The sequence below is a fragment of the Nocardia ninae NBRC 108245 genome (assembly GCF_007990755.1).
Taxonomy (GTDB): Bacteria; Actinomycetota; Actinomycetes; order Mycobacteriales; family Mycobacteriaceae; genus Nocardia; species Nocardia ninae.
Map to the genome: position 1 here is coordinate 1 of NZ_BJXA01000064.1, position 53663 is coordinate 53663.

Annotated in this window: 62 protein-coding genes; 28 read left to right on the top strand and 34 right to left on the bottom strand. The window is 66.5% G+C overall.

Annotation, left to right across the window (positions count from 1 at the left end; translation table 11 throughout):
* Window positions 1–799: tetratricopeptide repeat protein (locus NN4_RS32895; RefSeq protein WP_147139545.1), on the top strand; the 799-nt coding region annotated here is incomplete at its 5' end.
* Between the two features lie 66 nt (window positions 800–865).
* Here NN4_RS32895 and NN4_RS32900 read toward each other — a convergent pair.
* Both NN4_RS32900 and NN4_RS32905 read right to left on the bottom strand, forming a co-directional pair.
* A complete protein-coding gene (locus NN4_RS32900; RefSeq protein WP_147139547.1) occupies window positions 866–1069 on the bottom strand; it encodes a hypothetical protein in 204 nt (67 codons plus the stop codon).
* Window positions 1070–1254: 185 nt separating this feature from the next.
* Complete coding sequence (locus NN4_RS32905; RefSeq protein WP_147139549.1) at window positions 1255–1533, bottom strand: hypothetical protein; 279 nt, start codon at window positions 1531–1533, stop codon at window positions 1255–1257.
* Between the two features lie 1124 nt (window positions 1534–2657).
* Here NN4_RS32905 and NN4_RS32910 point away from each other — a divergent pair.
* Window positions 2658–3026, top strand: coding sequence for a helix-turn-helix domain-containing protein (locus NN4_RS32910; RefSeq protein WP_246181207.1), 369 nt, complete (start codon window positions 2658–2660; stop codon window positions 3024–3026).
* Between the two features lie 120 nt (window positions 3027–3146).
* Window positions 3147–3497: a DUF6907 domain-containing protein gene (locus tag NN4_RS32915; RefSeq protein WP_147139551.1), complete on the top strand. Its 351-nt coding sequence runs from the start codon at window positions 3147–3149 to the stop codon at window positions 3495–3497.
* Between the two features lie 10 nt (window positions 3498–3507).
* Here NN4_RS32915 and NN4_RS32920 read toward each other — a convergent pair whose 3' ends face one another.
* Window positions 3508–3987, bottom strand: a complete 480-nt coding sequence (locus NN4_RS32920; RefSeq protein ID WP_147139552.1) for a hypothetical protein — start codon at window positions 3985–3987, stop codon at window positions 3508–3510.
* Between the two features lie 306 nt (window positions 3988–4293).
* Between NN4_RS32920 and NN4_RS32925 the strand changes: the two genes are divergently transcribed.
* Both NN4_RS32925 and NN4_RS32930 read left to right on the top strand, forming a co-directional pair.
* Window positions 4294–4959 carry a hypothetical protein gene (locus NN4_RS32925; RefSeq protein WP_147139554.1) on the top strand — a complete coding sequence of 222 codons (666 nt, stop codon included), beginning with the start codon at window positions 4294–4296 and terminating at the stop codon, window positions 4957–4959.
* Between the two features lie 365 nt (window positions 4960–5324).
* Entirely contained in the window at window positions 5325–5606 is a 282-nt protein-coding gene (locus NN4_RS32930; protein WP_147139557.1) for a hypothetical protein, read from the top strand.
* A 66-nt stretch (window positions 5607–5672) separates the two neighbouring features.
* Here NN4_RS32930 and NN4_RS32935 read toward each other — a convergent pair whose 3' ends face one another.
* The 4 genes from NN4_RS32935 to NN4_RS32950 all read right to left on the bottom strand — a co-directional run bounded on the left by NN4_RS32935 (window position 5673) and on the right by NN4_RS32950 (window position 7418).
* Window positions 5673–6125, bottom strand: coding sequence for a DUF2637 domain-containing protein (locus NN4_RS32935; protein ID WP_147139559.1), 453 nt, complete (start codon window positions 6123–6125; stop codon window positions 5673–5675).
* Window positions 6126–6274: 149 nt separating this feature from the next.
* Complete coding sequence (locus NN4_RS32940; RefSeq protein ID WP_147139561.1) at window positions 6275–6796, bottom strand: hypothetical protein; 522 nt, start codon at window positions 6794–6796, stop codon at window positions 6275–6277.
* Between the two features lie 83 nt (window positions 6797–6879).
* Window positions 6880–7173, bottom strand: a complete 294-nt coding sequence (locus tag NN4_RS32945) for a type II toxin-antitoxin system RelE/ParE family toxin (RefSeq protein ID WP_147139563.1) — start codon at window positions 7171–7173, stop codon at window positions 6880–6882.
* Window positions 7170–7418, bottom strand: coding sequence for a type II toxin-antitoxin system ParD family antitoxin (locus NN4_RS32950; protein ID WP_147139565.1), 249 nt, complete (start codon window positions 7416–7418; stop codon window positions 7170–7172). Before NN4_RS32950 ends, NN4_RS32945 begins: the two co-directional genes overlap by 4 nt.
* A 1124-nt stretch (window positions 7419–8542) precedes the next feature.
* Here NN4_RS32950 and NN4_RS32955 point away from each other — a divergent pair.
* From NN4_RS32955 to NN4_RS32965, 3 genes are all read left to right on the top strand, one after another.
* On the top strand, window positions 8543–8785 hold the full coding sequence (locus tag NN4_RS32955) for a hypothetical protein (RefSeq protein WP_147139568.1): 243 nt from the start codon (window positions 8543–8545) through the stop codon (window positions 8783–8785).
* A gap of 214 nt (window positions 8786–8999) precedes the next feature.
* Window positions 9000–9302, top strand: a complete 303-nt coding sequence (locus NN4_RS32960) for a hypothetical protein (protein WP_147139569.1) — start codon at window positions 9000–9002, stop codon at window positions 9300–9302.
* A 64-nt stretch (window positions 9303–9366) separates the two neighbouring features.
* A complete protein-coding gene (locus NN4_RS32965; protein WP_147139571.1) occupies window positions 9367–9552 on the top strand; it encodes a hypothetical protein in 186 nt (61 codons plus the stop codon).
* Window positions 9553–9617: 65 nt separating this feature from the next.
* Here NN4_RS32965 and NN4_RS32970 read toward each other — a convergent pair whose 3' ends face one another.
* From NN4_RS32970 to NN4_RS33020, 10 genes are all read right to left on the bottom strand, one after another.
* Complete coding sequence (locus NN4_RS32970; RefSeq protein ID WP_147139573.1) at window positions 9618–10100, bottom strand: hypothetical protein; 483 nt, start codon at window positions 10098–10100, stop codon at window positions 9618–9620.
* On the bottom strand, window positions 10097–13006 hold the full coding sequence (locus NN4_RS32975; RefSeq protein WP_186818749.1) for a hypothetical protein: 2910 nt from the start codon (window positions 13004–13006) through the stop codon (window positions 10097–10099). The genes NN4_RS32970 and NN4_RS32975 overlap by 4 nt, the downstream gene beginning before the upstream one ends.
* Window positions 13003–15303 (bottom strand): hypothetical protein, encoded by a 2301-nt coding sequence (locus tag NN4_RS32980; protein ID WP_147139575.1) that lies wholly within the window; start codon window positions 15301–15303, stop codon window positions 13003–13005. The genes NN4_RS32975 and NN4_RS32980 overlap by 4 nt, the downstream gene beginning before the upstream one ends.
* Window positions 15263–15841: a DUF4913 domain-containing protein gene (locus tag NN4_RS32985; protein ID WP_147139577.1), complete on the bottom strand. Its 579-nt coding sequence runs from the start codon at window positions 15839–15841 to the stop codon at window positions 15263–15265. Before NN4_RS32985 ends, NN4_RS32980 begins: the two co-directional genes overlap by 41 nt.
* Window positions 15838–17835 (bottom strand): type IV secretory system conjugative DNA transfer family protein, encoded by a 1998-nt coding sequence (locus tag NN4_RS32990; protein ID WP_147139578.1) that lies wholly within the window; start codon window positions 17833–17835, stop codon window positions 15838–15840. Before NN4_RS32990 ends, NN4_RS32985 begins: the two co-directional genes overlap by 4 nt.
* Window positions 17820–18224: a hypothetical protein gene (locus NN4_RS32995; RefSeq protein WP_147139580.1), complete on the bottom strand. Its 405-nt coding sequence runs from the start codon at window positions 18222–18224 to the stop codon at window positions 17820–17822. Before NN4_RS32995 ends, NN4_RS32990 begins: the two co-directional genes overlap by 16 nt.
* Window positions 18224–18487 (bottom strand): hypothetical protein, encoded by a 264-nt coding sequence (locus tag NN4_RS33000; RefSeq protein ID WP_147139582.1) that lies wholly within the window; start codon window positions 18485–18487, stop codon window positions 18224–18226. The genes NN4_RS32995 and NN4_RS33000 overlap by 1 nt, the downstream gene beginning before the upstream one ends.
* On the bottom strand, window positions 18487–18816 hold the full coding sequence (locus tag NN4_RS33005; protein WP_246181208.1) for a WhiB family transcriptional regulator: 330 nt from the start codon (window positions 18814–18816) through the stop codon (window positions 18487–18489). Before NN4_RS33005 ends, NN4_RS33000 begins: the two co-directional genes overlap by 1 nt.
* A gap of 229 nt (window positions 18817–19045) precedes the next feature.
* On the bottom strand, window positions 19046–19369 hold the full coding sequence (locus tag NN4_RS33015; protein ID WP_246181209.1) for a hypothetical protein: 324 nt from the start codon (window positions 19367–19369) through the stop codon (window positions 19046–19048).
* Window positions 19366–19689 carry a hypothetical protein gene (locus tag NN4_RS33020; protein ID WP_246181210.1) on the bottom strand — a complete coding sequence of 108 codons (324 nt, stop codon included), beginning with the start codon at window positions 19687–19689 and terminating at the stop codon, window positions 19366–19368. The genes NN4_RS33015 and NN4_RS33020 overlap by 4 nt, the downstream gene beginning before the upstream one ends.
* A gap of 120 nt (window positions 19690–19809) precedes the next feature.
* Here NN4_RS33020 and NN4_RS33025 point away from each other — a divergent pair, with 120 nt between their 5' ends.
* The 5 genes from NN4_RS33025 to NN4_RS33045 all read left to right on the top strand — a co-directional run bounded on the left by NN4_RS33025 (window position 19810) and on the right by NN4_RS33045 (window position 24685).
* Window positions 19810–20580, top strand: a complete 771-nt coding sequence (locus NN4_RS33025; protein ID WP_186818750.1) for a GntR family transcriptional regulator — start codon at window positions 19810–19812, stop codon at window positions 20578–20580.
* Window positions 20581–20582: 2 nt separating this feature from the next.
* Window positions 20583–21410 carry a glycosyltransferase family 2 protein gene (locus NN4_RS33030; RefSeq protein WP_147139587.1) on the top strand — a complete coding sequence of 276 codons (828 nt, stop codon included), beginning with the start codon at window positions 20583–20585 and terminating at the stop codon, window positions 21408–21410.
* Between the two features lie 33 nt (window positions 21411–21443).
* Window positions 21444–22064, top strand: a complete 621-nt coding sequence (locus NN4_RS33035) for a class I SAM-dependent methyltransferase (protein ID WP_147139589.1) — start codon at window positions 21444–21446, stop codon at window positions 22062–22064.
* Between the two features lie 157 nt (window positions 22065–22221).
* Complete coding sequence (locus NN4_RS33040; protein ID WP_147139591.1) at window positions 22222–22431, top strand: hypothetical protein; 210 nt, start codon at window positions 22222–22224, stop codon at window positions 22429–22431.
* A gap of 229 nt (window positions 22432–22660) precedes the next feature.
* Window positions 22661–24685 carry a helix-turn-helix domain-containing protein gene (locus tag NN4_RS33045; protein WP_186818751.1) on the top strand — a complete coding sequence of 675 codons (2025 nt, stop codon included), beginning with the start codon at window positions 22661–22663 and terminating at the stop codon, window positions 24683–24685.
* 130 nt (window positions 24686–24815) lie between these two features.
* On the opposite strand, the gene NN4_RS33050 is transcribed toward NN4_RS33045, so the two are convergent.
* From NN4_RS33050 to NN4_RS45315, 3 genes are all read right to left on the bottom strand, one after another.
* Complete coding sequence (locus NN4_RS33050; protein WP_147139592.1) at window positions 24816–25688, bottom strand: ParB/RepB/Spo0J family partition protein; 873 nt, start codon at window positions 25686–25688, stop codon at window positions 24816–24818.
* A gap of 2 nt (window positions 25689–25690) precedes the next feature.
* Window positions 25691–26380, bottom strand: coding sequence for a nucleotide-binding protein (locus NN4_RS33055; protein ID WP_147139658.1), 690 nt, complete (start codon window positions 26378–26380; stop codon window positions 25691–25693).
* Window positions 26381–26592: 212 nt separating this feature from the next.
* Window positions 26593–26763 (bottom strand): hypothetical protein, encoded by a 171-nt coding sequence (locus tag NN4_RS45315; protein WP_186818752.1) that lies wholly within the window; start codon window positions 26761–26763, stop codon window positions 26593–26595.
* A 232-nt stretch (window positions 26764–26995) separates the two neighbouring features.
* On the opposite strand from NN4_RS45315, the gene NN4_RS33060 reads away from it, so the two are divergent.
* From NN4_RS33060 to NN4_RS33085, 6 genes are all read left to right on the top strand, one after another.
* Window positions 26996–27457: a hypothetical protein gene (locus NN4_RS33060; protein ID WP_147139594.1), complete on the top strand. Its 462-nt coding sequence runs from the start codon at window positions 26996–26998 to the stop codon at window positions 27455–27457.
* 35 nt (window positions 27458–27492) lie between these two features.
* The gene (locus NN4_RS33065; protein WP_147139596.1) at window positions 27493–29220 is read left to right on the top strand and encodes a hypothetical protein; all 1728 of its coding nucleotides are present in this window, start codon (window positions 27493–27495) and stop codon (window positions 29218–29220) included.
* 533 nt (window positions 29221–29753) lie between these two features.
* Window positions 29754–30293, top strand: a complete 540-nt coding sequence (locus NN4_RS33070) for a hypothetical protein (RefSeq protein ID WP_147139598.1) — start codon at window positions 29754–29756, stop codon at window positions 30291–30293.
* Window positions 30294–30318: 25 nt separating this feature from the next.
* A complete protein-coding gene (locus tag NN4_RS33075; RefSeq protein WP_147139600.1) occupies window positions 30319–32112 on the top strand; it encodes a relaxase/mobilization nuclease domain-containing protein in 1794 nt (597 codons plus the stop codon).
* 352 nt (window positions 32113–32464) lie between these two features.
* Window positions 32465–32749 carry a hypothetical protein gene (locus NN4_RS33080; RefSeq protein ID WP_147139602.1) on the top strand — a complete coding sequence of 95 codons (285 nt, stop codon included), beginning with the start codon at window positions 32465–32467 and terminating at the stop codon, window positions 32747–32749.
* The gene (locus NN4_RS33085; RefSeq protein ID WP_147139604.1) at window positions 32742–33272 is read left to right on the top strand and encodes a hypothetical protein; all 531 of its coding nucleotides are present in this window, start codon (window positions 32742–32744) and stop codon (window positions 33270–33272) included. Before NN4_RS33080 ends, NN4_RS33085 begins: the two co-directional genes overlap by 8 nt.
* A 70-nt stretch (window positions 33273–33342) precedes the next feature.
* Here NN4_RS33085 and mobF read toward each other — a convergent pair whose 3' ends face one another.
* Window positions 33343–38055 carry a MobF family relaxase gene (gene mobF, locus NN4_RS33090; RefSeq protein WP_186818753.1) on the bottom strand — a complete coding sequence of 1571 codons (4713 nt, stop codon included), beginning with the start codon at window positions 38053–38055 and terminating at the stop codon, window positions 33343–33345.
* Window positions 38056–38278: 223 nt separating this feature from the next.
* Window positions 38279–38488 (bottom strand): hypothetical protein, encoded by a 210-nt coding sequence (locus NN4_RS33095; protein WP_147139607.1) that lies wholly within the window; start codon window positions 38486–38488, stop codon window positions 38279–38281.
* 232 nt (window positions 38489–38720) lie between these two features.
* Here NN4_RS33095 and NN4_RS33100 point away from each other — a divergent pair, with 232 nt between their 5' ends.
* On the top strand, window positions 38721–39620 hold the full coding sequence (locus tag NN4_RS33100; RefSeq protein WP_147139610.1) for a phenylalanine 4-monooxygenase: 900 nt from the start codon (window positions 38721–38723) through the stop codon (window positions 39618–39620).
* Between the two features lie 51 nt (window positions 39621–39671).
* Here NN4_RS33100 and NN4_RS33105 read toward each other — a convergent pair whose 3' ends face one another.
* Window positions 39672–39917 (bottom strand): hypothetical protein, encoded by a 246-nt coding sequence (locus tag NN4_RS33105; protein ID WP_147139612.1) that lies wholly within the window; start codon window positions 39915–39917, stop codon window positions 39672–39674.
* A gap of 79 nt (window positions 39918–39996) precedes the next feature.
* Here NN4_RS33105 and NN4_RS33110 point away from each other — a divergent pair, with 79 nt between their 5' ends.
* Window positions 39997–40236, top strand: coding sequence for a hypothetical protein (locus NN4_RS33110; RefSeq protein ID WP_147139613.1), 240 nt, complete (start codon window positions 39997–39999; stop codon window positions 40234–40236).
* 66 nt (window positions 40237–40302) lie between these two features.
* Window positions 40303–40467: a hypothetical protein gene (locus NN4_RS45320; protein ID WP_186818755.1), complete on the top strand. Its 165-nt coding sequence runs from the start codon at window positions 40303–40305 to the stop codon at window positions 40465–40467.
* A gap of 365 nt (window positions 40468–40832) precedes the next feature.
* Here the strand turns inward: NN4_RS45320 and NN4_RS33115 are convergent, their stop codons facing one another.
* The 3 genes from NN4_RS33115 to NN4_RS33125 all read right to left on the bottom strand — a co-directional run bounded on the left by NN4_RS33115 (window position 40833) and on the right by NN4_RS33125 (window position 42976).
* Window positions 40833–41036: a hypothetical protein gene (locus NN4_RS33115; RefSeq protein ID WP_147139615.1), complete on the bottom strand. Its 204-nt coding sequence runs from the start codon at window positions 41034–41036 to the stop codon at window positions 40833–40835.
* A 480-nt stretch (window positions 41037–41516) separates the two neighbouring features.
* Window positions 41517–42692 (bottom strand): hypothetical protein, encoded by a 1176-nt coding sequence (locus tag NN4_RS33120; RefSeq protein ID WP_147139617.1) that lies wholly within the window; start codon window positions 42690–42692, stop codon window positions 41517–41519.
* Entirely contained in the window at window positions 42689–42976 is a 288-nt protein-coding gene (locus NN4_RS33125) for a hypothetical protein (RefSeq protein WP_147139619.1), read from the bottom strand. Before NN4_RS33125 ends, NN4_RS33120 begins: the two co-directional genes overlap by 4 nt.
* Before the next feature lie 951 nt (window positions 42977–43927).
* Here NN4_RS33125 and NN4_RS45325 point away from each other — a divergent pair.
* Window positions 43928–44095 (top strand): hypothetical protein, encoded by a 168-nt coding sequence (locus NN4_RS45325; protein WP_186818754.1) that lies wholly within the window; start codon window positions 43928–43930, stop codon window positions 44093–44095.
* A gap of 30 nt (window positions 44096–44125) precedes the next feature.
* On the opposite strand, the gene NN4_RS33130 is transcribed toward NN4_RS45325, so the two are convergent.
* On the bottom strand, window positions 44126–44803 hold the full coding sequence (locus NN4_RS33130; protein ID WP_147139621.1) for a DUF1889 family protein: 678 nt from the start codon (window positions 44801–44803) through the stop codon (window positions 44126–44128).
* Window positions 44804–45040: 237 nt separating this feature from the next.
* Between NN4_RS33130 and NN4_RS33135 the strand changes: the two genes are divergently transcribed.
* Together NN4_RS33135 and NN4_RS33140 are read left to right on the top strand one after the other, a co-directional pair.
* Window positions 45041–45274 carry a hypothetical protein gene (locus tag NN4_RS33135; protein WP_147139623.1) on the top strand — a complete coding sequence of 78 codons (234 nt, stop codon included), beginning with the start codon at window positions 45041–45043 and terminating at the stop codon, window positions 45272–45274.
* Window positions 45275–45324: 50 nt separating this feature from the next.
* Window positions 45325–45630, top strand: a complete 306-nt coding sequence (locus NN4_RS33140) for a hypothetical protein (RefSeq protein WP_147139625.1) — start codon at window positions 45325–45327, stop codon at window positions 45628–45630.
* Window positions 45631–46454: 824 nt separating this feature from the next.
* On the opposite strand, the gene NN4_RS33145 is transcribed toward NN4_RS33140, so the two are convergent.
* The 3 genes from NN4_RS33145 to NN4_RS33155 all read right to left on the bottom strand — a co-directional run bounded on the left by NN4_RS33145 (window position 46455) and on the right by NN4_RS33155 (window position 48052).
* Entirely contained in the window at window positions 46455–47123 is a 669-nt protein-coding gene (locus NN4_RS33145) for a recombinase family protein (protein ID WP_147139628.1), read from the bottom strand.
* Window positions 47124–47303: 180 nt separating this feature from the next.
* Window positions 47304–47621, bottom strand: a complete 318-nt coding sequence (locus tag NN4_RS33150; RefSeq protein ID WP_147139630.1) for a winged helix-turn-helix domain-containing protein — start codon at window positions 47619–47621, stop codon at window positions 47304–47306.
* A complete protein-coding gene (locus NN4_RS33155) occupies window positions 47618–48052 on the bottom strand; it encodes a hypothetical protein (RefSeq protein WP_147139632.1) in 435 nt (144 codons plus the stop codon). The genes NN4_RS33150 and NN4_RS33155 overlap by 4 nt, the downstream gene beginning before the upstream one ends.
* Window positions 48053–48319: 267 nt before the next feature.
* On the opposite strand from NN4_RS33155, the gene NN4_RS33160 reads away from it, so the two are divergent.
* Together NN4_RS33160 and NN4_RS33165 are read left to right on the top strand one after the other, a co-directional pair.
* Window positions 48320–49063 (top strand): RNA polymerase sigma factor, encoded by a 744-nt coding sequence (locus tag NN4_RS33160; RefSeq protein WP_147139634.1) that lies wholly within the window; start codon window positions 48320–48322, stop codon window positions 49061–49063.
* Window positions 49064–49368: 305 nt separating this feature from the next.
* Window positions 49369–49578 carry a hypothetical protein gene (locus NN4_RS33165; RefSeq protein ID WP_147139636.1) on the top strand — a complete coding sequence of 70 codons (210 nt, stop codon included), beginning with the start codon at window positions 49369–49371 and terminating at the stop codon, window positions 49576–49578.
* 147 nt (window positions 49579–49725) lie between these two features.
* Here the strand turns inward: NN4_RS33165 and NN4_RS33170 are convergent, their stop codons facing one another.
* The 4 genes from NN4_RS33170 to NN4_RS33185 all read right to left on the bottom strand — a co-directional run bounded on the left by NN4_RS33170 (window position 49726) and on the right by NN4_RS33185 (window position 52254).
* Window positions 49726–50199 (bottom strand): WKL family lipoprotein, encoded by a 474-nt coding sequence (locus NN4_RS33170; protein WP_246181211.1) that lies wholly within the window; start codon window positions 50197–50199, stop codon window positions 49726–49728.
* A gap of 54 nt (window positions 50200–50253) precedes the next feature.
* Window positions 50254–50784 (bottom strand): MTB12 C-terminal domain-containing protein, encoded by a 531-nt coding sequence (locus NN4_RS47200; protein WP_503826346.1) that lies wholly within the window; start codon window positions 50782–50784, stop codon window positions 50254–50256.
* A 90-nt stretch (window positions 50785–50874) separates the two neighbouring features.
* On the bottom strand, window positions 50875–51411 hold the full coding sequence (locus tag NN4_RS33180; protein ID WP_246181212.1) for a hypothetical protein: 537 nt from the start codon (window positions 51409–51411) through the stop codon (window positions 50875–50877).
* Window positions 51412–51993: 582 nt separating this feature from the next.
* Window positions 51994–52254: a hypothetical protein gene (locus NN4_RS33185; RefSeq protein WP_147139643.1), complete on the bottom strand. Its 261-nt coding sequence runs from the start codon at window positions 52252–52254 to the stop codon at window positions 51994–51996.
* Between the two features lie 174 nt (window positions 52255–52428).
* Here NN4_RS33185 and NN4_RS33190 point away from each other — a divergent pair.
* The coding region (locus tag NN4_RS33190; protein WP_222595213.1) for an AAA family ATPase at window positions 52429–53663 on the top strand (1235 nt) is incomplete at its 3' end.

Sequence of the window (53663 nt, forward strand, 5' to 3'; positions counted from 1 at the left end):
GGTCACGGCGGTGGTCACGCTGCTGGGCACCGACAACTTCAGCGCCGACCTCGCCGCGGTGACGATCGCAACGAACCTGGCCCTGATGATTCTGCTCGCCCGGATCCTCGAACCAGACCTTGCCGAGATCCCGATCGATAAGAACACCTACCTCGACGAGGACGAGTTCGAGTACCTCGACGGCCGGGGTGATCATCTCCAGAACTTGGCGCATAACAGGCTCAGCGAGAAACGCACGTTCGCGGCGATCACCCTGTTCGAGAAGATCGCCGTCGGCACCGAACGCGCGAAAGGACGCTACGCCCTCGGCACGTTGTCTGCCTACAGCAGCTTGGCCTTCGCCTACGAAATGATCGGCGGCCAGCGCACCGCCATCAAGCTGTACAAGCAGATCCTCGCCAGCCATGAACGGGCAAACGGCATCGAGGACTCCGACACCGCGTTCGCCCGGACCAGCCTTGCTTACGCCTATCTGGGCGCGCACCGGATGCGCAGGGCGGTGAAGCTGTTCGAGCGGGCGTTACACGAAACCGAGCGCGATCGGGACCCGGGAGATCCCTCGATTCTGGCTTCGCGCAACAGCCTCGCCGGCACCTACGCAGATGCCGGCCGAACAGCCGAAGCCCGCGCCTTGCTCGAGAAGAACCTGACCGACTGCCAGCAGTTCCTCGGCGCGGACGCCTCACTCACCAAATCCACAATGTCCTTACTGAGATCCTTGCGCACGGGCCCGGAACATCGGACACCCACGAAGCCCTCACGCTCCGCTGCGAAGAAGCCCGTCCGGCGCCCGCGCTGACGGAGCAGGATGTCACACAAGGATCAATTCTCGACACCGCGACAGATGTCGCGGTGTCGAGTTCAGCTAGTGGCCTTCGTTGCCCTCGCGAGCTTCTTGGGCCTCGCGGGCCCTGTCGATGAGGCATTTCCGAAACTCAGGGAACTTGCTGTACTTCTTCGCGCAGTCAGCCACGTCGGGATCGACGTCGGCGACGGCGGGACCGGCGAGCATCAGGCTGGCCGCTGTGGCTGCGGCGCACATGGCGGCAGTAATCGAGATCCTTCGCATCGAACATCTCCTATCGTCGGATGACTTGGTAGGGCAGTGTTCGGACACAGAGCCAGCCGAACCCCTGAAGGGTTCGTTGCCGACCCAACCGTAGATGTGCCGGATGGAAGAACTCGTGGACTGCCCATGACCCGCGTGGCGGCTCGCCCCCGGCTTGACCACCGACAAGACCTGCTTATCGGTGGTCAGGATCGAGGGTCCGGACCGGCCCAATTGGGTTGGTAATCCGGATGATCGCGCCAGATTTCGGCGATGGCGCGCAACGTCGGGATGTACTCCAGTCGCGACCGCTCGGTAGCCGGCGTCTCGCCGAACAGATGAGTCAGCTCGCCCTCGTACTCCAGCACAGAGAGAACCGCGGTCCGCAGCGCCACGACGTAGCGCCCGCGAGCGGCATCTTGTTCGTCCTCGGCGAGACGGGCGACGATGAACTGCTCGATCCTCGGTGGCTCGGACTCGGTCATGCCGCTGATCCTTCGGGACTCCGTCGGCCCTGGCTACGTCGCCGCGCAGCGCGTGCGGATTAGACAGCAAAACGCCGCCGGCGCGGTGCACTGGCGGCGTAATCGCTGAAGGCCGACGTCCCACAAGCGCCTCTCGGCGGGTGGTCGCTCGTAGCGACGAATGGGGTGAGGCCCGGGGCTGTCCGGACGCCGACACGGGATTCAACAGAGCCCTCGACTCGACTATTCCCGCAAGTCGGTCGTTATACGAACACCGCATCGCCCCCGCCTGACTACGTAAGCGAGGGCGGTGGACCCGGACACGATGTGCCGGGGTGTCAACGATGGAAGGGCCCCTTCAGGGCCGGTATCGCAGGGTTGCGCATCTAGTCGGCGTCGAGAATCGGAGCGATTTACGACACTAGGGCCTGCTGGCGGGAGGATGGGTGAACGACCCCTGTAGCGGGTACCAGACAGCTCGACATCCGCATTCCCCGTGCGACTACCGGTGCCGCCCTCGATGCTGTCATCCGCCTGCACGTCGAGTCGGCTCTGCGCAAAAGCGGCGAGTGGCCGATCCGTATCGAGCGGGGCAGGGGCTACGAGCATTCACCGGGTGTCATGTGCTGGTCGGTGACCGTTGTGCCCGGGCCCGGCACGCCTCGGTGATCTTCGTGAGGCTGCGTCCCAGGCTGTGAGGCCCTCTGTCCTGAGTGGAAAAAATCTGTTGTGGCGGATGTAGACATTCTCCGAGGGGCGGTATACAGTCGCTGTCGCTCGAAAAGAAAGTCCAGAGGTCGGGCAGGTGAACTGCCCGGAACACGAAGTTCAACAACACGAAGTTCCACCCGTCCCCTCCGGCGGAGAAGAGAAACCCGGTGCACTCGGCCGGACCGCCGGAGGGGGACGAACAAGCGAGGTCGGACCCGATCCCGACCGCGTGGGGTAAGTCCGGCAATCCAGGAGGTGGTCACTGAGTAGTCACTTATCAGTCCCGCGTCCCGGCAAGTGCCGGAGGCGATACGCGAGATCGGCCCGTAGGGCCGGTGAACAGAACTGAAAGTTCCAACCCCCTCTTCCCTGTTAGATCCCAGGCCCCGGCGCACACGCGCCGGGGCCTGCCGACGTTGAACCCGAGAGGTGCTGTGCAGCAACCGAACACCGATCCCGCCGACGGACCCAGCGCCGACGACAAACTCGACGACGACACCTACCCTGCCTACAGCATGGGACGCGCCGCGGAAATACTCGGCGTCACCCAAGCCTTCTTACGCGGCCTCGACGCCGCTCACCTGCTGACCCCGCAGCGATCCGCCGGCGGGCACCGCCGCTACTCGCGCTACCAACTGCGCATCGCCGGGCGTGTGCGCGAACTCGTCGACGCCGGTAATCCCCTCGAGGCCGCGTGTCGCATCGTGATCCTCGAAGACCAACTCTCCGAAGCCCAGCGCATCAACGCAGACCTCCAGCACGCACTCGATCACCGCACGCCAGGAACCCCTTCCCCGAGTTGAGCGGTTCAGCGGGGCCCGTCGTTTTCCGAACAGTTAGTCGCTCTCCCGCCGTGGGCGGACGCTATGGGCAACTAGTCAAGCTTCGGACGGGGTTTCGCGCTCGTGCCTATGCTCGCCGCTATGAACGACGCACGGGCCAATGCGGAACGGCAGTGCCCTTCCTGGTGCGAGGAGCACACTGACCACGTCGATGCCGTGCCCGTCCCGCCTGATCGGTTCCAGGTCCACGCAGGGTTGAAATCGACTCGGCCACTGAGCATCTACGGACTTCGGGCGCTCACCACTTTGCTGCAGCGGACCGACACACACGCCGGGGAGCCGGACTCCTACGCCATCGAGCTGCACGTCGGGGAGGACTACTGGTTGTTGCTCACCCCTGCCGAGGCGGATTACCTGGCAGAACAGCTAAACCTGCTGACTGCCGAGGTTCGCCGCGTGCCCGCCCGGAAACAAGAGGGATCCACGGATTGACCGGCACCCGCTACGCCTGCTTGTTGATCTCGCTGTCCGCGGCGCGCTCGTCAAGGAAATGGGGGTAGTCCGGCTCCTCGTCCTTCTCGGCACGCATGGGCAACCTCGGCTCGGAAATCACCGGGTCGATCGCGAAGAAGAAGACGCTGGTCATCCACGCCGACAGCAGCAGGCACAGCACGGGCACGGCCAGTACGGAAGACGAGGCCACGGGGCCGAGTTCGGACGACGAGCCATCGAGTCGCAGACCGTTGCCGAGGGCGGCGAGCACCATGCCAGCCGCGGCGACGGCCGCGAACAGCCAACGCGCCCAGCTGGCATGCATGTTGGGGACGAACCGGACGTAGCAGAACAAGGCCTGCGTGGTGACGGCAGTGACGGCGATCGGCCACACCGCCGCTTCCCAGTTCGACGCCCCCGCCGCCTGTGCCCACCCGATGCCGAAATTCGCGAACGCCGCGTAAGCGCTGAGGCCGGTGAGCGCGAGCACCGTCCTCACCGGAAGGCCCGCGACGAACTGGCGGATGAACGCGGTCTGAGCCTCGTTGCTGCGGCGGCGATAGCCCGAGAATGAAAACCTGCTGTTCCAGCCATGTTGGATGCTCCCCTGCTGCACGTCAATGTCAGGCCAGTGTGGGCATAGGCACCGACACGGATCGCTGATTTCACGAACAGGCCCCGCGCGTCCGGGCGGCTCGCCGCATCGGAGCCCAGCACGGCGCGCCTCGACGCCGCGGTTGAGCGGGCGGCGCAGAATCGGTTGGGCCCTCACCCCGGCCGATCAAGGAATCCGCCCATGTTCACGACCCTGTTCGATAAGGCCCTGGCCGCAATCCCGCTCAAGGAGCTCTACTTCCTCGGCGCCAGCGCGGTAGCGATCCCTCTGCTGCTGTCGATGTTCGGTGACCAGATCGCTTGGGACACCGCACTATCGGCCGGATCAGTACTAACCCACGGTGCCGACTGGACGACCGGACAGGCCTGGGTGGAGCAGGCCCGCGCGTGGATCACCGATCCGACCCGGGCCGCAGCGATCACGCTGGTTTGCCCAGTGCTGATCTGGATCACCGTGGGCCTCAACCATGCTCGACTGCGTGGCCAGCGCCCGGTGTATGCGATCCCCACGGCGGTCTACTGCATGGCAGCCCTGGTCGAAGTCGGGGCCGTCGAGCTTGCCTGGACCTCGCTGGCGATCGGTGTGGCCTTGTCTGCCCTTCCCGTGCTGGACCGGCATTTCCCGATCCGCTCGGTCCTGGGCGCGGTCTCGTTCACCTTCGCCGACCTCCTCAGCACCGCGCTGAGGATCGTCTCGGACCTGCTCGAGCTGGTCTACAACCTCCACGATCGGCAAGCGTCGCCGGACGACGCACCAAAACGGGCCCTGCCCGAACCGGTCGCGATCCCGCCGCGGTACGGGCTCCACCTGCCCGAGAAGTGCGCCAAGATACCGGCGCTGCGGTGACTTCATCGCTTTCCCGCACGGCTCTACGACACGGCGGGCGCGCTCGCCTTCCGTGCGACTCGGCAGCGGCCGGCGCGGTTACGGTCCGTGCATGACCAACAGTGAGCGAATGCCCCAGGAGAGCGCCGCCCGGATCCAGTCCGCCGCCGACCGTGAGCCGCGTAGTGACTCCGCCCGGTCGGGGTTCGCGGCACGCGCACAGTCGAGCGCCGACAAGGCAGCTCATCACGAGCGGTCGGGGCGGTCCGGTCGAGGATGACGGTCACCTCACCGGCTGGTCGCCCGCGCGGCTCCCAGTGCCCGCGGCATTAACTTCGCAGGACAGTTGCGCTCCGTTGTCGGTCGGAGATTCTAGGGTCGGTCATATGACCGACATCGGACCACTAGCCGCGTCCTCACGTGCCACGTTCGGCGATGCAGGCGTGCACGCGGTCGTGCGGGCCGGGCGCACCGTGCACGCGGTCACCTTCGGCCAGTGGGTCGGCGAGGAAGAAGTGCCGGAACTGTTGTGCCGCACCGGTGTCGCCGGATGGTCACCCGCCGCGCTGGAACCAACCCGTGCCGCGGTCACGTGCGCGCGATGCTTGCGCCGGATCGGCGGGCAAACCCTTGCTTCGCAACAGCTTCCGCTGTTCGGCGAGCACTGATTTCGAGCAGTCCGACGGGGGTGCGACATAAGCGCGCCGTGCGCCCGGCTGCCGCTTGGGGGTTGGTCAGACGTCGGGCTCGTCGATCTCGCCGTGCAGCCCTGGCTTGGTCGAGCCGAGGAAGATCGAGGTGTTGAGCACGCCCAACAGCAGGCACAGCGGCGGAACCGCACCCATGATCATTTTGGCGGTGAGGGACAGCTCGCTCGGGTTCGTGGCGTTGAACGCGTTCCCGGCGATGCTTCCGGCGACACCGCACAGGAGCAGAACGCCGAAGTAGGGGCGGATGATCCCGGTCCGGTATGGCAGCGTCCCCAGCATCACGTAGCAGTAGGCGATCTGGAAGACGGTGGTGCCGACGACGATCGGCCACAGCCAGGCGACGAACGCTGACGTTCCGGCCAGTTGCGCCAGGTTGTGCCCGAAGGCGAAGGACGCGACCGCGGCCAGTCCCATCAGGACAGTGGCGGCCGCGACGGCGACCTTCTTGACCGAGAGCTGCTCAGTCCATGGATTCATGGCTTCCCCCCGAGATATCCCGCGCTACAGCAGGATCACCAGCATGACGAGACGGCCGACCGTGGATATCGCCAGAGGCCGTTCCGACAGCTAAGCCGTTCGGGCCCGACGGCGTGTAGGTATCAGGTGAAAATTTTTCACGCCTTCACCTACACCCGATGAGCGGCGCACAGGCCGCGGCCGCCGGTGGCGATCGCGCAGCGCTGCCCGGTGGGTTTCAGTGCGCCGCATTGCAGTTCGGATGCGTGGATGTGGCACACGTCGCGGCCGGGCAGTGCACCGATTCCACACGGCCGCCCCGACTTCGTCGCCCCGGTACAGCGCACGCTGGTGCGGTCACGGGCGTCGATGGCTGTTTCGAGCTGCCGGTTGTGCCGGATGGCGGAGCGGCGGCTGTGTAGCGCCTGCTCCTGCCGACCGTGCTCAGCGTCCTGCAAGTCGAAAGCGGTCATTCCAGCGTAGGGCTCTTCACCTTTGATCCAGCATGTGGCGGCGTAGGCGGCGATCCCGTCCCGGCTCTGCGCGTGCAACCAGCCGATCTTGCCGAGCCCGCGGAACGCCAGGTCGTAGGGTTCTTGATCGGGTTCGCGTCCGGTGTAGTGCGCGATGTAGTCCACCGCGGCGCGGGCCAGCTGCGCACGTTCGGGGATGGTCGGTTTGCGACGGGCCATGGCACGCACCGTAATGCTGCCTACCGGTCGAACTCCGCTGCGAATCGCCGATATACCCACGCGGCGGGCCGGACCCCCGCGACTCACAGGTGCCGGTCGACGTCCATGCGTTGATGCAGAACGCGTACGACATCGATCGTGTCGTCATCGAGAACCCGGTAGTAGAGGGTGTGGGATCCGGCGGCGAGGCTGCGGTAGCCCGCACGGATCTCCTCGCATGGATGCCCGATGCGAGGGTCCGCGGCAGCGCGCTCAATCGCGTGCTGGAGTTCGCGCAGGTAGGTCTCGGCCTGGCCGGGATTCCACTGCTCGCACGTGTAGTCCCAGATCTTCTCGAGGTCGGCCTGAGCCGCCGGAGAGAGAAGATACCGGCTCACCGATCACCCGCGCCGGCGCGCTTGCGAGCGAGGAACGAGTCGAAATCAAACGGCGCCGAGGGCCCACTGCGCTCACCCTCGACCAGCGCCGACCGCAACGCCTGAAGCTGCGTCTCGCGGTCCTCGAGCAGACGCAGCGCCGAACGCAGCACGTCACTGGCCGACCGGTAGCGGCCCGAGGCGACCTCTTCCTCGATGAACGCGGCGTAATGCTCATCGAGACTGAACGACGTGTTCCTACCCATGAACCAAGGTTACCAATTATTGGTAACCGCAACGTAGTGAGGCACTCATCTGACTTGGCTGATGACACACTTTTAATTTCGCGGTCGTGCCTCAGCAGCCCGCCGCCCACCACGACGAAGTCCGGCCAGTGCAGGGCCTGGCCGTTGTCCAGCGGGATCGCCCACCAGCGCGGCCGGTCGGCGTCATCGATCGACGGGCGAACGACGTGGCCGCCGGGTGTGTGCGCTGTGGTCTGCACACCGACCCGCTCGGCGTAGCGGTGCGCGCTCGCGCCGTCGTCTCGGGCGCGTTCCAGCGCGCGGAACTGCCGCTCGGAGACCACCTCCAATCCGCGAGCGGCACCACGCCCGAGCATCGCCAAGGCGGTCTCGGCGACCAGCAGCCGGTGCAGCATCCGCTCCTCACCGGGAACGAGGAACCGCAACTCCGGTTGTCCGGGTGTTCGTATCGCGGTCAATCCCGCCATCGTCGGATACACCACCGTGCCCGCCCAGGCCAGGTTGTCGGAGCGCTCGAGCAGGCCGGCACCGTCCATGAACGCGACTCGGCGCCTCGCGGTCTCGAACACCCCGCGATAGCAGTACTTCGCCGCGTGACGAACGGTGAGCGCGCCGAAGCGTCCTGCGAAGTCCAGCAGTTGCTCATCGGCGGGACTTCGTCGCCATCCGTGCCGCTTCGCGGTACCAGCTGCCGGTCCCTGATTGGCCATCCGCTCCGCGCGGGCCCGCCGCCACGGCGTCGACCGAATGCGCACATATGGCAGCTCGCTGCCTGAAAGTTCCGGCATCGCAACCTCTCCTGTCTCTCGTCGAACTCGACCGCCCACTCGACCCGGCCGCGGTCAATGCCCACACGAGAGTCGCATCCGCCTTTTCCAGGGCATCCAGCCCGAAAGCTCGACCGCACGACAGCGGCCCCACGCACTGACTTACCTGCACACCACAAACGACAGCGGTGGTGCGCGGTTACCGGCCGAGGTCTTCGACGCGGACGACGGCATCGACGAAATAGCGAAGAGGTGGCGGCGAACCCACCTGGTGTGCTCTCGTTGGGGGAATTTCAGGACGTAGGGAGGTGAGTGGCCGTGACCCTGTACCGGTGTCCGAATCCGAACTGTTTTCACGTGCGGCACTACACCCCGACGTGTCCGAACGAGCCCGTCGCGATCGACCCGGAGGCTGTGCGCCGGATCGTGCAGCTCCAGCGGTCCGGGGCGTTCGATTCCGGTCCCTGGTATCCCCGCTTCAAGATTCGACCCCCACTACCGCGTGGGGAACGCGCAGAGCCGCCGGGGCAGCTGCGCCCGCTGCTGATCTTCGCCTTGCTCGTGGCTGGAATCGTCCTCGGCCTGTACCTGCTCGTGTAACCGGCCGTCCGCGACGTCTCGCGCCTGGTCGAGGACAGCCGACGGCAAAATTCGCGGCCTTCGATCCGTCACAGCCCCCGCACTGCCCTGATCTATGTACCTATAGACGCGACCCTCATTTGCACCCCCTCGCTGTATGACATCTGTCGCGACTCGCTGGAGATCCACGTCGCCCACGTGACCAGCGTCAACTCGGCAGACACAGGGAGCACACGTGACGGAGCTATTCGCCGGTGGCGGAGGCCTGAGCATCGGGCACGTCTTGGTCGCGGCGACGCTTACAGCGTTGGGCCTGCTGATCGGGCTGGCGCGGTTCAGCCTCCAAGACGATCGACTCGGGCGGCTGATCGCGATCGTCAAACTGACCAACACCACCGACCCTGCCGTTCGCGAGGCCGCAGCGACTGCGCTGGACAAGACCGGACAACGACCGCCGCAACCCACGGAGGTACCCGCCGGCCAACCCGACCCGATCCCTGCACAACCCTCCGAGCATGTCGACGATGTCCCGGTTTGACCCCCACATCGTGCGTAAGTTCTGCTCCTGGTGCGCACCGGCCCTGGTCGCTGATACTCAATCCATGATCGGGGACTCGAAGTGGCTGGTGTGCGATCAACCCGACTGCCGCGCGATGATCGAGGAGGTCGGCGACCTGGCGACCGAGCACGCGGTCCGCACAATCGCCGCCGCCCGCGGCTGGTACCTGGGAAACCGGCACTACTGCCCGGCCCACTGGCCGCGCCCACGTACACACCATCTGGCCTGATCGCTCGAACGACAAGCGGGGGGCCCCACCGCTATCACGGCAGGGCCCTCCAGCTGTGTTCTGTGTCAGGGCAGGTCGGCGTAGAGCGACCATTGCACCGTCTTGGATGCGTCGGCGGCGAAGTAGCGCAGGAACGGGTGCCCGCAGTCGCAGCAGCAGGTGACTTCCCAGATGCCGAGATCTTCTTCGTGGGCGGCCAGCGGGTACTTGATCCAGTGCTGGCTGCCGTGAGATCGGCACCCGCTGACGCCGAGAAACCTCGCGGCCTCAGCGCGGGTGTCCGGGAACCGGCCGAATCCGCCCGCGGTGCGCAGCGAGTAGCAGGCCGCCGCCTCGTCGGTGTCGAGCCACTTGCTCATGAACGCCGGACTGAACACCAGGGGCCGCTGATGTTCGGCGCCGGTGCCAGCGTTAAGCATCGCCGGTTCGAGCGCGCTGGCAGTGTGCTCACCTAGCTGGCGAGCCGCCTGAATCCCGCTGTGCAGCAGCTCCTCCCAATCGGGAAGCAGCACCTGGCCGTCCTCGGCGGCCGGTCGTTGGCCGATCACAGGTTGCGCCCCCGTTTCTTTCCGAGGTTCATGCCCGCTCCCGACGCCGTGGAGCGTGCTTTTGGGGCGTCGCTGGGTTCGGTGGCCGCCCCGGCCGGGCGGGCCTGGGAGATGTCGGTCAACAGCAGTGCGGTGATCTGCTCGCGGTCCACACCGAGCGCGGTCAGCTCCTCCACGAGCTGGGTGCGGCGGATCTGGTTGTCCCAGGCCGGTGGGTTGCCGCGCGCGGCTTCGCGCTTGACCTTGGTGCGCTGGGAGGTCGTCGCCGCCTTCAGCGAGGAGGTTTCCAGTTGCCCGGCCACGGCCATGACGTCTTCGGCGATCATGTTGTTGACCCCGGCCGTGGTCAGCCCGTCGCGCAACGCCTTCCGGTGTGCGGCCATCGCGTTGAGCCGGTCTTCGGCCTTGTCACCATCCAGCGCCGCGGATTCGCACTCCTTGCGCAACGCGACCAGGGCGTGGCGGACCGGTTCGAGTTTCGCGTCGGCCGGATCCAGCCCGGCGTCGGTGAGCACCTCGGTGATCTCCTGCGCGGCTTGCTTCGAGCGTTCGGCGGCGGCCTTGTGGTCGTGGCTGCGTTGCAGGCGATACCGCGACTCCTGATCAGCCCACATCGTCTGCGGTGCGACACCGAATCCGGGCTGCTCACCATCGGACATGGTCAGTCTGACCTGATGGCGTTCGATCGCTGTGAGCCCGGAGTCCTTGTGCGCCACAGTCTTTTCGACCTCGGCCTTGATCTCCGCGGCTTTGGTCTGGTCCTCCTCGCTCGCTGAACGGGCCAGCTTCGCGTACTCGGCGATCTGCTCGCCGAGCAGATCCTTGTGGACCGCGCCGGGCCACAACGGCGTCTGCGTGGTGGCCGGGGCCATCTTGATGTCCTTGCCGCGCTGGCGGGCCTTGTCGGCGTCCTCCTTCGACAGATCCGTCATTAGCTCGGTGAGCTGGCGGGTCACCTCGGTGGTGTCCTGCCCCAACGCCAGACGTCGCTGATACTCGATCAGCGCGGTGTCGCCCTTGGCGCGCGCGTCCGAGCTCGCACCCCAGTTGGCCTCGCCGATGTTGGCGCGCGGGTCACCGGTCAGGTAGTCCATCGCGAACAAAACCTTGTCACGATCGGCCGGGCGTGCCGAGGCCAGCAGCAGCTCGACGCGGGCCCGCGCGGACTCCTTCGTTGCTTCGTCCTCACGTGAGGCAGGCCCGGAGGTGCGCCGGTCGGACATGATCCGCGCCGAGGCCTTCGCGTACTCCTCGATCGCCTGGTAGGTGTGCTGGCGCTGGTCGTCGTCGAGCACAGCGACTTCGGCGACGGCGTTGACCGCGAAGCGCTGGGCCATCGCGGCCCGCTCCAGCGCGGCACCGTTGGACCAGGCGTTGCTCACCACCCGATCCAGCGCGCCCTGTTCGAGGCCGGCCTCGATCTCCTCGACGTCGATTCCGTGCAGGTCGCGCAGTCCGGCCGCGAGCTGCTGGCGGGCCCGCTCGGCCTCTGGTGCGTCGTGGCGCCACGCGGTCGCGTCGTACCAGGCATCCAGGACATCGTCGGAAGACGCTGTCTTCCACCACTTCTCCGACCCGACATCGGTGAGGCGGACGGTGGCCATCTTCTTCTCCGCCTCGAACCGCTTCTCGGCGGCCTCGGCTTCGGCGGCCGAGATCTGGGCGGCGATCTTCGCCGACTCCGCGCGGCGCTGTGCGGCCGAGCGCGCCCACTCGGTCAGCAGGCCGAACATCATCCGGGTGAACATGGCCATTTCGCGGGCGGCGTGGTCGATATCGGCTGCGTGCTCGGTCACTGGTGGAACCTCCGTAATCGTGTGGTCCTCAACCGATTCCGGTTCAGGGTGCTGTTCGAGGTCAGCAGGCTGACCGTGGTCGTTGTCGTGGGAGGGCTGCTGCGGGGACGGGGAATGGTCGGCGGGCCCGGCGAGTGCGGCCGTCAGCGCCGAGTCCTCGACGCGGATGAACTCGTCGAGCTCGAGGCCGTGCCCGCAATCGAGGTGATCGGACAGGTCCTTGCCCGTCGCGGCCTCGACCACCAGCAGCTCCCCGACCCGGCCCTGGAGGAGCTGGGCGACGCGGGCGGCGTGGCGGTATCCCGGCTTGTCCTTGTCCGCGACGATCACCACCCGGGCGGCACCGCGCAGCTGGTGGGCGTGCTCGGGTCGGAAACTGCCCGCTCCCATGGCATTGCAGGTCGCGACCAGTCCGGCCGTCCTCGCGCGGTCGGCGTCCTTTTCGCCCTCGACGACCCAGATGGTTTCGCCCTCGGCGACGGCTTCGCGCACGGCGGGCAGGTGGTAGAGCACCGGGGCGAATCCGCCGCCGCTCCAGCGCCCGCCCGCGTCGCACTTGCGCTGCCGGAACACCTTTTCGGTGCCGTGCTCGTGCGGGATGTGCGAGCGCACGACCTCGCCGAGCGGGTGGCCGCGCTCGTCGGTGTAGAGGTAGATCCCGGCCTTGTAGCGGGCCCCGGTCACCTTCCCGAGCCGGTCGCGTTTGGACTCGACCGGGACAGCCTGCCCCTGCACCGGTGTGGGCGACCGGCCACCGTCACGGGCCTGGCCGCCGGTGCGGGATTGCCCGGCGCGTGGCCCGGTTCCGCGGCGCGGCACGTCGAACAGATCCCGCACGTCCAAACCGATCGCGTGCAGCACCTCTTCATCGGTGCAGGTGGTGAAACACCGCACGACGGTCTTGTGCTTGTCGGGGTCATAGATCAGGCCCAGCGACGGATCGTGATCGTCGTGGCCAGGGCAGCGGTACTTGGTCCACTCCCCCGCCTGCGAGGCCGGCCCCGGCTTACGGTGGTGCGCCACGGCGTGAGCGTCCAGCGCGGCGGTGATGCGGTCGAACGACGGCCGCGCGATGGCGGCCGCCATCCTCGATGGGTTCTGCCCACTCACCTGCTGGCTCCACGCTCAGCTCTGCCACCCAGACCGAGACCGTGCGAGAGCGGCCGCCACCACGGCGCCGACGGCTCCACCGACTGCGTGTTCACCGGAACCGGGAACTCCGGCGACGGCGCGACCGAATAAGACACCGGTGCCATCGCCTGCGGCACTGTCGGCCGCGCGGGTGTCATGCCGAGATCGGCGGCGAAATCCATTGCGGTGCTCTGCAACCGATCCCGATCCGCCCGCAACTCGCGCAGCTCCCGCTGATCGGAGATGGCCTGTGCCGCGGCTTTGTCGATCGTCGCTTGCAGGGTCTTCATCTCCCCGCGAGCGTGGCGGTAGTCCGTCTGCAGGCTCTGCCACTCCTGGAGGTGCTCGTGCGCGACCTCGGCAAGAGCAGCGACGACCTCGTCCCGGTTCTCCCCCGCGAGCAGCTGCCCCGCCAGCGACGGGTCGTGAATGATCCGGCTCGCGGTAATGGTCGCCGCGCGACGTTGCTGGTACTCCGAATCTCGATCTGGATCCGGCGCCTCGAACTGGATCTCCCCGGCGATCGCACGGCGCTGTTGGGCCGCCTCCTGCGCCTGCGCCACCTGCTCGGCCATCACGTCACGCTCAGTGGTGTCGCGCTCGATGCGCTGATCCAGCCACGCCTGATACAGCTGAGGCGACCCGATCAGGTCCACGGTGCTCGGCCTGTCCGCACCGCCCAGCACGTTCGGGATATCGATCCGTTCACCGTGGACGAGTGCGGCGACCACGCGCTCGGCGCGATCCTGTTCGTCCTGGCTCAGGTTGTAGCCCTCCCGAACGGTGTAGAGGATCTCGGCTGCTGTGCTGTCGCGCTGTTCCTCCAGCAGGGCGAGCTGGTCGGCCTCGCCGTACGCGGAGTCGAAGTGGGCGCTCAAATCGTCGATCTCCTCGGCCGTCACCTCCAGTGCGGCGATTCGGTCGAGCAGCTCCTCGCGGCTGAGGAATGTGTTCTTCGCCTGCAGCTCGGTGAGCTCGTGCGGGTCGATCTCGATGCGCTTGAGTCCGGGGGCGTTGCGGAACTGCCCATCGCGGTCGATGCCGGGCGCTCGGTGTGCGCCGTAGAGGTTGTGCAGGCGCATGTTTCGTTCGGTCATCCACGTCGTGTAGGCGTCGGTGTTGGTGACCAGCTCCCACACCCGGCCCTCGGTGGCGATCTCGGGGCTGTACTCCCCCGCGGCGAGTGAAGCGATAACGCGTTCGGCGCGGCCGGCCTCCGAGGCGGTGAGGGTGCCGCTGTGGCGGGCGGTGGCCAGGATGTTCTCGGCCAGAACAGCGAAGCGCTGCTCGGCACCGTCGAGGTTCTGGCTGCCCGAGCTCAAGCGCGTCGTGTCCATGAACGGGTCGGCGACGGCGGCGATTTCAGCGAAGGCCCGCTCGACACCGGCACGGTCGAGGATCTGGTGATCCTCGCGGGCCAAGCTGTCGGCGCGGAACGGGCGCAACCGGATGGCGTCGACGAACTCGCCGGCGCTGTTGGTCCAGTCCAGAGGGTCCGCGCTGATCGCGTGCTGGATCGACACCGCCCGCACCTGCAGCCAGGTTTGATAGGCATCGGGGTCGCAGGCCAGCTCCCACAGGCCCTGGCCCGCCGTGCCGCGTACCTGCTCGAAACTCACCGCCGACGCCACCAGGCGTTCGAGGCGGGCCGCTTCACCGGCGGAGACCACCTCACCCTCGCGGATCGTCGACACGATCGCTTCGGCCCGCTCCCGCAAAAATATCTCCCAGGACCGGGCGTCGACCTCGTACTCCTGCGGGTCAGTGGTGACGTGCTCGACCAGCTCGTCGATGGTCAGGCGCAGCTCGTCACGGCTCATCTGCACGGCACGGCGGGGATCGGCGTTGATCGGCGCGAGGAACAGCGCGTCGGGGAACTCCTGGCCGATATCAGCGATGCCCGCGGCACTCAGCCACAGGTCGTTGCCCGCCTCGGGGTGCTCGGCCTGGGTGTTCACCCACGCCTCATACATTTCCGGGTCGGCGATGCGTTCCCACGCGTAGCGCGACTCCCCGCCGTCGAGCAGCTCGGTGACCACGACCTCGGCGCGGGCGGCTTCCCCGCCGCCGAGCGCCTGGCGGGCGCGGATGTTGCCCAGGATCTGGGCTCCCAGCTCACGTGCGGAGCTGTCGACCATGGTGATCGGGCGGGGATCCTGCGGGTGCGCCACGGTGGTGTGGCGGCTGAGTTCGTAGATGGCCTCGATCAATTCGCGCCGGGTGAACGGCAGCGCGTCAGTGGTTTCCGGTGATGCGGGCGAAGAGACGTCCGACATGGTTTTTCCTCCCATTGGTGGTTGTGGAGACAGCCCCGGCACCTGCGACGGCCGGGGAAGACAGAACCGCGCCGGGCGAAGCCAGCGGCAGCGGAGACAGCACGCCGTTGGCGAAATGGCCTTTGACGGTGCAGTAGCGGAACGTGCCGGTGGGGTCGAGCAGCCTGTTCATGTGCGGGGTGCAGTGATCGCGCCACCACACGCTCATGCCGGTCTTGCCATCCAGGCGAAGGTGCTCCCACGCCCGCCACATCGACTCGAACGTCGAGCAGGCCTCGGGGTGGTTCAACCACCACGGGCACCAGGCGATGTCGGTGGTTCCCTCGCCGACCTCGCGGGCGTACATCTTGGAAAACCACTCCACGACCCACGCGATGTGGTTCGGGTAATGCGGTGGCGGCGGCTCCTCCCCGCCCTGCCCGGCCGCGGCCGCACCGCCGGCCGTGCCGCCCTCGGCGGCTTCGAGTGCGTCGATACCGGCGAGCACCTGCTCGGTGAACAGGTCCTCGTCCAGGTCGTCGTCAGGGAACTGGGTCATGCCGCCCCCTCCGCTCGCTCATCACCGCTGTGCTGCGACGGGTCGATGCCGGGGAACTGCGCGGCCGCCAGCGCGGCCGCCTTCTTGGCGGCCGCCTTGATGTCTTCCTTTACGCGTGCGCCGTAGGGGCGATCCCAGTACGGGACCGAGGCGCACAGCACGGCGGGAAAACCGCTGCCGTAGACGATCATTCGACCGCGCGGCAGTGCTTGGATCTCCGAGACCATCAAGGTCTGGCGCTCGACGAGCGAGCGTGACACCGACCGCCCCGAGGCGCTGTGGGACACCGATCCGGTCAGCTCGTTGTGCGGGCCTATCGCTTCAGCGCGCTCACGCAGGAACCCGACATCGTCCAGGCCCGAGCCGAGCACACGGACGCTCGCCGCACCCCAGAGTGCTTTCATGCCTGCCTCACCCCAGCAGCGCGCACCCTGGGCCCAGGACTGCAGCACGGTCATCACGACGATGCCGCGCGAGCCGAAGTGGCTGTATTTCGCGGGCAGATCGCGCCAGCGCACCACGTTGGCGGCTTCGTCGAGCACCGCCGTCAACGGCGTCGGCAACCGCCCGCCGTACGCGGCGGCCCGCTGGATCGAGGACTCCAGCACCGCGGCGGTGAGCGCGTTGAGGATCGGACCGGCCGACCCGGCGCCCTCCATGGACAGCAGATACAGCGTCGAGGAGTCACTCGCGGCGAACGCCCGATGGTCGAAACGACGACGGTTGCCGCCGTGCTCGATCCACGGGCGTAGCTCCGGGGACTTGAGGATTCGGCCCATCTTGCGGGCGGTGCCGAACACCCCCGAGCGCTGCTTGGGATCGGAGTTGTACTCGCCGAACAGGCCTTTGGCGGCCAGGTGGTGCCCGGCCAGATCCAGAATCCGCGCCGGTTCGGTATTCGACTCGTTAGTCAGCCACTCCCACACCTGCGAGATCGGGCGATCCGCCAACGCGGCCGCCAGCATCAGCTGCGCCAGCAGCTCCTCGCCCGCCGGGTCGAAGAACGCGTCCTTCTTCGCGTCCTGGCCGTCATCGCTATCGGCGAAGTGCGCGGCCAGCTTCGAGGCGCGCTCCTCGGCACCCCACACCAGCGTCACCTCGACATCGCGATCACCGATGCCGGCGGGCTCGTCGACGAACACCCCGTCGGCGACTGCGTGCAGCTGTGTTTGCGGTTGGGGCAGTTTCGGGCGCTGCTCCGGGGCGATCACATACGACAGCGGATCCCAGCTCCACGGCTCGCTCTGTCCGGCTATGCGCTGGGGGTCGAACACGAAACACGGCCCGACTTCGGCACGCATCATCGACGTCGCCGCGACCACGTCACTCTTGTTCGAGGTGGTCAGCACCGACCCGGGTGCTTCGAGCACCGCCGGAATCACGCGCGAGGTCGACTTGCCCTGGCGCGGGCCCCAGATATCGACGTGCAGGTCCTCGTAGGAGCCGTAGAGCATGTCCCCGCCGAGCACCGGCATGCCGATCGAGACGCCGTTGCGTTGGGGGACAAGCTGTTTCGCGGCGACCTTCGCATTGGGGAACTTCACATCCAAGCGGTGCGCGGACTCGGCGACCGTGGACGCCAGCAGCGGCTTGAGCGCCCTGCCGCGACCCATGTACTGGGCCCGCTCGTCGATCGGGTGCCGCTCGAACTTCGGGCGCCGGCCTTTGCTCTTGCCCGTGTGCTGCCAGGGCTTGGCGCACGCATACTGCCAGCCCCAGGCGGAAAGACGCAGCGCCACCAGCGAGCCAACCGCCAGCGTTCCTGCCGCCGCCCAGGCCTGCCCCGACCACACGAGATCCTGCGTGACGCCCAGGTGGGTGGCCAGCGCGACCGGGTTCCACGGCACGTCCTGGGCCGGGCCACCGAACAATTCCGCCAACCGCAGCGACGCCGACGCGGCGAAGGACGCACCGCCGATCGCGCCGACCGCGATCACCGGCTTCCACGCGTCGATATCGGCGTGCTGGGCCGGGTCCTTCACTCGGCGATCCATGCCGCCACCTCCTTGATGTCGAACAGCGGGTCCATCAGCGCGGCAAGCTCGATTTGCCTTGTCGCGGCACGGGTTTGGGCGTGGTGGGCGGCGTCGTAAAACAGGTGGCAGCCCTGGCACATGGCCTTGAGGTTCTCCGGGCGGCAGTCCTCGGGAATGTGGTTGAGATGCGCGGTGGTCAGCACCACCCGCGACCCCGTCCCGATCGCCCGCCCGCCGTGGCGGTTGCGGCAACGGCCGTCCTCACCCAGGTGAAAGATCGGGAACACCGGCCGGCCGCACTCCCCCGCGCACTCACACCGGCCACCAGCACGGTCGAACTTGATCGCTCTGCTGATCTCGGCCCAATCGGCCGGGTAGCGGTCGCGGTTCTCCGGACGAATCGGCATCACGCACCGTCCTCGGTGTCGATCCGCACGAAATCCGGGCCGGTCAGCCGGTCGGCGTCGACGAGCGAGCGCCCCGCCAGCGAGCCCTGCGGACCCTGCTCCTCATCGGCCACCACGCAAATCACCAGGCAGTGCGTGTGACCCTTCCAATCGGTCCGCGGCGTCGTGAACGACTCGACGCGCAGCGTGCGCGCACCCTCGCGCACCTCGCGGTAGAGCTGGCCGACACGGACCGTGCCCGCGTCGGTGGCGTAGTGCTCCATTACGCGGCCCCCTCGACATCGGAGGCGAGCAGGCCGCCACGGGCGGCGATCTCGGCCAGCTCCGCGGCAGCGGCGTCACGGTCTGCCTGGCGCTTGTGCGTGCCCGGTAGATGGACCGCCGCGATCACGCAGTTCGTCAGCTCACCCGAGCGGGCCAGGGGCTGCGCCCATTTCGCGCAGTGGGTCAACCGCGGGCACGCTCGGCAGTGCGCCTTCGCCTTCTCGATCGCCCGCCTCTGCCGCCCCGTCGGGAAGAAGATGGCCTGCGGGATGTCCCGGCAGATCCGATCGGCGAACACAACGGGATCGACCAACTCGGCGGCGGTCACCGCGCACCTCCCGACGCCACCGGAGCGGTGGTGCGCAGGCTGCAGAACGGTTCACACGGTCCCAGCTGGCGCGTGGTGGGAACTCCCGACCTTTCTTGGGACGGGAACGCCACGAGAACCAGCAGCATGACCCCTATCGCGAATAGCACGACCAGGCCAAACAACGCCGCGACCGGACCAAGCCACCCAGTCGGCAACATCACCACGACCTGCGGGCGTTCCCGCCCGCTCACCGCTCCACCCCTGTCGCGCGCTCGGCAGCAGCGGCGGTCTTCATCGCCGCCATACCGACCGCTTCAGCGGCCGTCAGCCCGAGTTCGGCGGCCCAAAAAAGGACCTCCGGACGCTGGGGGGCCGCCGCGATCTTCATCGCCTGAAGTGCTCGCCACCCGTCCAACTGCCGGCCTGGCAGGTAGTCGACCGTCCACTTGTCCTGCCCGACGTAGCGGGCGAGATGCGACGTCGACTCGCTCGTCATGAACGCCCGACCCACATGGACTGTGGCGACCGGCCTCGACAGCATCGAGTCCCTGACATGAACCTCGGCAGTCATGACCGCACCGCCCGGTCGATGCCGCGAGCCGGGGCCTCGTACTGCTCGCACCGGGCGACCGCCTCGAAAGCGTCCATGCCCAGCGTCTTGGCCTGGCCACCCAGCAACTTCCAGACCATCTCGACGTTCGGGCTCTCAGCCCACAGCAGCTCGTTCCAGTCGTTGGCGATCTCCGCCAGCACGAGGCCGGCGACTGCCGCACTCGACGACACCAGCTGCTCCGGCCAGAACGACAACCGGAGCCAACCCGGGCGAGCCTCGAACGCAACATGGCTCGAACGCGTTGCGACCAGCCATCTCCCATCCCGCTGTACAGCCATCGGGGTTCCTCCCTGTGTACGATTTGACTTTGCTACGTAGCAAAACGATGAAAGTATTGTTACGTACCAAATCCACAGATGCAATGGTTATTACGTAACAAAACCTTTGAAGGAGGTTCCGTGCCCCCGCCCTCACGGTGGAGTGACATCGCTGACGACCTGCGCGCCCGCATCAAAGCCGGTGAATGGCAGCCTGGCGATCAGCTGCCGACCTCACGGCAGCTGATGGAGCACTACGAGGTGAGCAACCCGAACCTGCTCATGCGAGCGATTGCCGCTCTACGAGCCGAGGGCCTGCTGATCGCCGACCCCAAAGCCCCACGCCGCGGCGTCCGAGTCCGAGCGCAGCACTTCTTTCAGCGCGAGCTGGACGCCTACCGGCAGGAGTACCGCGAAGCGCTCGCGGGCCGGGACCACAGCTTCGAGAAGATCTCCCACATCGAGACAGGGGTGGACGTGGACGTCACCTACGAGGTCATAGATCCGCCGGAAGACATCGCCGAGACGCTCGGTACCTCCCAGAAGGTCCTGCATCGGACGTTCACGTATCTGGCAGACGGCACCCCGCACCAAGTCAGCGACTCCTACATGACCGCCGAGCTCGCGCAACGGCTCGGGCTCGGCCAACCGACGGATGAGCGGCCCGGCCGCACCACTATCGCCTGGCTCCTCGACGCGGGAATTCAGGTGACACACACCGCGACGACTCTGCGCGCTCGGATCCCCAATCCTGAAGAATCAGCGCGGATGGCCACGGTTCCCGGTGTGCCCGTCTTCGTGCACAAACACACCCTGTACGCCGGAGACCTCGCTGTCGAGACAGGTGGCGGTCTTGTCGCCGCGGACCAGATCGAATACACCATGTGCGCCGACCTGACCAAGGAAGTCTGACCATGCTTGTTTCCGTACTGACAGCAGTCCACCAGCCTGGCGCCGCGTACCTACCCGAGACGCTCGCCAGCATCGAAGCCCAGACACTTCCTTCCGGCTGGGAGCTGGAATGGGTGCTTCAAGAAGACGGACCTACCTCAGACATCGCGGACCTCGCCGCTGATCATCCGTGGGTGCGCTACGCGGCCAACGGGGAAAAGCTCGGCATCGCCGGCACTCGCAACCTCGCGCTGAATCGTGTCCGCGGCGAACTGCTCCAGGTGCTCGATGGTGACGACCTTCTCCTGCCCCACGCGCTCGCAACTCTCCTCCCCCACTTCGCCGACCCCGGTATCCATTGGGCACTGGGTCAAGCTGATGATCTGCTGCCTGATGGTTCGCGAAAGTCGTTCCCTCCCTACCCTGGCCTGGATTTCGGTCGCGTGCCCGCGGGCAGCGTCAACGACTGGGCTCTCGACTCCGGCGGTAGTTGGCCCGTTCATTGCGCCGGCCTGATGCTCCGTACCGCGTCGGTTCGTGTAGTGGGAGGTTGGGGTGGCGTACCTACCAATGACGACCTGGTCATGCTCGCCGGGCTGTCCGGAATCGCTGACGGCTGGTTCGATGACACCGTGACTTGGCTGTATCGCCAGCATGACGCGCAGACGGTGCGCACTGCTCATCACCGAACCTGGGGAGATGAAACCAGGCGAATGGCTCTACAGCGTGCCGCTGCTGTCCGCAACTCGGGCCTGCGGCTGCCCGATGCGAAAGCAGTCGACACCAGCTACGACGTCAGGGTCGCACCCTCGCTCAAAGCCACGGTTCCCGTTGCAGACCAACAAGCTTGATCGGAGGTGGGCAGACGCGGACGGAGTAAGTGAATGGGTCTGAGTCACCTGAAGCACCTCGCTGATGAGGCACGAGCAAGAGGAAGTTCGGGTGAGGGTTCGGCGGATGCCGCCGAACTCGCCTATCTCGCTGGTCTCGCCAAGGGATCGGACGTGCGGCTGATAGCTGAAATCGGTTTCAACGCAGGGTTTTCCAGCTACACCTTCCTGGAAGCCAACCCTGACGTGCACGTGTACTCCTTCGACCTAGGAGAACACGACTACGTGCACCTGGCGAAGGACTACATCGATGGGATGTTCCCTGGGCGGCACACGCTGATCCTCGGCGATTCGACTCAAACTGTCCCCGAGTTCTGCGCCAGTGGTCAGGTACCCCGCTTCGATCTCGTGTTCATCGACGGTGGGCACTCGTACGAAGTCGCCAAGGCTGACCTGCACAACATGAAGGGCCTAGCCGACAGCAACACCGTTCTCGTCTTCGATGACCTTGTGCCATGGAGATTTTGGGGCGAAGGCCCGACTCGTGTGTGGCAAGAAGCGCTCCAGGACAGGTACGTAGACCAAACGCTGCTGATCAAGGACGGAGAGATCACAGCCACGATCGCTCCCCCCGGCAAACGTTGCTGGGCTGTTGGGCGGTACCGATTTGAATAGCTTCGGCCCTCTACCGAACTCGGTGAACAGCCATGCGCCGGAAGGGCATTCCACACAGCCGGTGCGGATGCGTGAACCGAGTACACAACAGCGTTGTGAAGATCGGCACGGCGCGCCTCCCACACCATCCCTCGAGATCCAACTAGTACTTACTCTTATGGCGAGACCCGCGAAACTGCCGAAGACGAAGCCTGTCGGCACGAACTTGTCGCACGAGGTCGTGGTCGCTCTTGATGACGCGGTCAAAGAGCTCGGCATCAGCAAGCGTGCCCTGCTAGAGATCGTGCTCCGGCGCGAACTCGGACTGCCCGCATACCCCGGTGCCCCCGCCCCGCACCATCAGGAGGCGCTACCCATCTCGGCATAGCTCAGAAGAAATCCCCACCCACCGTCTCCACCACACGGTGGTTATGACCCCGTAAACGACGAAGGCCTCCCAGTTGGCGCTGGGAGGCACTTCAAAGTCCCTAAGGACCACGCTTTTGCAGAGCGGCCCTAAGGGTAGCAAGGGCTCGAACTTTCGACCAAGCATCCACACCGGTGCGGTCGGTCATGGTTCGCCGAATGTGCCTGCCCAGCTACCCGCACACGGAGAATTGCCAGCTCAGGCCACCGATGCCCCCGAGCTGGTTTTCGCGTGTCTTGCGCCACTCATCGCCGCGACGCGGTCGATGTGGCTGATCAATCCGGTCACGAACCAATTCCTAAGCCGGGCCCGGCGGTTGTCGAAGCGACTGCCGGATCTGCCCGCCGCCGTGACGTTCTGGCTACGCCAGACCCGCACCACCACCCTGCTGGTGTTCGACCTCGACCCCAAGGACCTGGGGCCCACGGCGGTGCTGCGCGATTTCGTATGGTTGCGGGCCTTGCTCGTCGAGGCCGGCGCCGAGGTAGTCAGTGACCACAACCCCGCCACCGGCGGCCGCCACCTGATCGTGCCGCTGGCGCACGGCGAGGCCCTGCACAAGTCGAGCCTGGAAAAACTGATGTGGCTGCTCGCGTCACGCCTGCCGACCCTGGACCGCGCTCCCATGGACAACGACAAGCTCGGCGCGATCGTCCCGCCCGGTTCCCGGACTCGCCAAGGCGGACACCGGATCCTGGACGGAACCCTCGCCGACGCGGTCGCGGTCCTGACCCATCGCCGCGTCGAGTTCGGTCTCGTCGCACGACTGTGCCTGCTCCTCGGCGACTCCCTCATCTCCCACTCCCCCACCATGAGCAGCTCGCGCTCCAGCACGCCCGAAACCGGCCCAGGGCAGCGCTACACGCGCGGGGAACGCCCCATCGACGTCTGGGAAGGCGAAGGCGACCAGCAGCGGCTACAGCCGTCCTGGCGGGGCACCAGCGCGTTCCCGGTCGCGTCCGAGGCCTTCGCGACGTCGGGTGCGACGGTGCCGGGCCGCTACAAGTCGGCCTCGGAGTGGCGCCAGAGCGTGCTGTGCGCGGCCGCGCTGCGCGGAATGAGCCTCGCCGAGGTCCGTACCCGGATGCGCTCGGACTGGGTGGGCATGGCCGCCACCTACGCCCGCTACGAACGTGACGACGAGATCGACCGCGCGCTGCGCCGGGACTGGAGCCATGCCTGCGACTGGGTCCAATCGCATCTTGGTGAGTTCGTCCGGTGCGCTACACACAGTGAACGTGAACAGCACACACCCCCCGTAGTTGATCACGGAAAACCAGCGCTCCCGACAGAGACTCCGCACTCGGACTGGCTTGCTCGCGCAACCGCCTGGACCTACGCCACCTGGCCAGGTCAGAACCGTCGCTGGCAGGTACTCGCGGTATTCCAAGCACTGGCCTACGCCGCCTATGTCGCCGGGCGGATGGCCCCCGATGACACACCGTGCGTCGAAGTCGGAGTGCGCTCGCTCGGTCTGCACGCCGGCCTGATGGCACACGAGACGGTCGCCTCGGTCCTGGCCGAGGTCCGGGAGATTCCCGGCAGCCCAGTCTTCCGCACTCGGCGTGCCGCGGGCACCAACGCCGACGAATACAGCCTTGTCACCGCACGCCGCGCCGAGAACCTCGACAAACTCACTGACCCGGTCCCGCTGGAGCGGATCAGCGTCGTGCCGGTGCACGACGCCTGGCTGGTCCTGGGCCTGCACAAACGCGCCATCTACGAACTAATCACCCGCACCGGGCTGACCACGGCCGCCGACGTCCTCGCGGCCGCGCACGTCGCCCGCAGCACTGGCCAAGACGTGCTCGCCGCACTCGCCCGCGACGGCCTGATCACCCGCAGCCGCGGCAGCGTCGCACCCGGACCGATCTCTCTCGCCGACATCGCCGACCGCCACAATCTGCACGCCATGCGAGCCGTGCGCCTCAGCGAGGTCAAACAACAGCGGGCCGCGTGGCGAACCTGGCTCGAAATTCGCTTCGGCCTGGTCACAGACCCCACCACCGACACCGAGCCCTCGAACATCCCAGCTGCCCCCTGGGACAGCGACCACATCCTCAACGAGATCATCTGGGCTGCCCAAATCGCGGCGGGCCCACCCGAACCGCCCTACCCCGGTCTTGACGACCCACCCGAGCACGACCCGGCCGACCCCGACGCCCTGGCCCTCACACTCCTACAGGATCAGCTCGGTGCGGTACTCCTGGTATGACACCCCCTGCAGGCACGCCAGGTGGTGGCGCCTGCGTTTGGTTCACTACCCGGACCAGCTCGGTGGGGCGCTTCTCGTATGCCGTTCTGCATGCGGTTTACCGCGGTAAACCGCATGCAGAACCAGGGGATCAGCGGGTGCTGTGGAGTTCTTTGACCAGGGCGGCGAGCATCGGCGCGGGAAGATATTCGCGCAATGCCTGCGCGAGTACGGCCGGTTCGGGCTCGAACCGGCTAAGCGCCTTCGCGATGCGGGGTGCACTCGCGGGCCGAGGTTGTTGCCCTGTCGACGGTTTGGCGGTGGCGTCTCCGTCGGGCTGCTTGTTCGAGGCCCGTTCCTGCTGCGCCTGCCAGGCGGCGACCTGCTCCTCGAGCGGGACACGGGCGAGGCTGCGGGCCACGCGGAACGCGAGCTCGCCCGCTCGCAAGGCAGCCTGCAACTCCGGAGCCAGGTCGAGCACCGCTCGCCGTTGCGAAACCCACCCTTTGGACCGTTTCAGCTGTGCAGCGGCACCATCGGCGCTGCCACATGCGATCGCCAGCTGGTCGACGGCACGAGCCTCCTCCAGTACATCGAAGTCCCGGCGGCCGATGTTCTCGTCGATGGCCGCAGTCAGGAACGTGACCGCGTCCTTGGCGACCTCGTCCTTGACCACGAACTCGAGAACATCGCACCCGTACTTACGTGCCGCGGCGAGGCGCCGGTTCCCGGTGACCACCACCCAGCGGGCATCACCGATCAGCTCGGCATCGTCAGGGAACAGCGCCAGGTATGCCTTGCGTGTGACCACCAGAACGGGCTGGAGCTGGCGCTCGGCGATGGAGGCCAGGTCACTCAGGTCGCCGAGTTCCTCACGCGGATTGCGCGGGTTACCCGCCAACTGCTCCAACGGCGCCGAGGTCGGCGGTCCGCTCGGTCGCTTGGGCTGCTGTGCCACCGGCGAGTTCGCGCCGACACCACCGGCCAGCGATGTCAGATCTACTCGTTGACCACGTCCTGCCATCGTCACTGCCCTCCTACCTGCAACTCCAGCGCGAGCCGGTAGAAGTCTTCCCGGGCCTGCATGCTGACGCGATTGGCCGGATAGTCGATGACGGTCAGCCCGTCCGCGGAGGCGCGGGCGTGGATCTTGTAGCGGCGGATCACCGTCTTGGCCAGCGGCCATCCGCCTGCCTTGACGAATCCCTTCGTCTGCTCCAAATCGCCTGTCCCGTCGCGCGGATCCCAGTTATTGACCACTACGACGTACGGGACCCCGCGCGGTTCCAGCACTTTCCGGATCGTCTGCGCGGTCGGATCGAAGGTCAGCGGCTCTGTCGTGATCGGAACGACTACGAAGTCGACCACATCGAGCACCGCTCGCAGCGCGGCGGCCGCGGCGCCGGTGCCCAGCGGATCGCCGTCCTCATCGTCGTCGGACAGATCGATCCAACCCGGAGTATCGACATAGACGTGCTTCATGCCCGGCAACTGGGGGAGTTTGCGCAACCCATCCAGATCGTCATGGGCTTGGGCGATATGAAACGGCAACTGTTGCAGGCGATTCGCCCACCACAACGCCGAGCCCTGCGGGTCGATCGACACCGCCGTCACAGGAGAGGAGGCCTCGGGGTCATCACCGCCGGCCACATCGGCGGTCACTGCCGCCAGGTTCACGGTGATCGTCGACTTCCCGACGCCACCCTTCTGATTCATCACGGCAAGAACACGCGCCACTTCAAACCTCCGTACGCTTCGCCCGCACTTCACGGACTACTTCGGATGGCCCGCAGCATACGGACACCCCAGGCCGGTGCCCAGGCATTGCGTGGCGACGCGCCGAACATGTGCTCTGCATCGGTCGGTTTACCGCGGTAAACCGAGCGGATCTCAACTCCGCAGGATCTCTACCATGCAGATTCCGCGCCTTAGCTCGGCCGCGGAGGCAGCTGATCGGTGTCATGAACCAGCCAGCGCAAGAACGCGACGACGTGTGCGTTCAGATTCGATCCGACGTCGGCGACGGCCACCTTCGCGCGCTCATGGAGATCTGGATCCGGGCGGACCGTCATGACCGGAAAACGGTGCTGACTAGGCATTCTTCCATCATTGCACAGGTGGACGTCCACCGCGTGGATTGGTAGAATCGAAGGTGGACGTCCACCTTCGACCAGGGGATATGATGCCGCACGCGATGACGGGAACGGCAGGTATGTCGAGCACGAACTCCCCTCGTTCAGCACGCCGGTTGCGCAGCGAACTCGAACGCCTGAGTACCGAACTCGATGCGGTGCGCGGTCAACACCTCACCGCAGGGGAGAGGAGAACGACATGACCGATGAGCTGCGACCGTTCGAGCCATGCCCGCCCGGGTTGGTGCATGGTGATGACGGGCCGATCGAGGCGTGCTCCGACATTCGGTGCGGTTTGCGCAGCGATCACCCCGGCGATCATGCGAGGCTCAGCGTCGGCGGCACGGTCATGGCGATCTGGCCGGCAGTGCGGCTGACCGAGTCGCGAGTGAGCGCTCTCGCGCAGCTGCTCGCCGCGTCGGCGGTGCTCGTCGATGCTGTCGCCAACGCCGAGACTGTCGCCACCCGCATCCGTGTCGAGCACGGCGATGACCCGGTGCTACGCCGACTGGCTGCGCTGTTCCTGCGGCAACTGCCTCGCTCGGACTATCTTCCCGTGACATCAACCTCCCGGCCCGGCGCCGCAGCACGAGAGTGGCGCGAACTCCTCGAAGACGCCGCCCGCAGCCTGGGCGGGCACCACGAGCGGAGCTTTCAGTGACTACTCACCCGCACCACCTCGACAGGAGCGACCGGATGAAACCCGACACCCCTCACACCGAGACCCCGCCGGAGGTGCAGGCGCTGGCCGAGCAGCTGCACACCGCACGCGGGCGGCTGGCGCTGCTAAGCGGCGACGCTGCCGCGGTGCTGACCGAGGTGCCCTCCGAAGCCGAGCTCGAGGCCAGGCGCAATCAGGCGGAGTGGCGGCGCGGCGAGTTGCTCAAGGCTGAGCGTGCCGAGCTGGCCGAGCAGCTCGCGGCCGCGGCCGCGCTGCGCGAGGCGAACAAGAAAATCCTTGACGCCGACATCCGTGACGCGGTCGACGCGCGCCAGGCGCTGGCGCAGCAGCGGCGTGCGGAGACGCCGACCTCGACGGTGGCCTCGTTACACCGCTACAGCCGGTGGACGACACGCGGCGGCGCCGTCATCATCGCCGCGGGCCTGGTGTGGAGCGGAATCAATGTCCAGCAGAACATGGCGCCCGGCGGCGTGCACGACCCGTTGTTCTGGGCCTCGTTCCTCGTCGACGGCATGATCTCCGGTCTGCTCATCATCATCGCGCTGGGCACCGGCAAGGTTCGCGAGACCGGCGTCGAGCCCTCGACCGGGATCCGGGTGACCGAGTTCGCGTTGTTCGGCCTCACCTTGGTTCTCAACACCTACCCGCACCTGCGCGCCACCCACTGGTACGCCGCCGGCCTGCACGCTGTCGCCCCGGTCATGATCGGCGCGACGCTGGTCGCGTTGAACTACCTCGGTAAGGACTACGTCCGTGCCCGCGCCGAAACGGCCAAACTGATCGACGGCACGGTGACCGTGCAGCTGCCACAACTGGCGACCGTGCACACCGTGCACCCCACTCCCAGCTACCCGTCCGCGCCGGGGGAAACCGTGCACCGTGCGGCCGAGCTCACCGACTCGACCGTGCACCCCTCCCTCGGCCAGGCCGCCGAGACCGTGCACCGTGCAACCGAGCCCGGGACTGGAACCGTGCAGACATCGAGCACCGTGCAGCCGGAGACCGTGCACCGTGCAGCCGAACCGGCCGCGGCCCCCGTAGCTGTGCACACCGTGGAGGACGAGGTGCACACCGAGCAGCACACCGAGCAGTTCGGTGACGACAGCCGCGCCGCGGTCACTGCGGCGAGCAACAGCGCTGCGGCATCGAGCCAGGCAGTGCAGGCGAGCACCCCTCATGCGGACGCACCTGTGGCGCCGAGGCGGGCACCGCGCTCGGTCTCCTCGACCGTGCAGACCCTCAAGGAGGAGACCGAGCCGAGCGTGGAACCCGCTCCCTCGACCGTGCAGCCGAGCCCGTCGGCCGAAGAGGTGCACGCACCCGTTGCGAGCACCGAGCAGGCGGCGACCGTGCAGAAACCGAGCACCGTGCACCCAGAGGCCACACTCGAAACCGTGCACCGTGCAGAAACCGAGCAGGCCGAAACCGAGCAGGCACCGGCGACCGTGCAGCCGGAGACCGTGCACCGTGCAGCCGAGCCCGCAACCGATCGGTACTCCGTCGAAGATGTCGAGTTGTGGCCCCTGGCCGTGGAGGTGCACGCTCGTCTCAAGCGCACCAAATTCAGCGTCGAGACCGTCGCGAAGGTGCTGATCGCCCACCGCCGCCAAGGGCTCGGTGTGGACCGCATCTACCGCGACAAGATCGGCCCACACCGCGACATCACCAGCAAATGGCTCGAAATCGCCGCGCAGATCGAGGCGGAACTCGCGCCGGTCATCACCCTGCGCGAGCGTGGATAGGCGCGCGCCTCTACGGGAGCACCAGAGCACCGACACCCGAAAACGCGACAGTCCCCGGCGGGCCGTAACCGCCGGGGACTGTCGCGTTTTCGGAGCCTACAGGCTGCCGCCGTTATGGATGTGCGCTTTGGGCCCGAAATTGCGCGCACCCGTTCCCCACACGACGCGGACAGTCCCGGCGCAGCTCAGATACCTGTCGCCCGCCAGCCAGCCAGGCCTTCTGTCGACTTTGTTGCCCATGGGCAACACCACCAGAGGCCGCAGCGGCCTTCGGAGCACACCGCATCAAGGGAGGCGTGGCCAGCAGAGCCGCCCGGATGCCGGAAAGCTCTGCGCTGGATCGGCCCCGTGTCTAGTCCCGTTCGAGTCTGGTTGCGTCGATCTTGTTCCGGTACTCTTGTGAGTCAGCCCCTGCGGAGCAAGTTAACACTTATCTGTGATAAGTGAGGAGTCCTCGCAGGGGCGAGGTTCCACCCGGTGGCGGGTGGTCGTTGCACTTGGCTGGTTTTCGGGTCGGATGGGAGGTGGTCGGGATGGTCACGGAGGTGGCGGACGGCGGCGCGGCGGCACTCGTGCCGAAGGTGTCGGCACGTCGTTCGCAGAACATCGCGCGGGCCCGGAAACGCAAGCGGCAGCAGGCCATCGTGGGGGAGAAGAAGCGGGTCGAGGTGACGATGGCGCTCGCGGATTACGAGCGGGTGCTCGTGCCGGCGGCGGCTGAGGCGGGGATGACGGTGCCGGCGTATCTGTTGCAGTGCGCGCTGAACCCGGTGAGTGTTCGTTCGGAGGAGGGCGGGAAGGCCAGCGCGAAGCCGTGGTTGCCGTGGCCGAAGCGTCAGGTACTGCAGGGGATTTTGTTGTCGGCGACCAATGCGATGGACACGATCCGGCTGCGGTACTTGGCGCACATCGGTGCTGGCTTGGATGGGTTGATCCACTCGGCGCACGTCACCGGTGTGCTCGATTCCGCCGAGCTGGACGAGGGCATCGCGCAGCTGCGGGCCGTGATGACCGATCTGTCGGAGATCGCGCAGCAGATCGAGGACTTGGCCAAGGACGTGGCGCGCAGATGAGCCCGCACTGGGCCACGGGGGCGCGGTGATTCCGAAAGTCCTGCGCGGGCAGAAGCTCGGCGGGCTGCTGGTGTATCTGCTGGGCGCCGGTGAGCACAACGCGCACTCACAGCGTCACGTCATCGCCGGGTCGCCGACACTGATGCGCGACGGCTGGCTGGCGACCTTCGACGGGGACAAGGACAAGAAGGCATCGCGCGACACCGCGCTCGCGCTGGCGCGGGAAATGGACCTGCCGCGCAAGCTCTACGGAACACGGGTACGGATGCGCGCGCGCCCGCAGGCGTCCGCGCGCGGTGGTGGAGTCGATGTCGTCGAGCGTCCGGCGGCGGGGGAGAAGGGCGTGCTGCGGGACGCACCGGTGTGGCACTGCATCCTCGCGCTGACGCCGGACGAGGAGCTGAGCGACGACAAGTGGCGCCAGGTCGTCGAGGATTTCATGGGCGAGATGGGGTTCACCGAGACCGACGAACGCGCCGGCGCGCGGTGGGTTGCTGTGCGCCACGGACGTTCCGGTGAACACGGCGACGGCAACGACCATGTGCACATCGCCGCGAGTTTGGTCCGCGAGGACGGCCAGAAAGTCGACACCTTCGACTACGGGCCAGGTCACGCCCGCGGCGACTGGAACCGGGCGCAGGAGGCGTGCAACACCCTCGAACACCGCCACGGGCTGGTAGTGCTCGAGTCCCGGGAGTCCGGTGGCGGGATGAGCGGGAACTCGCGCGCGGAGATCCAGCGTGCCAAACGCGAGGGTCGGCCGGAGACCGAACGCGAGATGATGCGCAGGTTGGTGCGCACCTACGCGGCGGCGTCGAAGACCGAAGCGGAGTTCGTGCGCCGTGCGCTACGCGACGGGGCGGTGTCGCTACTGCCGTTCTACGACGCCGGGGACACGACCGTCGTGCGCGGCTACTCCGCGCAGATCCGCGCCGGCGACGGGCACCGGGGCCCGCGCCTCGGTGGCAGCAAGCTCGCCTCGGATCTGTCGATCGTCGAGCTGCGCAAGCAGTGGGACGACACCCCCGAGGCACGAACGGAGGCGCTCACGGAGTGGACGCGAGCACGGGGGCTGGCCGATACCGACCGTGAGGCGCGGCGTATCGAGGACCCTGCGCTGTGGAAGCGGATCTCGGCCGAGGTCGGGGACTGGAACAAGATCCTGAAGTCGATTCCGCCCGAGAACCACATCGAGTGGGCACAAGCTGCCGGTCGGGCCTCGGCAGTATTCGGGGCGTGGTCGCGACGCGTCGAGGGCGATCGGCCCGGCCCGTTCGCGGCGGCCGCCGCCGAGCTGGCGCGTTCGGCGCAACCGGTTCGCCCGGTCCGGGGTCCGCGGCCGCGCGCGGACCGTACACAGACCGGGCTGCGCGGTGTGACCACCTTCCTCGTGCAAATGGCTCGCATCGGGGGTGACCCGGCAGCGGGGAATCTGCTGTTGCTGCAGCAGCTGATGCGTGCGATCGAGGCGATCGCCGAGGCGCACGCGGCCCGGGGAGAGGCTGAGCGGGCCAAACGGCTGACGATGGTGCTGCGTCAGCAGCTCGTCGACGTGCACCACGGTTACGCGGTCGCCTCCGGTACCTATCGGGGTCCTGCGGTCGGCAGCGCGGAACATCGCGAGCATCTGGCGCGTCAACGTGATGGATGCGAACCGTGGGCGTGGGTCACACCGGCCCGGTTGCTTGTGGCGCCTGAGCTCGCGCCGCAGCCACCGAAACCTGCAGCCCGGCCGACCTACCGCGAACCGGACCGGCCCGCCTACCTCCCGCCGGAGGGCCCGCAGCGCGGTGGCCCGGACCGTGGGCGCGGACGCTGACACACCCCTTCGCACTGAGCAGGCTGACCAGGCGTTACGAAAGTCTTGCGCCTGGTGCCCGCACAGTGCGTGACCTGGGATTGAGCGGTCCTCCTGTGGGCCGTGAAACCCTTACGTGAAACAAGCCGCCTTCTGGTGCGTATCTGCGCTTGAGCTGCGGTTATTACTGGTTTCCAGTAGCGGATTGCGGGTGGTGAAATCTGAATGCTATTCTGGCCCTGAAGGGGACAGTTGCGTCCTCACCCCACCCCAGTCCCCCCGGCTGGGGTTTTTTCGTCTCAACCCCCAACTTCAACACAACCCCAAAGCCCCCAGCTCAAGCTGGGGGCTTTTTTTATGCGCGGAGGAACCCTTGTCCACGACCATCCCGCTCTGCTCGGCCGTCACCTCGCTCGCATCGGCCGGTGTGTCGCCGCTGCTCGCTCTCGCCGTCTCCGTCACCGTGGTGACGATCGTTGCCCTGTGCCGAACGAAGAAGGAGGATATTCCCAGGGTCTTCGAGGCTTTTGCCTCCGCCTTCGGGATTCATCGCCATCCGGATTGCTCAGGTCCTGAACGGGGTGGCGATGCCGAGGAGCCCACCGATCCTGTGCAGGACGAGGAGAGGGGTCGTTCGGAGGAGGGACGACATGGGTAAGCGGTATGTCAACCGGGATCCAGTGATGACCCGGGCAACGGACACGGTCGACGGGATCCGCTTCAACGAGCTCTTCAGAAGGGTTCTGGAGACGCTAGGCCCCGATGATGCCTCCTTCGTCAGGCGAGTTGCCAGTGGAGAATCCATGGTGCAGATCGCGCTGGACGATGGGATCCCGCCACGGGCTGTGCAGCGCCGTATGGACAAATTGATGAGCAGGCTTCGCCATCCTTCGCGGTCACAGTACTTCGGCGACTACCTCGATGATGATTTCCAGGGGATGTGGGCTCGAAATTCAACTTGGTCCGAGCCTGGTGAGGGGCGCTGGTGCGATCGACATGAGAGGTGGGGCGCATCTCTTCCTGCCTCCCAGCTCACCTGTGAGGTCTGCCCATGCGAGCTGCCGGTAGGCCTGTTCGGTGAGAGTTTGTTCGGTCGGCCGCGGGTCTATTGCAGCGACGCGTGCAAGCAGTTTGCCTACCGCCTCCGTAAGAAGAAGGAAGTCTCCCCGTCGACGTCGTGATGTGAGCAGCGGGCCGTAGCTCGGTCGAGCGCGGCGAATGCAGTGCTCGGGTCTACGCCCGACTGGCCGTCTACATCTCGATGCCGTGGTCTTGGCTGGGGCCGAAATCCGGGAGCTGGTGATAACGCCACGTGTGATCACGTGGTTGGGTCTGCTGCTTCGGGGTTTTCACCGCTGCGGTGATCGGTTCGTGGGCGGGGTTGTCCTGGTGGTGGATCTCCTCTCGAGCGCGGTCCTCGATCGTGCGCTGCTCGGCGGTGAGTGTGCTGCGCCGCTGTTGCTCGTCGAGGACTTCCTGGACGCGGGCGGCTTGATGGTCGGCGCGAGCCTGGCCTTGTGCTTGTCGGCGGGCTTCGCCTTCGACGCGATACTGGGCGTCGGCGAGAGCGGCCTGGCGAGTGTGCGCGTCGGCGGCCGCGGTGAGCGTGTAACCCCACATGGGGGCGGTGAGGCCGGTGGCCTTGGCGGCGGACTCGGCGACGAACTGCGCGACGGTGAGCCGCTTTTCGAGCGGTTCCAGCTCGTCGCGGGCTTCGTCGACCTCGGCCTGGGCGGCGGTGCGGGCACGGGGACGCCACTTGCTGGTGTTGTCGAAGGCTTGCTGTCGGGTGAAAAGCTCATGCCTGGCTTGGCGGGTTTGTTCTGCGATGAGTTCGGCGTGCGCGGCGGCAGCTTGAGCGAGGCGGATCGCGGCCGTCCGCTTGTCGAGGCGCTGGTGTTGCTGGCGCAGTTCATCGAGCTCGCTGGTGGCGCTGCGGCCGATGTGGTCGAACCAGTACGGGAGGCCGTGGTTCTCGTGGGATTCACTGCGGCGCAGCGACAGTTCGATGTCGAGCAGGTTGTCGGAGAGCTGGCGGAGGTGTTGTGCGGCACGCAGTTCGGCGACGGTTGCGGCGAACTGTTCGTCGGCCTGGTGTTCGTCGAGGTCGGTGCTCATGCGCCAGCGCAGCGCGGCTGCGGGCTGCTCGTCGGGCAGTGCTCGGTCCGTGACGGCGTCGCGGGCGGCGGCGGGGATGTCGAGGCCGGCCGCGGCGGCGCGGGTCCATTCGGTGGCGAGCACCGGCCAATACGGGTCGGTGAGCAGGCGGGGTTCGAGGTCCGCGCCGAGGTGCTTCCATCGGCGTGTGTCGCCGTCGAGGTGGCCGAGACGGGCGGCGACTCGCTCGTCGAGCAGGTGCTGTTCGCGGCGTTCGGCGGCCGGGAACTGGGCGGGCCCGGTGAGGCGGCGGTCGTGGTCGGGGATCGCGTGGGCCGCCCGCCACACGGCCAGCTCGGCGGTCAGCACCGGGTCGGCGTCGGCGAGGCGTTGCGCCCACAGCGGCGGCGCGGTGCCGGTGCGCCACTGTCGCGTGGTCGTGGTGACCGCGTCGACCAGGTCGGCGATCTCGCGGTTGCGGGCGTGCAAGTGTTCACCGAACTCGGCGTCGTCCCGCAGTGCGGGCGGGATGTCGGGCAGCCAGCACAACGGCCCGGCCGTGGTCGAGTGTGTGCCGGTGGGGTCGATGCGCCAGTCGAGCACGGCGGCGCGGTCGTCGGCGGTGTCGAGCTCGCGGACATTGACGGCGTCGGTGAGTGCCTGGATCGGGTCGCGGCCGGTCAGCGCGAGCAGACCGAGGTGCTGGCGTAGTACAGGCCAGGCGTCCTCGGCGGTGAGGCCGGGCACCAGCTGCTCGGCGGCCGCGGCGAGAGCGGCCTGGTCCTGCTCGCTGATGCGGTGGTCGACGGCCACGCCGAGCGCGTCGAGGTAGGTGTCGACGGCGTGGGCGAGGCGCTGGTGTGGATCGGCATCGTGGCGGGCTTGGGTGGTGGCCGAGGTTTGGGTGCCGTCGCGGCCGAGGATCTCGGTCAGCATGTCGACCGCGGTCCGGGCGTGCACGGCGGTGTAGGTGTAGGCGGCGGCTTCTTCTCCGGTGCCTGCGGTAGCGAGGTAGAGGTAGTTTCCCGTGCGGGCGCGGGTGGCCAGGACATAGAGCTGGGCGCGGGATTCGCGGCCGGTGAGTACGCCGTGGCATGTGTCGACCGTGAGCCCTTGCGAGGAGTCGATGGTGTTGGCGTAGCCGAGCTGGATGTCGGCTCGCACATAGTCGGCGGGCATGGTGACCCGGCGCCCGGAGTCGAGGTGGGTGGCGGTGATCCGCCCATCGGCGTGCACGTCTTCGATGTGCCAGCGGTAGCCGTTGCGGACGTGATCGGTGGCAGAGATGCGCAGGCGGTAGTTGTTGCGGCGGGTGACGATGATGTCCCCGGCTGAGGCCGAAAGGCCGTCGGCGAGTTCGGTTTCCGGCCCGTGCAGGCCTTCGCGGGCGAGGCGGGCTGTGCGGGCCCGGCGGTTGAGACCGGCCACCAGCTCGCGTGTCGGTGCGAGCAGTGCGGTGTCGAGCCCGGCGGCGCGGTCGGCGTCCCACGCCGCGAACGCCTGCTCGGCGACGGTGCCGAGGGTGCCGACCCGGACACGGGAATGGTCGGTGTAGTAGGCGATGGCGGCCGGGTCACCCTCGCGCAGGGCGAGGGAGGCGGCGCGTTCGCTCGGGTCGGCCATGCGCATCACCGTGGTGAGGGTCGAGGCTCCGGCGGCGGTGACGATGTCGCGCACGACGCCACCGGCGGCGACCGAGGCGAGCTGGCGGTCATCACCGACCGCGCGTACGCTCGCGCCGCGTTCGAGCAGCCATGACACCGCCGAATCCAGTTTCCGGGTGGGGGTTTTGGCGATTTCGTCGATGATGACCAGCGTCTCGGGGCCGATCCCCTGGAGCCACTGCGGTGCGCGGGAGGGTTCCAGGGTGCCGGTGGCGAGTGCGTCGGCGAGGGTGACGAGTACGTCGATGGTGACGCCCGGTGTGCCGATTTCGCGGCCCAGGTGCGCGGCCGCCGATCCCAGTGGCGACATCGCGAGCACGTTGCCGCCCTCGGATGTCCATGCGCGCGTGAGGGTTTGCATCGCGGTTGTCTTGCCGGTGCCGGCGGGCGCGATGACCAGCTGCAGGCGGGCACTGGATCCGGCGAAGTCGCGTACGAGGGCTTGCTGGGCGGGGTTGAGGGTCTGTCCCTGGTGGTTGGCGGCGTACTCGATCAGCGCCGCGTCGACGGCGGCCGCGGTGATGGTGCGCCCGCCGGTGCGCAGGCTCGCGTCGACCAGGCGCGCTTCGGCGGCCACGATCGCGGGCGAGGTGTGCAGCAGCGATCCGGCGGTGGTGTAGACGCTGGTGCCGTCATTGCGGGTCCACGCCGCGGCGTCGGGCACGTGTTCGGGGGTGCCGCGCGGGGTCGAGTGTGGCGGCGTCAGCGCGGTATCGATGACCCGGTCGACCAGGGTGTGCCATTGGTCGGGGGCGATCTGGCCGCGTAGCTGGCGGTGGGTTTCGGCGCGGATGTGGTGTTCCTGCCAGGTCGCGCGGGTCTCGGCGACGGTGTCGACGACGTGGGCCGCGGTCGCGGCGATCCACGCGTCGGTGACCGTGTCCCGGTGGGGCAGTTGCTGGTTGAGCATGTCGGTGACCATGGCAGCCACTGCATCCTCACCGCCGAGTACCTCGACCGCGTCAGTTCGCCAGTCCAGGCGCTGTTCGGCGTGGGTGCGGGCGGCGGGCTTGCCGGTGCGGGTGCGCAGCGTGGCTTCCTGACCGAGATCGAGGAGTTCGTTCGGGGTCGGTTCGCGGCCGTGGTCTGCCTGGAACTGACTCGCCAGGTCGGTCAGTTTGTCCTCGATCGCGGCCGCACGCTTGGACCACACCCGCAGCAGATCGGTTCGTGCGCCGACGATTTCGCGGATCGGACGCTTGCCGGTGGGCGTGATCTCGGCGAACACCAGGCCGAGGGACTGCTCGAGGTAGTGCTCCAACCGGGTGTTGTAGAGCTCGGAGGCGGCGACGTTGTGGCGGTAGATCATGCGCCCGTCCAATGAGCCCCACTGGCCGTCGAGGCGGCGGACTTTGTTCGCGATGACGACATGCGTGTGCAGATCCGGGTCGCCGGCGCGGCTGTCGCGGTGGTCGAACATGGTCGCGAGCAGGCCCTCGACGTCGACTTGGCGCACGCTGTGGCGTCCCACGCGGGTGTAGACGGCGTGAGCTTGCAGGTACTCGAGGGCGTCGCCGATCGCGGCACGGTGAGCGGCCTCGATCGCAACGCTGATCTCGCGCGGCGCCAACGCCCACAACGCGCTCACGCTCTTGACCGGGCTGAACGTGAGGTCGTACCCGGCGACGGCCTTCGTCGACGGACGAGAGGCTCGCGCGACCCAACCGGACAGCTCGCGGTCATCGCGTGGTGCGCGGCCGTGTTCGTCGGCGAACATCCGGCCGGCGACCTCGGTGCGGATCCGGGTCCGCTCGTCCTCGGGGATCGGCGCGTAGTCGACCGTGCTGCGGCCGCTGTTGTAGTCGGCATAGGCGTCGGCGCATTGCTGGCGGTAGCTGACCTCGGAAGGAATGTAGTCCCCGTACGGGCGGCCCAGGCGGGCCTGCTGCTCGGCGAACCGCTGGGCGTCTTTGGGTTTCGCGCCCAAGCGCAGCTGCTCGGCCTTGGCCGCGCGGATCATCGCGAACGCGTTCGGGTGCAGGCCGTGTCCGATCAAGGCCCGCATCTGCGCCTCGGTGACCTGCTCACCTGCCTCGATGCCGACTGCCGCCAAACCGGCACCCCACCAGCGGCCAGGGGATTCGCCGCGCTCGCTGTAGTAGCCGGACAAATCCTGCGTTCCGCGGTCGTTGGCATCGTTGGTCGCGACGGAACGCATGTAGTACTCGTACCCGTCGCCACTCGCGATTTTAGCCAGCGACATCACCTCATCAACGGTACGCCCGCACCAAAAAGGCGTTGTGCGTTCGTTATCCAGGGAGCATGAGGTGTGACGATTTCGAAAATATATGCGCAGATAGATGGGATGCGGCGTAGTAGCAGTAGTGAATGCGGTGGGCTGCGGCAGTGCGAGCGTATGAGCAATTTGCCGATGAAGTGGGCGGATGACTGAATGCAATTTAGTGGGCCATCCGCCAGTCGTGTGGCTAGCTCGTGGAATCTGGATGCCGCGCGGTCGGGAACTGACTCTCGTCGTAGTCGTGCACCTGCTGCCAGTAGCCCGGCGCGTAGAACCGGGCGTGCCCGCCCTGCTGCACCGTCAAGATCGCGGCCTCGTCGAAGCTGTACCGAGCGTCTCCGGTGAAGGCGAGCCCCTGGGGGACCTCAGGGTCATTGAGGTACACGGTGAATGTCATGCGGGCAGGCTATCGGGTTCTTCCCGGGTTGCGCTGGCGCCCAACGAAACCCACTCGCATTCCTAGGTAGACCGGTCTGGCTCGCAGGCGGGTGACGGCCACTGGTCAGCTCGCCGCTGAGATGCGCCCTCCTCTGCCAGGACTTACGCGGGAACACGCATCCGGCTAGGCAGTTTGCCAAGCTGGGTGCGGGTTTGTTGTCGACAGCTCCGAGCGGTGATTGCATCGGGGCATGTTCACCGAAGCTCAGCTGTACTCACCGGTGACCCGGTCCGGCGACGGCGATGTGACCGTCCACCTGAGCGAGGAGCACCCCGGCGTGCACGACCCGGATTACCGGGCTCGTCGCAATGACATCGCCGCGCTTGCGCTCGATTACGCACCGGGTAAACCCGTTCCGCAGATCGCCTACACCGACGAGGAACAGCAGGTCTGGCGCATCGCCTCGGCCGAACTCGCTCGCAAGCACCAGACCTACGCCTGCACCGAAGTGCTGGACGCCGCAGCACACCTCGCACTCCCCAAGGATCACATTCCGCAGTTGGACGAGGTATCGGCAGCACTGATGCCGCTCACCGGGTTCCGCTACGCCCCGGCTGCGGGACTAGTACCGCTGCGCGAGTTCTTCGGCTCGTTCGCGGATCGGACCTTCCACTCCACCCAGTACATACGGCACCACTCCGCACCGCTGTACACCCCGGAACCCGATGCCATCCACGAGATCATCGGGCACGCCAATCAGATCGCGAGCCCGCGCTTCGCCGCCATCTACGAGGCGGTCGGCGCGGCCGTCGGCAGGGTAGAAACCGACGCGGCACTGAAGTTCCTCGCGAATGTCTTCTGGTTCTCGATGGAGTTCGGTGTGGTCCGAGAGCAGGGCGAGGTCCGCTGCTACGGGGCCGGATTGCTGTCGTCCTATGGCGAGATCGAGGAGTTCCGCCAGGCCGACCTGCGCCCGCTCGACGTCGCCGCGATGGGCACCGCGGTCTACGACATCACCCACTACCAGCCGATTCTGTACTGCGCCGAATCGATCGCCGAGATCGAGGACGTGATCGGCGGCTTCTTCGCATCGATGGACGACGACACCCCGGAACAGCTTCGGCATTCGAGTGCGGCAGGCGCCCAGTAGGCGTTGGCCTTGGTCGGCCGCTCGTCGTCCCTCGAGAGCCACCCAGACGGATTATGTCGCGAGGGCGATCTGATGTTCCGGTCGGACGGTCATCAAATACCCGCCCGACACGCCGCCCCTGCATGAGACCAAGTACGCCACGACCTGGCTGTCGTCGGCCGGATTACGGCACACGGTAGCGATGGTGCCTGTGTGCTGAACCGCGTCAGGATGGTTCGCATCGAGGGCGCGGCCGTGGCTGTCGGCGTACCAGGTCACCGGGTCGCCCCGATGGAACTCGCGTTGCTGCTCGCTCATGCGTTCGAGCATGACACGGGTCGGCCATCCGTCGCATACTGGTTGGTCTATTTGCACTTCAGCGACGAAGGGCGTGCCGATGCCGCTGACCGAGGCGGACGCAACTGGTGGGTGGTTGCTGCATGAGCACCCAAGTCAGGGCCTCATGCTCACCCGGCAGCTGAACCGGCGCCAGCTCACGGTGTGGGAGGAGGACGGGCGGCTGTACCAGTTCGTCGTCGAGAGCAGCACCACGATGTTGAAATGGGGGCGGCGCAGCACTGTCGCGGCGGCGAAGGCCGCGGCGGAGAAGGCAGCCCGGCCACCCGCGGCTGAGTGACCGGCACCAATCCTGTTGAACATGACACGGCATGGACTGGTCGGCTGATCGGGATAGTCTGCGGGCGTGGTGAACGAAGGTGATCGAGTCCGGATAGGAACCAGCGGTGTCTCGGTGTTCACGGTCGTCGACATCGAGGACGATCGGGCGGTCGTCGAGTCGGTAGAAGATGCACCGGGTCGTTATCCGTGGACCGTGCGGGTGGCCGATCTCGTACCGGCCGAGGACTGACAGCCCCGCGGTAGGCACAGCCGCCATATGGTTCGGGTTGCCCACCGCATCAAAACGTTTCGCGAAGCCACTGCGCCGGGGTCTTCCGATTCCGGGGCACGAGGATGAGGGCGGCGCGTCCAACTGCGGCCTGGATGTCTCCGGTGTCCACCATGAGGCCAGCGACCGTTGTGATCGCACAACTAAATAGAGCTTTTCATGCCTCTGACCTGGCCCCTCGTTGTGTTCCATGTCAAGTAACGGGTAGTGTCCAGGCGCGTACAGGGAATATTCAAAATGGAGCGTTCCAGCGGAAACTTCCCTTGTAGAAACGGATGAGGCCGGACATCGCGCCTCTAACGCAACGTCCGGCCACACCCGGTCTGCTAGCGATCGTTTGCCCGGCTAAAGCGTCGATCGTTTTGCAGCAGCCACAACGCCAGCCCGGTGACTACGGTTACCGGGCTGGTTGGGTCTTCGACCCAAAAGGGCAGGACAACCTGCACCAATCCCAGCGCCGGCCTCGCGATGTCGATCCAGTGCTTAGCGCCGTCCCCGTCGTCGGACGGGGGCTCCTCCTGGTCATCCATGTAGTGGATGCCCTCTCAATCGCGGTCGACCGGAACCTTGTCCGGCGACCTGTGGTGAACACCGGACCGAGATCCGGCGCCACGCCGTTCGCGGCGAGGTTCGAGGCCTGCCCCGGGGAGGGAGCGGGCGGCGATTGATCGGGCCGAACGCATGTCCGACCGGGAGTGAGGGAAACCCTAGCGCAGCCCCCGACATGCCAACCTAATCAAACTGCTGTTACCCGCCCTGCCGACTTTTTGTTGGCTGGGGGCTTCGAGGCGGGAACAACACGGTCGACATGTTCCGGCATGTGCAGATATGCCGTGGCATGACGCTTTCGGACGCCCGTGAGCAGCAGCGACAGCGTGCATTGTGACGTAAGTCATGTATGGCGTTGTGGTTGTTGACGTCCTCCAGGAACAGGTGGTGTTGCAGTCGATGATGGCGATGGTGAAACGCGGACATGGTGATCCGCCAGGCGTGCATTGCACGCTGCTCTTCTAGTGCATGGCGGCCGTTTCTCGCAGGGGCATGGTTCTGGCGGCGGTTTCCATGAGGACCGCCGCGAGGGCGAGTGCTCCGGCGAGGATGGCGCCGGCGGGTGCGCCGCCGGTGGTGATGATCAGTCCGCCGGTGATGATGCCGAACCAGGCCGCGACCACGATGGTGACGATGGCTCGGGTGCTGATGAACGGGGCGGTCCAGGTGGCTTCCATCGTGGCGAACCACATCGGTGCGGCGGCGAAGATGATGAATCCGGTCAGCAGTCCGATGAATGCCAGCCCGATCGCGTGCCAGGTCAGTAGCCCGGCACCGGCCCCGAGTAGGGCGGAGACGGTGAAGCGTTGTGGCGCAACCGTTGCTGGTAGCTTCCCCCACCAGGGGAACACCCCGACGAGCAGGCCGATCAGGGCCAGGGTGAAGAACACCGTGTACATCGTCGCGGTGCGCGGGGGTCCGAGGAACATCGTCGCGGCCACCGGGTAGAGCGCGACGACCATCAGTACCAGTACGTCGCGACGGAACCGGCCGGTCCGCGGCAGCGTCCTGGCCGAGAGCGTTCCTTGCTTGTCGCCGATGGTGTAGACGATGTTGATGTTCCCGCCTTGACGTTCGACGGTCGGGACATCCACGGGCATCCGCGCGCCGGCACCGCCGAAGTCAGGGCCCACCCATTGAATCCGGGGCCCGCGCATCACCTCCTGGATGTAGTTCTCCGCAGCGAGTGACATCTCGGCATCTGACCGCCCGTCCCGGCGGAGGCGCACCTCGGGGACCTGGCTGGAGGTTTCCAGGCTGGCGCGAGGTGCTGGCGCGATGGGTAGTCCGCTGAGTTTCGTCCAGATGCGCAGTACCGCCTGGATCTGGTCCTCGGAGAGGCGGCAGCCGCGCAGGAACGCCTCGACCTGGGCGCCATTGCTGGGTAGCGCGGTGTTCTTCGGGGAGATGAAGTGATAGGCCGTGCTGCGCGGGATGCCGGTGTAGGCCGCGACCTGGCCGGGGGTGAGCCCGGAGGCCTTCTGGATACGGCGAAGCAGCGCGATGAACTCGGTCGGGGTCTCTGCGGCCAGCACCAGCCGGTCGCGTCCGGTGGAACCGGCTGGGGCTGTGGCCATGGCGCGGCGGCGCTCACCCTGGGCAGGCCGGCGTCGTTGCGTCTTGCGGTTTTGTTTCATCGGGGCTCGTTCCCACCGTTGGCAAGAACGCTCAGCGCGCGAATCATCTTGCGCCCGATACTGTCCCCGGATCGTGTCGGGACGACGCAGGCGACGATGCCGGCCACGAGCACCAGGGTGACCGTGGCCGCGGCGGCAGGGGCGATACCGTCCGCGATCAGTATCGAGACGGTCACCAGGCCGCACAGAACGAGAAAACAGGTCAACGTCACTGCGGGCCAGGTCCACGGCGACGACGGATGAACGGGTGGCTGGCCGTTATCGGCACGGCCTTCATCAGGCATGACGGTTACTCCAAACACACGGGCTGGCGCGACGTTCGGACGCAACCACAGGTGCTGCTCGACGCCCGACCGGCCCCCTCCACCGGCAGCAGGAGAAGACGAAACGTCAAACGTCGAGCAGCACCGCGGGCGACACGCACACCGCGATAAGGGGGCACACAGTCGAGGCTCCGAAGGCTAGGCAGAGGGCTCGCACCGCTGGTCGGGTTGGTCCTCCCGGCTGGCGATGTCCCGGGGCAAGCCCGGAACTGCACCATGCATCATGCCGCGCGGTAAGCGGGGTGGCGAGGCTGAATGTCCGAATACGGTTGCATTCCTCGCAATTCGTGTCCATCGCATACCGGTCGGTGTTGGTCACCACGGCGATGGAACGGCGTCCAGGAGGGATGAAACGGTGACCGAGGGTGTCTAAATCGCTGTTCAACGACTGTCTGGCGCTCGTGTCGTTGGACGGAGAATGAACCGGTCCATGACCGATGACCAGGATGCACCTTGCAACTTGGTGCAAGTTGGCGTGTGTAGTGCCCAGCAAACTGAGATAGACGAGTACCGGAGAACTACAGTCGAAACCCGACGGCCTTCAAATACGGATTTCCTTAATTCCAAAAGTTGATTCGTAACGTTAAGCCGTTAAGAACCCCGAGCACACGCAACTGGCACACAGTCGAGCACGGGGCCACATCGGCAGGACCTCCGCTTGGTCCCGGACCCTGCCACAGCCGGAAACCTCAGATCGCTGGAAACGGCCGGTGGACGACTCGTCCACCCGCTCTGGGCGGCGGTCTGAGGTTTCCGTCCTCTTACTTCACCGCGCCGAGCTTCCCACCAGCTAACTGCTTCGCGTCCGGAGCGCGACGGCGAGGCGCTGACGCGAGCGGGCGCCCTCGACACGGCGAGGCTGATCCCCTTCTCCTCACACTCGGCACCTACCGACGCGGCTACGGTCCGTTCATGACGAACAGCCAGCGGATTACCCAGGAGCGCGCCGCCCGTATCCAGTCCGCCGCGGACCGTGATCCGCGCAGTGATTCCGCCCGCTCGGGGTTCGCGGCGCGGGCGCAGTCCAGCGCCGATAAGGCGGCGCATCGCGAAAGTTCGGAGCTCTCCGGCCGCCGATAGCCCACATCGCAGTGGTTATCGGCCGAGGCCCTATCGACGATTGCGCGCGGACTCTTCCCAGACTGTGACGACATCCGGGCGCAGCATCGGATTCTTGATCCGCATCGGTTTGCCGTTCACGGTCCGATCCGCGTGGACTCGAACGTTTTTGAGGTCATCGAGATCCATGCCCGCCGCCGCGCCGGCGGCTTCGAGCGCCGGGGTGTTGAGGGCGTAGCCGCCCTTGTGTAGCGCGACGAGGACCTCGACAAGCCTGTCGCGGCCGTAGCTGCCACCGAGACCGTTGTTCAGCGGCACACCACGCAACGCCTCGACGATCACCGGGTCGGGCACGACCTGGTCGGTGGCATCGGCGGCCAGGTTCACCCCGCCGCGGGCGTAGACCCATCCCTCGAAGGCGGGATCCGAGCTCCACAGCACCACCAAGACTCGTTCATCGTCGGGCATGCCGGAATCGACGATCGTGTCGAGCTGACGCTGGTCAGGGTGCACCACGATCCGCACTGGCTGGCGTTCCCCTGTCAGCCGGACACGGTCGGCGATCCAACTCAGCATGACCTTTCCGGCCTCGAAAGAGCCGCTGGCAGGCTTTATGACCTGCACAGACTCCTCGGACCCGAGGAACTCACACACCCGCGTAGTCACCGTGGCGTGTGAGTCGTAGCTGGGCGACCAGTCCATCCACCGAAGAAACGCCCACTGTGTCATGGTCTGATCCTTCCACCCGGCACCGACAAGGACCGCCGCGCGGTCCCGGCAACGAGTCCGTGTCAAGATCCGATGCGCTTGTTCCAGTTGCCGGGCAACAGATATAGAGGCTGACCACAAGATCCGTCTCTGTCCTAACCTTTCGGATCCGTCGTCTCAGGGGTACAAGCGGGGTACAGATCGATGGGGGTCCAATTTGTACCCCTCGGCGTACGCGGACAGCACTACCTTTCGCGCATGCTCAGATCCGAAGGAACCGTGACGGCCACCGCTCGACCGCCCGAAGACTATTACTTTCCTGTCAGTTGGCTGCTCACGGCGGCAATAACGTTGGTGAGCATGGTTGAGGTATTCACCGGCACCGGAGCGTTGCTCGGCAGGATCGATGGGCCCACCCGGTGGCTGGAGGACGACAGTTTGGTGCGGCTGGCCGAGCTTTGCACCCTTGATGCCTACGGTCCGCGCCCATGAGGAATCCGCACGAAAACCGCCGTGGAGAAGCAAGCTTCTACGTTGCGGCTGTGAAAAATCGACCGAACCCGAAGCAGGCCAGCAACTCCGAGGCCCTACGCTGGACTTGGCCACTCACCGTGTTGATCAGCCTGCTGGTGTTGATGGCATTGGTGTTCGCCGTCATCCTCATCGTTCTCGGCGTCCATCCCGTCGCGGCGACCGTGCTCGCCGTCGCGGCCGTCGGCACCATCGTCTCCTGCGTGGTCCCACAGCGATCCGGCGGTTGGGGAACAATCGGGCGCCGCGCGCTGCGAGCCCTCGGCACGCTGGCTGGGGCCGACTCCCCCACCAACCGCGGCGACGTCGACCCCTAGGCGCTGGTCGACCCGCACCGGATAACCGGAATCTTCTGTCGCACAACAAGATCGAAAGAAGATCTGTCGGTGGCCACCGTCATACTTCGTGGCTATGACTTCTCACCGAGTACGTGCGCATCTACGGAATGGACGGCCCGTGCGGGCGCATTCACGTAGGTCACGAGGGAGTTCCTCGTCACCGCTGGGATTCCTCGCTGTCGGCGCGGTCGCGGTCTTCGGCATCATCGCCACCGCCGCTGGAGGAGGCTGGTCTTCTAACGACCGGCCATCCTCGCCGACGACTCCGCAACCGGTCGTGTCGGCAACATCCACTGCGACGCCCGGAGAAAGCGCCGGTTGTTTCCCCTTCCAGGTTGGCTGCTGACTCAACCTGGACGCGCACGCCTCCGGTTCACCCATACCGCAGACCGGGGGTTAGGCCGGAATTGGTCCGGCGCACCGTCGGGGGTGGGGGATTCCCCCCACTCGAGAAGGGGGGATTCGTCCCCCTCCGCGTGTGCGAACGGACCTACCGTTCGCACATGCTCAGACCTGAAAAGACTGCGGAGACTACCACTCTCAAGCTCCGAAGACTTTTACTTTTCTATCAGTCTGCTGCTCATCACGTCCATAAGGTCGGTGAGCATGCTTGAGGTATTCACCGGCGCAGCAGCGGCATTCGGCGGACTCACCTGGTGGTTGCGGCACGACGGTCTGGTGCGGCTGGTGGCGGGCCTCGTCGCGGTTGCGCATTCTGACCCGGGCCGACGCGCCGACGCGCTCAAGGTGCTTCGTTGCATCGGACGCCGTGCGTCAACACGGAACGGCACCACACGGGAACGTCAGCTGCCCAGCTCCGGGTCTGGCAGGCGACGGCCTTGACCGAGTTCGGGGATGTGTTTGTAGAGGGTGCCGCGTGAGACGCCGAGTAGCCGAGCGATAGACGCCACGGATTCGTCGGGGCGGGTGAGCATTGCGCGGGCTTGGCGGATCTGCTCGGCGTTCATCGCCGGTGGCCGGCCGAGGCGTTGCCCGCGGGCCCGGGCGGCGGCCAGGCCCTCGTTGGTGCCGTCGACGATGAGCTCGCGGATGAACTCGGCGAGTGCGGCGAAGACGTGGAACACCAGGCGGCCGCCGGGAGTGGTGGTGTCGAGGGCTTCGTGCAGGGACCGGAATCCGATGCCGCGCTTACGAAGCCCGGCCACGATCGAGATCAGGTCCTGCAGGGAGCGCCCGAGGCGATCCAGCGACGGCACGACGAGGGTGTCGCCGGGACGTAGGTAGTCCAGGCACGCCCAGAGTTCTTCGCGCTCGGCGTTCTTGCCGGATTTCTTGTCGGTGAAGATCCGCTGGCATCCGGCCGCGGTGAGCGCGGCGACCTGACGGTCGAGCAGCTGGCCCTTGGTCGACACGCGGCCGTAGCCGACGAGGGCACCACCGCCACCGATCGGATCGAGCGCATCGCCGTCGAGGGCGAGCGGGTCGGCGACATCGAGCGGGTGCTGGGTCATGTCCCGGACTGTACGAGAAAGGTCCGACAGGACTTGTTGAACACCAACCGTTTTCGACACGTTTGTTGAACACCGCATCGGCAGGGTCGTCCTGGAGATTCGGTCCGGCCGGGCCGGTGTTCAACAAACGAACGTTTTACGACACCGCAACGCGTGGTAGGCCGTGTGGGCACCGCTTGATTAGCGCGGCCGGTCGGCGGCGGCTTTGGCAGCGGCCGCGGCGATCTGTTGTAAGGCATGCAAGTGAGACTGGAGGGCGGCGTGTCCGCCCGGTGTCAGCGACAGCCAGGTCCGCGGTCTTTTGCCGACGTAACCTTTGTGAATCTGGATGTATCCCAGCTCTGACAGAGCTGTCGCGTGTTTGGACAGGTTGGACGGGGTGAGCTCGCAATACTCTTGTACGGCCTGGAATTCGGCGGTGTCGCATCCCGACAGGTAGCTGGCCAGCATGAGGCGTGTGGGGGATTGCAACGCCGGGTCCAGCGGCGGCGTAGTCATCGCCGCTGCCTGGGCAGCAGGTATCGCGGTCTGCGTAGCACGGCGGCAGCCACGACTCCGACCACAACCCCCAGCCCGAGATAGATCCAGCCCATTCCGGGCCCGGCGCAGATCGCGATCGTGAGCAAACTCAGAGCGCAGGTCAGCAGCGTCGTCAACGCTGTTCGCGCGGGCCCGCGGAGCCCGGTCAGTCCTCGTTGGCGGCGGGCCCGCACGGTCAGGCCCACTGCGCCGGCCGCCAGCGCGACCGCGCTGATCCAATACGACAACTGGATGAGCCCGTTAGCGGAGTGCTGGCCGCTCAGTGCCACAGCGGCGCCGATCATCACCGCGCAGGGCAGGGCGATTCGCGGCGGGAGGGTCGGAAGTGCCGCGGCGCGGTAGGCGGAGTCGGCGGTCTGCAGCTGTTGTTCTGCTTCCATTGGATCCATACCCAGCATCATGGCAACTACTTTCCATTTTGGAAAGTACTTTCTCGGTATTCACGCGCGGCCTGGCGGGCTCGCGACTCGGCTGTCGCGGGTTGTCGATCATTTTCTGAACACCAGCGGCTCGTAGCGATCGTGACTCGAACGGCCCAAAACCGTTCCGGCAGCACGGTCATCAATCGCGTGCAACGCTGCGGGGGCATACCGGTGTGTAACGAGTATCAAGCGCCAAATTCACCTTGGGCGCGCGAGACTCACGCGAGGATAGTGATGCCGAAATACCTTGAGTACCCGAAGTACCCGTACGGGGTCGACCCGAAGCTGACGCTTTCGGGTCAGCAGCTGGCCGGGCAGCTCTACGATCCGTCGGTCGCGACGATGCTCGCCTGGCTCGCCGCCGGCGAGGCCGCCGCCCATTCCCGCTACGGGAGACTCTCCCAGGTGGTGCTCAACGTCGCTCAGACCGACGTGGGTCTGCGGGAGGACATCGCCGTCGAGACCTTCGTGCGTGCTCTGCTTCCTTTCCTGCGTCGACTCGACCGCGGCGACTACGAGGAGAACGGCGGCGCCACGCTCACCACGTTCTTCATCGGCGCCTGTCGCAATCGCATCGGTGACGTGATCCGCTCGCACCACGAGCGGATCATCGAGCTGCGTGCCGACACCAGCGATCTGCTCGACCACCTCCGCAACACCGTCATCGACGACACCACGGTCGACGGGTTGGAGCTCGCCCGCGATCTTCTGCCCCTGGCTCCCCGCAATCTTCGGTCGGTCCTGCTGCTGGTGGCTTACGAGGGTGTAACCCTCACCGAAGCCGCCAAGAGAGTGGGGGTCAAGCCCGCTACTGTCCGCTCGCAGCTGCTGCGCTACAAGCAGCGGATCGCCTCGATGCACTTCCGGGGGGTCCTCGAAATCCCCGCCGACACCGGACTCGGCGACTGGGCCAGAGCCACGACCGAGAAACGCCGAATCGCCGCCGAAAGCCGCAAAAAGGCACCGGCGGTCGACTGAATGAGCTTGTGCACCAAGCGATTCAGCCACGGCGCGCGGCGTGAGAGAGTTCGACTGAAACATTCTCAATGGCGGGCTGCCAACCTTGCTTCCGCTGGATCGCTCACCCCGAAGGTCCACGGACACAAGGAGACCCGCATGAGCCCAACGATCACCGCCCGGGCAGCACACCTACCCGCCCCGGAGGAACACGGGACACGCCGGAGGGGCCCGCCTCGATGGCACTGTCCCCGCCTGTGCCACCAGGCAGGGACAGCAAACCCACCTCAACTCCGCACACCAATGACAGATCATCGAGGCAGAAAATGACTGTAACCAACCCGGTGGAGCAGCCGCCCCACCCCAGCGAGAATCCGCGGCCTCCCGCCAACGACCAGGACAAGAAGTCCCGGCGGGTGTTCTTCGCCGCGGCCATAGGCGCGTTCGGCGGACGCACCATCGCCGACCTGGGGACCGACGCCCGCAGGACATGGGGGCCGAAGCTCAAGGACTGGTTCGAAAGCTGGTTCCAATAGCGCCCTGCACCCATATCGCCCGACCCATTGACAGCCGAAGTCCATGGGTCGGGCGATATCTGGTTGGCCATGCATGGTGCACCAGCCGACCTATGACCGGTATGTCTGGTGGCTGGTGAACTGTCGGATCGTTCGGGGTCGTCTTCCCTACGGACACGCCGGAGATTGGATCTGCGCGAGGTTGACGACGATGCTGCACGCCCAGCTTTTCTGCAGTTTCCACTTACCCGAGTCGAAGACAAGGGGAACCGTGCTGGGGTTGTCTTGCCCGTTGACGGTCAGAATCACGTTCGCGTTCGCGACGCCAGAGCCGAACGACTGAACGTCGGTGACAGTGACCTTCACTCCAGCGTTCCTCGCCACTTCGGCGGCACGATTGATCAGCTCCGGATCGGCTTCTGATCCCTCCACCAGATCCGCCTTCTCCGAGGCAGGGATGGTGGGGTCGAGACCTCGCTGCAGCATCGCGTTGAGTTCCTCAACGGTAGGGGCCGGCGGAGTCGAGTCCTGGGGTGCGGAGGAGGTGGTCGGGGTAGGTGCAGGGCGGTCAGGGATATCGGAGCCGCACCCGGTCGTAATGAGTGCCAGGGCCGAGACCGTGCTGACAACGAGCAGGGTCATTCGGTGTGTCACGGTCTCGGGCCTTTCAGGCATCGTTGGCAAGCAGGATCGCGTTCAGCAGGACGGTGAGGGCCGGCCTACGGCTTCGAGCATGGCGCACGCCCATGCTTTCTCGATCTTCCAGGAGGCGCCGTCGCGGACGAACGGAATTTCACCCCGGCCGGACAGCGGTGCGCCGTCCACCGTGGACGTCACCGAAGCCACTACACGAGAGGTGTTCGACGGCCGAACGTCGACGACCTTGTATGCGAAGACAGCAGCATTCGGGTGGGGGTCGGCGAGCTGGATCTCGGTCTCCGTGCCCTGAACGGTCCCGCGGCGTTCGGCAGCTTGGGGCTTCATCGCCCGCGACAGTACGGCGTCGAGGTCAGCGGCAGAGGGAACATCAGGCGCTATACGGCCCGACGTATTCGGCACCGTCGAAGAGCTGGGAGGAGCAACCCGTGGTGTCGTCTGGCTGGTGCTTGTCGGTGCTGGTGTCGGAGTACTCGTCCCGGGGTCAGCTCCGGCTACGACTACCAGGCCCACCCCCGCCCCGGTGAGTGCTACCGCGATAGCGGCAGCCCTTACCTTGTGAACCGTCATCAGTGTGCTTCCTTTCGACTATTCACGATAACCCTCGCGAGGGTCGCCACGGTCGACGTGGCTATGGTTGAGCAGGGTCGATCAATTTGGTCAGTCACAGATGTAGGTGGCGCCTGGCACTCCGCTTGTGATGGCAATTCTTCCGCACTCGAAATCCTGAATGTAACTCCTGAAACCATTCGAGCTTTGTTCCCACTCGTCAGTTTTGGGATAGCGCCACTTGCTCCGTTCGTAGCCATTGTTACCCCACGTCTGTAGGATCATCCCCCAAACGGGATGTGCCCCAGTGTAATTGCGCCAGTAGATGATGCCGCGGTCACCGAAGTGACTGCGCTTGCCATCACCGTCGGGGTTGGTCAGCTCGTCCGAGGTGGGGCAGCCCAGCGGACCGCCGAGTCCGCCCTTGTCGATCCACTTCCTCTCGATCGCGCCTCCGATGAAGTAACCGCACACCTCCCCGGCAGAAGCCGTGGGCGCGGACAGTGACACGCCACCGGCCACGACCGCCGCCACCGAAAGTACTGCCGCACAACGCTTCATGGCCTTGCTCGATCCACTGACCACGCCGTTACGAATCTGACGATGACCAGCCTGATTCTCCGAAGAGTTGTTATCTAGGCGATCCATCAAAACCCTCCCCATTCGTTTATAACTCAGAAAAAATGCGGCGCATGGGCGAATTTAATCCAGCCAGTAAAATGGAGAACTTCCCCCTTTTAGAGTGCTGCCCCGCCCCTCTGCGAGATTCATGGGATCACGGTGAACCGCATCGGTGCCAGCGATCTCGACTGGAGATCAACAACTGGGGAAGCGACCGCCCCAGGACTCGCCCCGTGCCGTACACGCCGAGGGCCTGGTCGCTGCGCGCTCTCGCGCGCACAGCTCGGCCGGAACCCAACCGCCTGGCGGGGTTCCCGCTTGCTCCTCCTATCGCGATGCAGGTCCCGGATGTAACCACGTGGCCCATACGCGGATAGGGGCGTGTATGGGCAGATAAGGGCAGCCTCCCGCTGCATCAGAGCCAGGGGCATCTGCCACGTCGGGATCGCCCGACCACGTCCAGCTCGCGCCAGTCACCGCGAGGCTCGCGGAGCTGGAAAACGAACGAGTTTCCGAACACCGCGACCTGCCGGAACGTCCGGCTGTGAGCGGAAGGTGTCCGCGTTCGGCTGGCGGTCGTTTTTCGAACGCGGTAATGCCACCCTCCTTTCATCTGGGGTTGGCAGTCGTAGGTGGCGCCACAGCGATCTCGTTGTGCGGCAGCGGGGTCTGCTGGGTGGTGGGCAGTTGGGGGACGGTGAAATTCTCGGGCGGGCTGGTGGTCAGGGTGATCAGCACGATCAGCAGCATCAGTCGGCGGAACCGGTGGGGACTGTTGAAGAGCCGGTCGAGAAATCCCCAGAATGTGAGTGGCGGTGGCACGGTGCGCGGGGTCTTTCGGGGTCGGCGGTAATGGTTCATGCTCGACATGCGGTTCTCCTGGTGAGGACCCGAGCGAGGCTGTGGCGGTGCGGGATCGGAGGTCTTGGGCCGCCGCGGTCTCGTGTGCGCGGGTGCGAGTGCTGTCACCGGGGTGGCGACAGTGTTCACGGTGGGCCGAGCGGGGTCGGTCCGGAAACCGGTGGAGCGGACTGCGAGGACAAGATGGGTGAGGCACCTAGCCTGAAGAAGCTGGAGCAAATCCGGTCCAAGGGCTACCCGACTCCGCTGCAGGAGTTGCTGATCCGGCTGCTCGAGATGGCGGCCGAGGTGGGTTTCCTGCATCGCGAGGCCGCGGCTCTGGTCGAGCCCGGCGGGGTCCCCAAGCTGCACGTCGAAACCGGTGAGGGCGAGTGGGTGGTGAGTTCACGGCTGGTCTCGGCACAGCTCAATCCCCGCCGCGACAGCCCGCGCCCGCCGAGTCCGGAGCTGGTCGAGGCCTTCATACGTCTCTATGAGCAGCGCGGCGGCCCGGACCCGAAAGCGGTCCGCAAACAGATCAACACCCTCTACGCCGCCGCCGATCGCGCCTGCCTAGAGCACAAACGCCTGGCGGCGGTGCCGGTGCCGAGCCGGGCGGATCTGGCAGCACTCGAGCAGACGATCGCCTCGCTGCGTGCGGAGATCACCGCCCGTACCGCGGAGCTGACCCAGCTCCGATCGGAGTCCGAACGGACTCACCGCGTCGACCAGGACCGGGTCGTGGCACTGGATGCCGAGCTCACCCGGTTGCGCGCGGATCTCGAGGAAGTCAGCGCCGAACGCGACGAACTGCGCGCACGCCAGCACGAGCTTTCCGCGGAGGTGGAGCGTTCGCGTGACCAGCTGATCCGCGCCACTGCCGAATCCGATCAGCAGCAGGCCCGCATCACCGAACTCGAAACCACCGGCCCCGCACCGCAGTCCGGAGTCCGGCAAGACCCCGCGCCGGACTCCGCCGGACACAAACAGGTGGGCCAGGTACTGGCCGGGATCGAAGCATTGAGCCGGATCAGGCGAGAGCCCGCGGCGTTGCTGATCGTCTGGATGCTGTTGGCCACCGGACCGGTGATCGCACAGCCCTTGCGCGCCGGCGACGCCCCTTCGATGCGTTGGACGTGGGTCGTGATCGCGGCCTTGGTCTACTGGTTGCCGCTGGGTTATGTCGTGTTCGGCCAGTACTTTCCGGATCCGGGCCTGAGGTTCGTGCGCACCAGGCTGTTGTTGTGGCCCAGCACTGCCGTGCTCGTCGTGGCGGCCGGGCTCGGTGCCCTCGTCGGGATATCGCACCCGCTCACGGTCTCGGTCTGCGTCGGCGTGCTCATCGTGCCGATCTTCTGGCTGCTGTTCGCCGGTGCCGGCGGGCGCCCGGAACTGCTGGGCAACACCCTGATGGTGCGCGCGGGCGCGGTCGTGGCGGT

Coding starts and splice junctions, on each gene's coding strand:
- NN4_RS32900 (WP_147139547.1), bottom strand. CDS start 1,069: ATGCGAAGGATCTCGATTACTGCCGCCATGTGCGCCGCAGCCACAGCG.
- NN4_RS32905 (WP_147139549.1), bottom strand. CDS start 1,533: ATGACCGAGTCCGAGCCACCGAGGATCGAGCAGTTCATCGTCGCCCGT.
- NN4_RS32915 (WP_147139551.1), top strand. CDS start 3,147: ATGAACGACGCACGGGCCAATGCGGAACGGCAGTGCCCTTCCTGGTGC.
- NN4_RS32925 (WP_147139554.1), top strand. CDS start 4,294: ATGTTCACGACCCTGTTCGATAAGGCCCTGGCCGCAATCCCGCTCAAG.
- NN4_RS32930 (WP_147139557.1), top strand. CDS start 5,325: ATGACCGACATCGGACCACTAGCCGCGTCCTCACGTGCCACGTTCGGC.
- NN4_RS32935 (WP_147139559.1), bottom strand. CDS start 6,125: ATGAATCCATGGACTGAGCAGCTCTCGGTCAAGAAGGTCGCCGTCGCG.
- NN4_RS32940 (WP_147139561.1), bottom strand. CDS start 6,796: ATGGCCCGTCGCAAACCGACCATCCCCGAACGTGCGCAGCTGGCCCGC.
- NN4_RS32950 (WP_147139565.1), bottom strand. CDS start 7,418: ATGGGTAGGAACACGTCGTTCAGTCTCGATGAGCATTACGCCGCGTTC.
- NN4_RS32965 (WP_147139571.1), top strand. CDS start 9,367: ATGATCGGGGACTCGAAGTGGCTGGTGTGCGATCAACCCGACTGCCGC.
- NN4_RS32980 (WP_147139575.1), bottom strand. CDS start 15,303: ATGTCGGACGTCTCTTCGCCCGCATCACCGGAAACCACTGACGCGCTG.
- NN4_RS32985 (WP_147139577.1), bottom strand. CDS start 15,841: ATGACCCAGTTCCCTGACGACGACCTGGACGAGGACCTGTTCACCGAG.
- NN4_RS32990 (WP_147139578.1), bottom strand. CDS start 17,835: ATGGATCGCCGAGTGAAGGACCCGGCCCAGCACGCCGATATCGACGCG.
- NN4_RS32995 (WP_147139580.1), bottom strand. CDS start 18,224: ATGCCGATTCGTCCGGAGAACCGCGACCGCTACCCGGCCGATTGGGCC.
- NN4_RS33000 (WP_147139582.1), bottom strand. CDS start 18,487: ATGGAGCACTACGCCACCGACGCGGGCACGGTCCGTGTCGGCCAGCTC.
- NN4_RS33015 (WP_246181209.1), bottom strand. CDS start 19,369: ATGACTGCCGAGGTTCATGTCAGGGACTCGATGCTGTCGAGGCCGGTC.
- NN4_RS33020 (WP_246181210.1), bottom strand. CDS start 19,689: ATGGCTGTACAGCGGGATGGGAGATGGCTGGTCGCAACGCGTTCGAGC.
- NN4_RS33030 (WP_147139587.1), top strand. CDS start 20,583: ATGCTTGTTTCCGTACTGACAGCAGTCCACCAGCCTGGCGCCGCGTAC.
- NN4_RS33035 (WP_147139589.1), top strand. CDS start 21,444: ATGGGTCTGAGTCACCTGAAGCACCTCGCTGATGAGGCACGAGCAAGA.
- NN4_RS33040 (WP_147139591.1), top strand. CDS start 22,222: ATGGCGAGACCCGCGAAACTGCCGAAGACGAAGCCTGTCGGCACGAAC.
- NN4_RS33050 (WP_147139592.1), bottom strand. CDS start 25,688: ATGGCAGGACGTGGTCAACGAGTAGATCTGACATCGCTGGCCGGTGGT.
- NN4_RS33055 (WP_147139658.1), bottom strand. CDS start 26,380: ATGAATCAGAAGGGTGGCGTCGGGAAGTCGACGATCACCGTGAACCTG.
- NN4_RS45315 (WP_186818752.1), bottom strand. CDS start 26,763: ATGCCTAGTCAGCACCGTTTTCCGGTCATGACGGTCCGCCCGGATCCA.
- NN4_RS33060 (WP_147139594.1), top strand. CDS start 26,996: ATGACCGATGAGCTGCGACCGTTCGAGCCATGCCCGCCCGGGTTGGTG.
- NN4_RS33065 (WP_147139596.1), top strand. CDS start 27,493: ATGAAACCCGACACCCCTCACACCGAGACCCCGCCGGAGGTGCAGGCG.
- NN4_RS33070 (WP_147139598.1), top strand. CDS start 29,754: ATGGTCACGGAGGTGGCGGACGGCGGCGCGGCGGCACTCGTGCCGAAG.
- NN4_RS33085 (WP_147139604.1), top strand. CDS start 32,742: ATGGGTAAGCGGTATGTCAACCGGGATCCAGTGATGACCCGGGCAACG.
- mobF (WP_186818753.1), bottom strand. CDS start 38,055: ATGTCGCTGGCTAAAATCGCGAGTGGCGACGGGTACGAGTACTACATG.
- NN4_RS33095 (WP_147139607.1), bottom strand. CDS start 38,488: ATGACATTCACCGTGTACCTCAATGACCCTGAGGTCCCCCAGGGGCTC.
- NN4_RS33100 (WP_147139610.1), top strand. CDS start 38,721: ATGTTCACCGAAGCTCAGCTGTACTCACCGGTGACCCGGTCCGGCGAC.
- NN4_RS33105 (WP_147139612.1), bottom strand. CDS start 39,917: ATGAGCGAGCAGCAACGCGAGTTCCATCGGGGCGACCCGGTGACCTGG.
- NN4_RS33110 (WP_147139613.1), top strand. CDS start 39,997: ATGCCGCTGACCGAGGCGGACGCAACTGGTGGGTGGTTGCTGCATGAG.
- NN4_RS33115 (WP_147139615.1), bottom strand. CDS start 41,036: ATGGATGACCAGGAGGAGCCCCCGTCCGACGACGGGGACGGCGCTAAG.
- NN4_RS33120 (WP_147139617.1), bottom strand. CDS start 42,692: ATGAAACAAAACCGCAAGACGCAACGACGCCGGCCTGCCCAGGGTGAG.
- NN4_RS33125 (WP_147139619.1), bottom strand. CDS start 42,976: ATGCCTGATGAAGGCCGTGCCGATAACGGCCAGCCACCCGTTCATCCG.
- NN4_RS45325 (WP_186818754.1), top strand. CDS start 43,928: ATGACGAACAGCCAGCGGATTACCCAGGAGCGCGCCGCCCGTATCCAG.
- NN4_RS33130 (WP_147139621.1), bottom strand. CDS start 44,803: ATGACACAGTGGGCGTTTCTTCGGTGGATGGACTGGTCGCCCAGCTAC.
- NN4_RS33135 (WP_147139623.1), top strand. CDS start 45,041: ATGCTCAGATCCGAAGGAACCGTGACGGCCACCGCTCGACCGCCCGAA.
- NN4_RS33145 (WP_147139628.1), bottom strand. CDS start 47,123: ATGACCCAGCACCCGCTCGATGTCGCCGACCCGCTCGCCCTCGACGGC.
- NN4_RS33150 (WP_147139630.1), bottom strand. CDS start 47,621: ATGACTACGCCGCCGCTGGACCCGGCGTTGCAATCCCCCACACGCCTC.
- NN4_RS33155 (WP_147139632.1), bottom strand. CDS start 48,052: ATGGATCCAATGGAAGCAGAACAACAGCTGCAGACCGCCGACTCCGCC.
- NN4_RS33160 (WP_147139634.1), top strand. CDS start 48,320: ATGCCGAAATACCTTGAGTACCCGAAGTACCCGTACGGGGTCGACCCG.
- NN4_RS33165 (WP_147139636.1), top strand. CDS start 49,369: ATGACTGTAACCAACCCGGTGGAGCAGCCGCCCCACCCCAGCGAGAAT.
- NN4_RS33170 (WP_246181211.1), bottom strand. CDS start 50,199: ATGACCCTGCTCGTTGTCAGCACGGTCTCGGCCCTGGCACTCATTACG.
- NN4_RS47200 (WP_503826346.1), bottom strand. CDS start 50,784: ATGACGGTTCACAAGGTAAGGGCTGCCGCTATCGCGGTAGCACTCACC.
- NN4_RS33180 (WP_246181212.1), bottom strand. CDS start 51,411: ATGGATCGCCTAGATAACAACTCTTCGGAGAATCAGGCTGGTCATCGT.
- NN4_RS33185 (WP_147139643.1), bottom strand. CDS start 52,254: ATGTCGAGCATGAACCATTACCGCCGACCCCGAAAGACCCCGCGCACC.